The organism is Paracoccus broussonetiae (assembly GCF_031854425.1).
Classification (GTDB): Bacteria; Pseudomonadota; Alphaproteobacteria; order Rhodobacterales; family Rhodobacteraceae; genus Paracoccus; species Paracoccus broussonetiae.
Map to the genome: position 1 here is coordinate 228284 of NZ_JAVRQI010000007.1, position 48407 is coordinate 276690.

Here is a 48407-nt window from a genome sequence, read left to right on the forward strand (position 1 = left end):
TATCTGGGCGAGGTGCATCCCTCGCTGCGGGCAAGCGTGAAAAGCTCCAGCGTGTTCAGCCAGCTGGCCGCGATCCGCAACGGGCTGGGCGTGGGCGTGCTGCCGCATTTTCTGGCGGCCAAGTATCCGGGCCTGCAGATCGTCCTGCCCCGACAGGTGCGGCTGACGCGGACCTATTGGCTGACCTGCCACCGCGACGTGCGGACCATGCGATGGGCGGGCGCGGTGATCGACTTTCTGGGCGAAAAGCTGGCCGCGCGGGACGGGGAACTGGTCCGCCCCGATCCCTGAGGCCAGATTTCAAGGCCCGGTTCCAAGGCCGGTGGCGCGGCGCAAATTCCTTGCCTATCCTTTCGCCAGACCTTGGGAGAAAGCCTGATGAAGATCACCGCCGCCATCCTTGAAGAGATCGGCCGACCCGGACCCTATGCCACGACGCGGCCCCTGACGGTGGGCGAGCTGGACCTTCAGCCCCCGCGCAAGGGCGAGGTGCTGGTACGTGTCGCCGCGGCGGGCCTGTGCCATTCGGACCTGTCCGTCATCAACGGCGACCGGGCGCGGCCGGTGCCGATGGTTCTGGGCCACGAAGGCGCGGGCATCGTCGAGGCGGTGGGCGAGGACGTGACCGACCTGCGCAGCGGCGACCGCGTCGTCTTCGTCTTCGTCCCGTCTTGCGGGCATTGTGGCCCCTGCCAGTCGGGCCGTCCCGCCCTGTGCGAACCGGGTGCGGCCTCGAACGGGCGGGGCGAGATGCTGGCAGGCGGCACACGCCTGTCGCGGGACGGCCAGCCCGTCCATCACATGACCGGCGTCGCCAGCTTTGCGACCCATGCCGTGATCTCGCGTCGCAGCCTTGTCAGGATCGATTCCGACGTGCCGCTGCACATCGCCGCGCTGATGGGATGCGCGGTGCTGACCGGGGCGGGTGCGGTCTTCAACATGGGCGCGGTCCAGCCGGGAAGCCGGGCCGCGGTGGTGGGCCTTGGCGGGGTCGGGCTGGCCGCGATCCTTGGCGCGGTCACGGCAGGGGCGGAAACCATCGTCGCGGTCGATGTCCTGCCCGCCAAGCTGGAGATGGCGCGAAGCCTTGGCGCGACCCATTGCTTTCAGGCATCTGATCCCGACCTGACCGCCAAGGTGCGCGAGGCGACTGGCGGCGGGGTCGAGACGGCGCTGGAATTCGCAGGCTCGGCCCGCGCGCTGGAGACGGCCTTTGCCCTGACGCGGCGCGGCGGCACCACGATCTCGGCGGGGCTGGCCAATCCGGCGGCGGTGCTGAACATCTCTCCGCTGACGCTGGTGGCCGAGGAACGCGCCCTGCGCGGCAGCTATCTTGGCTCGGGCGTGCCGTCGCGCGACATTCCCCGTTTCCTCGGGCTGTTCGAACGCGGCAGGCTGCCCGTCGAAAAGCTGATGACCCACCGCATCCGGCTGGAGGACATCAACGAGGGGTTCGACCGCCTTCACCGTGGCGAAGCCATCCGGCAGGTGATCGACTTCCCGCATTAGCGCCCCAGGCCGGGGCGTGTCAGTCCTGGCCGAAGATCCCGGTATGGATCACGCCGTCGCGTCCGCACCAGGCGCGATACATGCCGGGGCTGTTGAACGGCAGCGAGACATTGCCCTTGCGGTCCACGGCGACAAGCCCGCCCGATCCGCCGCGCGCACCCAGTTCGGTGACGACGTCGCCCGCCGCCTTCGGCAGATCCTGCCCGGCCCAACGCATCCGGGCGTCGATTTCGTGGCCGACGGCCCAGCGGATGAAGTATTCGCCATGCCCGGTGGCCGAGATCGCGGCGGTCTCGTCATCGGCCCAGGTGCCGGCGCCGATCACCGGGCTGTCGCCGACGCGGCCCGGCAGTTTCGCGGTCATCCCCCCGGTCGAGGTCGCGGCGGCCAGATGCCCGCGCGCGTCGCAGGCGACCGCGCCCACGGTGCCGTGCTTGCGCGCCGGGTCGCCGTCATCGGGGATGTTCTGGCGACGGCGTTCCAGCTCGGCCTCAAGCGCGGCGCGGCGGGCGGGGGTGCCGAACCAGTCGTCGGGCATCATTTCCAGACCGGAACGCGCGCAGAAATCTGCGGCCCCGGCGCCGGACAGGAAGACATGCTCGGTCGTCTCCATGACGGCGCGGGCGGCAAGGATCGGGTGACGCGGCCCGCAGATGCCCGCGATCGCCCCGCAGGCGCGGGTCGCGCCGTCCATCACGGCGGCGTCCATCTCGTGCCGGGCGGCCGAGGTGAAGACGGCACCGCGACCGGCGTTGAACAGGGGGTCGGCCTCAAGCGCCATCACCGCGGCGGTGACGGCATCCAGCGCCGCGCCGTCCTGACGCAGAACGTCCAGCCCGGCCTGCAGGCAGGCGCGCAGCGCGGCGTGATACTCGGCCTCTTTCTGCGGCGTCATGTTCGAGGGCAGGATGGTCCCGGCGCCGCCATGCAGCGCGATTACGGGGGTGAAGTCGGTCATGGGTAGCCTGTCTTTCAATTAACGCAGCGCAAAGCTCATGGCGGAAAGCGCCGTCATCCAGCCGATCACCTCGGCCATGCTGGCGCAGTCAAAGGCGACCGTCAGCGGATCGACGCGGATCGCGGGGGGCAGCACGTCCATCTGGTCGGCCAGCGCCGGGCGGGCCATCACGAATTCGGCGCGGAAGGGGCCGGGGCGGGGGCGCGCCACCATCTGGTCCGCGCGGCTGGCCGCCTGGCTGGCGCGCAGCCGCAGCAGGTCATGGGCGCGCGAGACGGAAATCTGGCGCGCCGCCCGTTGCCCGAAGGCGGTCTTGACCACCGCGAATTCGGCATCGGGGAACAGGGGGCGGTTTTCGGCCTCGGTCCGGTCGTCCCCGGTGATCAGCCCGACCGGAATGCCCAGCTCGGCCGCGTAAAGGCCATAGATCGCGGGCTCGCCACAGGGGGTGCCGTTCACCCGCACCTCGGCAAAGGCGAAGCCGTTGGTGGTGTGGGACAGCACGCCCGCGCCGCCCGCCCGCGCGTGATGGCCGGTCATGCAGAACAGATCGAACCCGGCATCCAGCCCGCAGGCCATGTTCATCGGCTTGGGCTTGCCCAGGATCAGGTCCGCCGCGGGATGCAGCTGGTCGGGCAGGATATTGGTCATCTGGCCGTGGGAATCGTTGACCACGATCTCGGTCGCGCCGCCCTCGATCAGGCCTTCGATCACGGCATTGACCTCGCGCGTCATCAGCAGGCGGGCCTTTTCGTATTCGCCGTTTCCGGCCTGGCATTGCAGGGGCGCGACGACACCCGCCACGCCCTCGATATCGGCCGAGATATAGACGCGCATTCCCGCCCCCTCAGTTCGAGCGCAGCTTGGGGTCAAGCGCGTCGCGCAAGCCGTCGCCCAGCAGGTTGAAGCCCAGCACCGTCAGGAAGATTGCCAGACCCGGAAACAGCGTCAAGTGGTCGGCCACGCCCATATAGCTGCGCCCGTCCGCCAGCATCGCGCCCCATTCGGGCGATGGCGGCTGCGCACCCAGCCCGATGAAGGACAGCGCCGCGGCCGTCAGGATCGACGTTCCGATCCGCATCGAGAAATAGACGATCACGTTCGGCAGCGTGCCGGGCAGGATGTGGCGCAGCATGATGACCGTGTCGCTGACCCCCACCGCGCGCGCCGCGTCGACATAGACCGTGCGCTTCAGCTGCAGGGTCGTGCCCCGCGCCAGCCGCGCAAAGACCGGGATCGAGAAAACCGCGACGGCATAGATGACATTGGTGATCCCCGGCCCCAGGATCGCGATGACCGCGATGGCCAGCAGGATCCCCGGAAAGGCCAGCAGCAGGTCGCAAAGCCGCATCACCGCGCTGTCGGCCCAGCCGCCGCGATAACCCGCGACGATGCCCAGGCTGACGCCGACGATCGCGCCCAGCGTCACCGACAGGAAGCCGACCATCAGCGAGATCCGCGACCCCCAGACGATGCGGCTGAAGATGTCGCGCCCATAGGCGTCGGTGCCCGCCAGATGCAGCAGGCTGGGACCGGCCAGCACGTTTTCGTAATCTGGCGCGGCCGGGTCATAGGGCGCGACCAGCGGCGCCAGGATCGCGACGACGACCAGCAGGGCGATGAAGGCCAGCGCCACCAGCGCCACCTTTTGGCGCATGAAGCGGCGGCAGAATTCGGCAAAGGGCTTGCGCGTCCGGTTGGCCGTTCCCGCGGGCATGTTGAGGGCGCTCATTGGTAACGGATCTCCGGGTTGGCGAAGATGTAAAGGACATCGACAAGCAGATTGATCAGGATGAACTGCAACGAGAACATCAGCACCAGCGCCTGGATCACCGGATAGTCGCGATAGGTCACGGAATCGACCAGCAGGCGACCGACGCCCGGCCATGCGAAGACGCTTTCCACGACGATCGAGCCGCCCAGAAGAAAGCCGAATTGCAGGCCGACCATGGTGATGATCGGGATCAGCGCATTGCGCAGCGCATGGCGCCAGATCACCTTGCGTTCGGGCACGCCCTTGGCGCGGGCGGTGCGGACGTAATCCTCGCGCGAGATCTCGATGAAGGCCGAGCGGGTGAACCGCGCCATGACCGCGGCCACGGCCAGCCCCAGCGTAAAGGACGGCATGACGAAATGCTGCCATGTCCCGTATCCGCCGGTCGGCAGCCAGCCCAGATGGACCGAGAACAGGTTGATGAGCAGGAGCCCCAGCCAGAAGGGCGGGAACGAGATTCCCGAGACGGCAAGCACCATGCCGCCGTAATCCTGCCAGCGTCCGCGCTTGACCGCCGAGATGACGCCGATCAGCAGCCCGATGGCGACGGCCCAGACCATCGCGAACAGCGTCAGCCAGACCGTGGGCATCAGGCGCAGGCCGATCTCTTCGACGACGGGGCGGCGCGTCTTCAGCGACATGCCCAGATCGCCATGCAGAAGATTGGTGAGATACTGCAAGAATTGCTGCGGCAGCGGCTTGTCCAGCCCCAGCGCGGCACTGACCGCGGCGATGTCGTCGGGCGTCGCATCCGGCCCGGCGACAAGGCGCGCCGGATCGCCCGGCAGCATGTGGACGAACGCGAAGACGGCCAGGGTCACCATCAGGATGACCGGGATCGTCCCAAGCAATCGTTTGAGCAAATAGGATGGCATGTGAAGTTTCTGTCCCGCTTCGGTTCGGCCCGGTCGTGCCCCGGTTTTGCCCCGGCCGTGATCCGGCCGGAGCGGTTGATGCTGGAGGAAAGGCGGATGCCTTTCGCGGCTGGCGCCTTATTCGGCGAAGGCCGCGTCTTCCAGCAGGAAGCCCTGGTCGGGCAGCTGGTAGACGCCGCTCAGATCCTTGCTTTGGGCCGAGATCACGTCGGACACGCCCAGGAAGATCCACGGCGCGCCATCCCATGCCAGTTTCTGCGCGGTTTCATAAAAGCCCGCGCGCTTGGCCGGATCGGCGGTGCCAAGCGCACCCTTGATCGCCTCGTCGACGGCCTTGTCGCTGTAATAGGCGACGTTGAACATCGAGGGCGGCGCGCTTTCGCTGAGCAGCAAGGGACGGATGCCCCAGTCGGCATCCCCGGTCGAGGCCGACCAGCCGCCGTAATACATCTGGACGGTCGCGTCCTCGGGCTTGTCGATCGACCAGATCTTGTCCGCGGCGACGCCGGATTCCAGCGGCAGGACGTTGACCTTGACGTTCACCTGCGCCAGCTGCTGCTGCAGGAACTGTGCCGCGCGCAGCGACCCGGTGCTGTTCGAGCTGGTCCAAAGCTCGGTCTCGAAGCCGTTTTCATAGCCGGCTTCCTTCAGCAGCTCCTTGGCCTTGGCGAGGTCGAAGGGATATTCCCCGGCAGTGACATGGAAGGCCAGATCGGCCGGGATGATCGAATCCGCGGGCGTGCAGGCGCCGTTATAGACGATCTTGCAATAGGCATTCTTGTCGACGGCATAGTTCAGCGCCTGCCGGACCAGCTTGTTGTCGAAGGGCTTCTTCATGTTGTTCAGCCCGACATACCATTCCACGATCGAGGGCCGGGTGACGATTTCCAGCTTCGGGTTCGCCTCGACCACCTTCATCAGCTCGGTCGGGAAGGTCGGGACGAACTGCGCCTCGCCGGTTTGCAGCATGGCCATGCGCGCGCCCGATTCCGGGATCGAGCGGATGATGACGCCATCGACCTTGGCCGCGCCTTTCCAATAGGCGTCGTTGCGCGACACCTCGAACGTGTCGGCGGCCCAGTGCTTGAACACGAAGGGACCGGTCCCGACCGGGTTGCGGTCGATGTCCTTGCCGAATTTCTCAAGTGCTGCGGGCGAGATCATCATCGCGCCCGGATGCGCGAGCGAGGCGATCATGGCCCCGAACGGCTCGCTGAGGATCAGCTTGACCGTATAGGGGTCGACGACCTGCACTTCCTTGACCATCTGCACAAGGCTGCGGCGCGAAAGCTGGTTGTCGGGGTTGCGCAGCGTGTCGATGTTCACCTTGACGGCTTCGGCGTTGAAGTCGGTGCCGTCGTGGAACTTGATCCCCTGGCGCAGCTTGATCGTGAACTCGGTCGCGTCGTCGTTCGCGTCATAGCTTTCGGCCAGAAGCGGGATCAGCTTCATGTCCTTGTCGAAGCCGAAAAGCCCCTGATAGACCAGCCGCAGCGAGGCTTGCGACAGCGTGTCATTGGCGATGCGCGGGTCCAGCCCGGTCAGGTTGGCCGAGACCGCGACGGTCAGGTCCTTGGCCCAGCCGGTCAAAGGCATCATCGCCGCCAGGCCAAGCGCCGACGCGGCAAGAAGCGATTTGAGTTTCATGTACCTCTCCTTGGTTCTAACTCTGATTGGCCGGCGCTGTCAGCCGAACAGGCCGACCGGGTGGCGCGCGACGAAATGCTGGGGCGCGACCTCGACCAGCGGCGCGACCACGGGCGGATCGCCGACGCTGCGCATGGGGCTGGGGATCTCGCCCTCGATCAGCGGGCGGTTGCGGTTGCGCGCCTCGGGCGAGGCGATGGGGACGGCCGAAAGCAGGCGGCGCGTATAGGCGTGCTGCGGGTTCTCGAAGATCTGGCGGCGGGTGCCGATCTCGACGATCTGGCCCAGATACATGACCGCGACGCGGTGGCTGACGCGTTCCACCACCGCCATGTCATGGCTGATGAAGATATAGGACAGGCGCCGCTTTTCCTGCAGGTCCATCAGCAGGTTCACCACCTGCGCCTGGATCGACACGTCCAGCGCCGCCACGGCCTCGTCCGCGATCAGGATGTCGGGTTCCCCGGCAAGGGCGCGGGCGATGCAGATCCGCTGGCGCTGGCCGCCGGAAAATTCATGCGGATAGCGCTGCGCATGTTCCGGTTGCAGGCCCACATCGGCCAGCAGCTCGGCCACCCGGCGGTCGACCTCGCGCCCCTTGGCAAGCCCGTGGGTCAGCAGCGGTTCCGCGATCGAGAATCCGACCGTCAGGCGCGGGTCCAGCGAGGCGAAGGGGTCCTGGAAGACATACTGGATCTTGCGGCGGACCTTCTGCCGCTCGGATGCGGGCAGCGAGAAGATGTCGCGGCCCTGATACATGACCGAACCCGAGGTCGCCTCTTGCAGCATCATCACGGTGCGGCCGGTGGTGGATTTCCCGCAGCCGGATTCGCCGACCAGGGCCAGCGTCTCGCCCTTGCGCAGGCCGAAATTGATATGCTCGACCGCGTGGATGCGCCCGGTCACGCGCGACAGCAGGCCCTTGCGCACGTCGAAGCGGGTGACAAGATCGCGCGCCTCAAGGATCGGCTGGTCGGATTCGACGGTATCCTGCGGCGGAAACTGCTGGAAGCTGGCGGCGTCGCGGTGGTCGCCATCGGCGCGCAGCAGCGGGAAGCGGCGCGGCAGTTCCTGCCCGTTCAGTGCGCCAAGGCGCGGCACCGCGGCCAGCAACGCGCGGGTATAGGGATGCTCTGGTGACTGGAAGATCTGCTCGACGCTGCCTTCCTCGACCTTTTCGCCGTGGCGCATGACCAGAACCTTGTCAGCGACCTCGGCCACCACGCCCATGTCATGGGTGATGAACAGGACAGCCATGCCCATTTCTTCCTGAAGCAGCCGGATCAGCCGCAGGATCTGGGCCTGGATGGTCACGTCCAGCGCGGTCGTCGGCTCGTCCGCGATCAGCAGGCGCGGCTTGCAGGACAGGGCCATCGCGATCATCACGCGCTGGCGCATCCCGCCCGAAAGCTGGTGGGGGTGGCGGTCAAGGATGCGCGCGGCATCGGGAATGCGCACCTTTTCCAGCATCCGCAGCGCCTCGGCACGGGCCTCGGCCGGGCTGCAATCCTGATGCAGGCGCACGGCTTCGGCGATCTGTTCGCCCACGGTAAACACCGGGTTCAGCGAGGTCATCGGTTCCTGAAAGATCATCGCGACATCGTTGCCGCGGATCTTTTCCATCTGGCGCAGGGGCGTTTTGGTCAGGTCGCGCTGCTGCCCGTCGCGGCCCGAAAGCGTGACCGTGCCCTGCGTGATGCGCCCGCCGCCGAATTCGACCAGCCGCATGATGGCAAGCGAGGTGACCGATTTTCCCGAGCCGGATTCGCCCACCACGGCCAGCGTCTCGCCCGGTGCAATCTCGAACGACAGGTTCCTGACGGCCTGAAAGGTGCTGCTGTCGCCCTTGAACTCGACGCCCAGCCCCTCGACGCGGATCGTGGCGCCGTCCTTGGTTTCCATGCGGGTCATTTCGGCTCCTTGGGGGCGGGGGCGGAAGCCTGGGGGCCATCCGCGTAAAGATAGGGAAAGATCAGCCGGGTCAGGGCCGCGGCATCCGAGGCGCTTTGGTAGCGCGAGGTCATCAGCGCCACGAGCGCCTCGAACAGCGCGATGGCGGCAAGGCCGGACGAATTCAGGACGGGCTGACGCGCCGGCACGATGAAGGTCTGGTCGCAAAGCTGAAAGATGGGCGAGCTTTCGCTGTCGGTGATCCCCACGCAGGGCACGCCCCGCGCGCGGGCCAGCCGCAGAAAGTCCAGCGTCGCCACCGAATAACGCGGCAGCGACATGGCGATGACCAGATCGCGCGGTCCCATCCGGCCGATGGCGCTGGCCAGCCGCTCATAACCGCCGGCACCGTCAAGGATTTCGCAGCTGCGCAGGAAATGCTCCGCCGATCCCGCGAAATAGGCCAGCGCGCGCGCTGCGCGGCCAAAGCCCAGAAAGCCCACCTTGTCGGCGGCGACCATGCGGTCGACCAGCGCCTCGCATTTGTCGACCGGGCAATCCGCCGCCAGCGTCGAGATGTTCTGCTGCAAAGCCGCCAGTGAATCCTGCATCACCTCGGCCGAGGGGCGCTGGCTGGCGCGGCTGACATTCTCGATCGGTTGCAGCAGATCCTGATAGCGCCGGACGGCGATGGCGCGGAAATCGGCATAGCCCGACAGGCCCAGCACGCGCACGAACCGCGTGATCGTGGGGGCGGAGACCTCGGCCGCCTGGGCCAGATCCTCGATCCCCATCGTCGCGACAAGGAAGGGATTGGACAGGACGAATTCGCCGACGCGCTGCTGGTTGGCGGTGAACTGCGCCCAGTTCGCCTCGATCATCTTCTTCAGATCGTCCATCGCGCCTGCGCCTCCCTCGCCAACGTGAAAAACAAATTACATCCACCCGTGTGAATGGCGCGTTTATTTTCACATCCGGATTGGGATGGCAAGGATTCGTGCGCAGCCTGTCCCAGGCTGACGAAAAGAGGCCGCGCAGAAGAATGCGCGGCCCAAGTCAGGGAAGGTCGTCGGAAAGGGGGCTGGGCCTATTCTATGACAAGGCCGCCCTGTCCCGCAGCTGCATGGCCGGCCCGCGCCTCGGCCCGGGCGGCGATCAGGAATTCGCTGCGGTCCGAGGCGCAGGCCAGACAGATCGGCGCATGCCCGGCCGAGGGATCGCGGTCCATCTCATGCGCGATATAGGCCTGGTGGCAGTGATGGCAGCGGATGCGCGCGGACCAGGGGTCGTCGACCTCTTTGCGGGGATCATGGGGGCGATCCTCGACATACCAGCTGCGGCGGGCCACCCCCAAGGCGGCGGCATAGATGCCGACCGCGATGACCAGCGTGATCGGAGGCGCCCAGATCCCCCCGAAGCTGCCGCCAAAGACCAGAAGGAAGCAGCCCACGGCCGAGGCCAGAACCCACGCTCCCAACCCGCCGGGATTGACCAGCGGCACCCGGCCGGGACGGAACTCCAGCATGTCGGCCCGGATTCCGCGCAGATAGCACCAGCCGATATGCGTCATTGCCACCCCGACCCAGGCCACGATGATGACGCCCTGGAACTGCAGCGTCAGCAGCAGATAGCCGAAGACATTGGTCAGCATCACCAGGAAGATGACCACGGTCATGATGATGACCCAGACCGTGCGCGGCCACGAGATCTTGAAAGCCCGCGCGAAGAAGTTCTGCATGTTGGTCGAGGACAGGTAGAAGTTGATCGTGTTGATCCGTGTCTGGCTGACCCAGACCAGAAGCACGCCGAAGGGGCCCATCAGCGCGACGATGCCGATGATGGCCGAAGTCTCGGACAGCGCACCCTCGATCGGGATGGTATGGGCGATGAAGATGCCCACGGCCCCGTTGATCAGCAGCGTCACGGCATAGAAGGGGATGCCGAAGGTGTAGTTGCCGTTGAAGGCGGAATCCTGTTTCTGGCCAAACCGGGCCACGTCCCAGGTCATCATCACCACGACCCACACGCCCATGTAGACGGTAAAGGCGAACCACCAGCCGGGCACGCCGACATCGACGCCGCCCGCCGGAAGGTTGGTCAGCCAGTCCCCGGAATAGCCGTGCGAGGCGATCGCCCAGATCACGCAGGCCATCAGCCCCAGCACGTAAAGCGGCAGCAAGATGCCGTTGATCCGGTCCAGCCAGGTCCGCACGCCGCGCATGACCAGCGGCGCGCTGTAAAGGCAGACGATGAAATACCACAGGCTCATCGGGCCGCCGAAATAGTCCTGAAGCGCGATGGCGACGATCGTGCCTTCGGCGATGGCGTAATAGGTGATGGTGATGCCGAACAGCAGCGCCGCGAAGGTTGCGCCGACCTGCCCGAAGACTGCGCGTGAAAACAGCGCGACGCTGGTGCCGCTGCGTGCCGCGAAACGCGCGGCGATGTTGCACAGGATGCCATAGACCACCGTCGAAAGGGCGATGCCGATCAGGGTGTTGACGGTTCCGACGGTCAGGGCGACGGTGCTGCCGACGACGACCCAGAACATCGCGCTCATCAGGCCGAACCAGGCCATCGACAGCGAGAATCTGGAACTGCGCCAGGTCGGGGGCACGATGTGCAGCGAGAAATCCTCGGCCGCGGCGTGCCGCAGCACCTCGGGTTCGTCGTGATAGATGATTTCGGGCGGGGGAATGCTTCCGGCAAGGGTCATGGTTTCAGACTCCTGAGGGTGAAGGGGGGCGGAACCGGGCATCCGGCACGCATCAGGCACAGGCCGACGGGCGATCCCGAAAGGCCGCAAGGTTTCCGTGCAGACTGTGGCTTGTGATCGCCTGCGAAAGCTTCGGTCCGGTTGCGCCGAAAGGCGGGCAGGGGGGAGGCTGCCTTTTCATGCGCTGGCAGAAGCTGGTCGCGGGCGGGGTGCGTCGTCCGGTATCCGCGTGAATTCCGTCGGGTGGGGGCGGCGGCTTGCGTCGCCGCCCCCGGTATTCATCACCGCCTCAGGCGGCGATGCGGGCGCGGTCGGCGGCTTCCTTGCTGAGCACGGCCAGGGTCTTGCCCCAATAGGGGACGACCCGGCGCTTCATCATCTCGCGGAATTGCCGCGTCGTGTTTTCCAGCAGCTGGCCGTTGCCCCAGTCCAGGATGACGCCGTATTGCCGGATGCAGTCCATGTCGATGAACTCGCCCGAGCGATAGCGCGCGGCGATGGATTCGGGGTCTTCGTCAAGCCAGGCCAGCCGGGATTCGGCGATCCGCTTGCGCTCGGTGATGGTGGCTTCGGCATCGACCTCGTATTCGGCGAGGTCGCGGTCGATCACCCGGATGACGACGCCATAGTCGATCAGCGCGCGCTCGACGCTGACATATTCGTCGGCCACGTCTTCGCAGACCAGTTGCGGGTCGCGCATCAGGGGATCGCCAACCCCGCCGCCCCCGGCCGAGGGCCGGGTAAAGACGTCATCCAGCTCGACCGGAAGGTTCGAGAAGATGGACCCCAGATAGCGCTGCTTTTCGGTGCCCTTGTTCAGCCAGACGCCGTGCGGGATCGAGGGCAGGCCCCCCCACATGCCCCAGGTGACAGAGCGTTCGCGGTCGCAGCAATAGGACACGACGATCCGCTCTCCCTCGAAGACCGAACCGCCTTTTTCGGCGCCAAGCCCGCCGCGGGATTCACCGGGACCGGCCGAGTCCTGCACGAAGTCGTGGCACTTGGTCAGGACCGGGGCAAGGCGCTCTTGCCCCTCAAGCGGCTGGACGCCGTATTGCGCACCGAAGACGGGGGCGGTGGCGTTGAATCCGTCGCGCCCATTGCGCCCGCCCCAGCCGCCGGCCATCCAGTCATACCACATGAAATATGGGCGGCCCTGGATCCGGGTATCGCGCCCGCCGACCAGCAGGTATTCAAGGTTGAAGGCGCAGCCCATGGTCCTTTCGGGCAGGATATCTGCCCACAGCCCGAAGACCGAGTTCATCAGCTTTTCGAACGGTCCCGAACAGAAGCCCGCGCAGGGGCTGGGCCATTCCGCGTTTACGACGGTGCCCGGCTCTCCGACATTGACGGTGACGGCGCGATACAGGCCCGAATTCAGCGGCAGGTCCGGGAACTGGTATTTCGTGCCCGCGACGATCCCCGCGAAAGACCCGCCATAGGCCGCGTTCAGGAAGGTCGAGATCTGCGGATGCGACCCCGACAGGTCGTAATGCGCGTGGTTTCCGTCGATGGTGAACTTGATCTTGATCGGGATAAGCCCTTCCTCAAGCTTGGGGTCCTGGTCGATGTAATCCTCGGCATACCAGGTGCCGTCCGGCAGCTCGGCCAGGCGGTTGCGCATCAGCACCTCGACCCAGTCCTGAACCTCGCGGAAGGCGGTCTTGATGGTCTCGACGCCGTATTTGTCGCAAAGCCGCTGGATCTCGCGCTCGGCGACGGCGGTCGCTTCGGCCTGGGCCTGCATGTCGCCGATGACGTCGCCGGGGTTGCGGGTGTTCGCGGCGATCATGCGCGCCACGTCGTCCAGCCAGACGCCCTTGCGCCAGACCCGGACAGGGGTGATGCGCAGCCCCTCGCCCATATGGTCAAGGGCGGTGATGTTGAACGAGCCGGGCGTCGCCCCGCCCATGTCCGCCCAATGGCCGTTCGCCTGCGAATAGCCGATCAGTTCGCCCTTGTAGAACATCGGGCGCAGGATCCGGGTGTCGTTGAAATGGCTGCCGCCCCGGAAGGGGTCGTTGATGATGAAGACGTCGCCCGGATTGATGTCGTCACCGAATTCCTCGATGATCGCCTTGCAGGTATAGTGCAGCGTGCCGACATGGGCCGCGATGTCGCCGGTCCCCTGCATCACCAGGTTCCCCTGCGGATCGCTGAGGCCCGAGGAAAAGTCGCGGCAATAGATCACGAACGAATAGCAGGTCCGAAGCAGCTGCTCGGCCATCTGGTCGACGATGTTGACAAAGGCGTTGCGCAGCACCTCGAAGGTGATCGGGTCAAGCTCGGACTTGAAGACGGTCAGGCGCTCGGCCGGGGGCGGAGGCGACTGGATGCCCTTGTCGGACAGCCCGGCAAACTTGTTCTTGCTGGTCATTGGATGTGTCCTTCATGTTCCTGTTGGGGGCGCCGGTCAGGCCGCGCCAAGCTTGATCTGGATGTTCAGCCATTGGTCGATATAGGCCACGTCTCCCGGAGGGATGACGGTGGTCGAGTCGAGCTGGTCGATGATCGCGGGGCCCTTGATCGAGACGCCCGCAGGCAGGTTCTCGCGGTCGTAAAGCGCGGTGGTCACGGCTTTCTGCTGGCCGTGGAACCAGACCTCGCGCGTGCCCTTGGACGTGGCGCGGGCCTGCGGATCGATCGTGACCCGCGGGAAGGAGGGCTTCGGCGTGACCCCGATCGCGCGGACCGTCAGGCGATAGACCTCGACGGGGAAATCCTCGCGGCGGAAGTTGTGGGCCTTTTCGTATTCGTCGTGGAAGATCGCCAGCGCCTCGTCCATCGAGGCGACCTGACGCGGGACCGGAACCGCCAGCGAGCGCCATTGACCGCGATAGCGCATGTCGACGAAGCGCTGGAAGGTCATGTCCCCGGCCGCGACGCCGTCGCGTTCCAGACGGTCGCGGCCTTCATGTTCAAGGCGCTGGAAGGCGGCCTCGATATCGGCCGGATCGGCCGAGGCGGCGTCCTTGAAGAACATCTGGGTCACGTCATGCTGGACATCGACCAGCATGCAGCCGACCGCCGAGGTCACGCCGGGATTGGGCGGCACGATCACCACGGGAATGTTCAGTTCGCGTGCGATGTCGACCCCGTGCAGGGGGCCTGCCCCGCCGAATGCGACCAGCGCGAAGTCCCGCGGATCATGTCCCCGCGCGATCGAGATCAGGCGCACCGCGTCGGCCATGTTGGCATTGGCGACGCGCAGCGTGGCCAGCGATGCCTCGACCGTGTCCAGCTCCAGCGGCTTTGCGATCTTCTGCATCGCCTCAAGCGCCGCGTCGCGGTTCAAGGCCTTCTTGCCGCCCGCCAGGGAATCGCCGACGCGGCCAAGGATGATGTTCGCATCCGTGTTGGTCGGTTCGGTCCCGCCCGCCTTGTAGCAGGCCGGGCCGGGGGTCGAGCCGGCCGATTGCGGCCCGTTGCGCAGCGATCCAGCCTTGTCCAGCCACGAGATCGAGCCGCCGCCCGCGCCGATCGTCAACACCTCGATCGAGGGGAAGCAGATCGGGTGGCCCCAGTCGACCTCCCATTTGTCGGTCATCCGCAGGTGGCCGTTCTCGGCCAGCGAGATGTCCGCCGAGGTGCCGCCCATGTCCAGCCCGATGGCGTTGCTGTATCCGCAAAGCTCGGCGAAATACTTGCTGGCGATGGCCCCCGCCGCAATCCCCGATGCCGCAAGCCGGGCTGCGTATTTCTCGGCCGTGGCCGGGGTCATGACGCCGCCGCCCGAATGCAGCAGCAGAACGTCGGCGCTGTAGCCGGCCTCGGTCGTGCGCCGTTCGATATCGCGGGCATAGGGGCGGATGATCGGCGCCAGGATCGTGTTCGCCACCGTGGTCGAGAAGCGGTCATCCTCGAAGATCTCGGGATGGGTCTCGTGCGAGGTGGTGATCGCGACGTCCGGGCCCAGCTCCTCGGCCAGGATTTCGGCCATCCTCAGTTCATGCGCGCCGTTGACGTATGAGTTGATGAAGCAGACGGCGACCGCGGTGACCTGCCGCTTGCGCAGGATGCGGGCGATTTCGCGGGCCTGCACCTCGTCCAGCGGCTCGATGATCTCGCCCCGGTAATTGATGCGCTCGCCCACGACGAAACGATCGCGGCGGCGGACATAGGGGGGCGTTCCCTCCTTGTAGGCGTCCCAGGGATCCTCCCTTGTTCCACGCCCGATTTCCAGGACATCGCGAAAGCCACGGGTAGTCACCATTGCCGCGGGCTTGAAATTGCGCGTGATCAGCGCATTCGTCGCGACCGTGGTGCCGTGGGTGAACAATTCGACATCGTGCCAGTCGATATCGGCCGCCTCTGCCCCGTTCATGATGGCGTCGATGGGATTGAGCGTGCTGGGGACTTTCGCGACCGTCTGGTTTCCATCCGAATCCAGGACGAAAATATCGGTGAATGTCCCGCCCACATCAATTGCAAGACGCACGCGTGCTTTCTGCGGTGCCGAGCCTATGCCCGCTCCGTCCATGCTCATTATGACATTCCTTTTGATTTGCGTGAGCAAAGTGATCCACAAAGCGCGGATCGCGCCATGTGAGAGACTGCATTTGATTTTGAGGGAGATGTCCTGCATCAGAAGGCACAGGTCGCGCCAAGCCGATGTTCGGCATTCTTCGTTGAATGCCAGTTCAGTTTACGCGATGACCTCGTGCGGCGACAAATGTTTTTTGCGGGCATCGCGGGGGCAGGGAAAGAGACATGAATTCAGATGCGTAATTGATATGCACAAGGGGCCGAAAGACCGTGAAAGCGAGGTATGGCCCGATGGTGGGTGCCGGTCCTGCGATCAGAATTGTGACGGTTTCGTGGCGATGGAAGTCCGCCCGGCCCATGCCTGCGAATCACCCGGAAATGCGGGCGGGGCTTCGGGAATCGCTACCTCTGCCCAGCAGGTTGTCCGCCCAGGGCCGGTGCCCCATCGGGGACCGCGCTGCGGCGTCGGCAAGGCTGGCGCGACGGATTTGCCGATTATTGCGGCAGTGGCGAATTGCCGCTTCCCCGGTCAATTCGGGCGCGCCCGATCATCGGGTCGGCTTGAACAATTGTTGACCGGTCATCGGCCCTCACATAGTGTCCACTCCACGCAGGGAGCTGCCGCCAAAGCCGGGCCAATGGAATTCAGCGAAAGGCTTGCGCAATATGAAAAGCGATGAACCTATTCATATCGGGGTATTGTTTTCCAAATCCGGGTGGACTGCGGTGACCGAACGCAGCATGTTATCCGCCACCGAATTTGCCATTGATGAAATCAATCAGGCGGGCGGCATCAATGGCCGCGAACTTGTGCCCGTCTATCGCGATCCGATGGGGGACCCGGCCTCGTACCGGGAATTGGCTCTGGATTTGCTGCGGGAAAGCAAGGTCAAGGTCATATTGGGGTGCTATACTTCGCAACAGCGAAAATCGGTGCTGAGCATATTGGACAAGGAAGCCGGTCTTTTATGTTACCCGGCGCAATATGAAGGCTTCGAATATTCCGAGAACATCGTCTATTTCGGTGCGGTGCCGAACCAGAACAGCCTGCTGCTGGCGCAATATCTGCTGGAAGAGCCTGCGCCGCGCCTGTTCATCGTCGGCTCGGACTATGTCTGGCCGCGCGAATCCGGCCGGATCATGGCAGATCTTATCGCCTCGGGCGGCGGAGAGGTGGTGGGCCAGCGCTATCTTGGGGTCGATGCGACGGCGCGCGACTTTGACGAGCTGGTCCGCGACATCCGGCGCTGCAGGCCCGATGTGATCTTCAACAATTTCGTCGGCCATTCCAACATGCAGTTCTATGCCGCCTATGGCGAGAACGGCCTTGATGCGGACGGGATGCTGGTCGCCAGCCTGACCACGAGCGAGGCCGATATCCGCGAGATCGGGGCCTCGGCGGTCGCGGGGCATGTCACCGCCGCGACCTATTTCGCGTCGCAGACCAACCGCTCCAACCGCGCCTGCCTTGACCGCTTTGCCGCGATGCGGGGAGAGCCGCCGGACGCCAACATGTGCTGGGACGCTGCCTATACGCAGACGCATGTGGTCGCGCAGGCCATGTCGCAATGCGACCCGGACAGCATCAGCTCGGTCCGGTCGGAGATTCTGGGCAGGTCCTTCGATGCGCCGCAGGGGATGGTGATGATCGACCGCCTGAACGCGCATAGCTGCGTCTGGCCCAAGATCGGCATCGCCCGCAAGGACGGCCAGTTCGACATCGTCGCGGAAACCGACCGGGCCGTGCCGCCCGATCCGTATCGGACCGTCTATACCCTGGCCGAGGATGGCGAGATGCCGGCGGATGACGCCACGCCCCGCATCCTGCATTCGGGCAGGGTTCAAACCCATGCGCACGGCCCCGGAGCCGAGCTTTTGCTGAACCGGGCCAGGTAGTCCACTCCGTTCGTCCAGAAGGATCCGAGATGCGGCCTGCACGAAGCGAGCCCTATGCCAGCGAAAAAGAGCAGCCCTTTCTGATCAAGGACCTGCGTTCCCTGAAGATATTGCTTGTTCAGCCCGCGAATGGCGAGGGCGTGGCCCTGCGCTCGCATCTTCAGCGGATCGGCTGCGACGTCCGGGAATCCTGGCCGCCGCAGATCTCCTACCCCGAGGATGTGGACATCGTCTTCGTGATGGTCGACCGGGTGATCGAAAGCAAGCTGACCTTTCACTGGCAGGCGGACGATCCCTCGGCGGTGCTGATCGCGGTGATCGACTATGAAAGCCCGCTGGCCATCGACCGGCTGCTGCACATGCGGGTGAATGCGGTGATCGGGCTGCCGATCCGGCCCTTCGGGATTCTCACCAACCTTCTGGCGGCGGTCAACAACCACCGGCGCGAACAGCGGTTGCGCCTGAACCTGTCCCGCCTGCAGGCCAAGCTGGAATCCTGTCGCCGGGTCGAGCGGGCGAAGCTGGCGGTCATGCTGACCGACAGCCATTCCGAGGAAGAGGCCTACGGCATCCTGCGCCATCTGGCGATGCAGCGCCGCACCACCGTCGACGCCGTCTCGAGCGAGATCCTGTCCGGCCTGAACTGGCGCGAGGACGAGGCCAGCCGCGCCGGACGCTAGCCGCGCGGGCTGGCTTCGGGGGGATGGGCCGGGCGGGTGCTGTCCCTGACGATCAGTTCGCCGGTGATCAGGACCTTGCTGGCCGGCTGGGGCTTGCGCGCCTGAAGCAGGTCGTCCAGCAGGCGGATCGCCATGGTGCCGATCCGCCGCTTCGGCACGTTGATCGAGGTCAGCGCGGGCTGGGTCATCGCGCTCATCGGCAGGTTGTCGAAGCCGACGACCGAGACATCGCCCGGCACGTCATGGCCGGTTTCGCGCAGCGCCCGGATGAAGCCATGCGCGATGATGTCATTGGCGCAGAAATAGGCCTGGGCGATCTGGCTGCGGCCGGACAGCTGCTGCAGGCTGTCGCGATGCGCCCCCTCCAGCGTGGAATCGACGGACAGGATCGCGTCCGGGTCTTCGTGCAGGCCAAGGCTTTGCATGGCCTGGGAAAAGGCGCGGCGGCGCAGGGCGAAATTGGTGACCTGCGCGTCGCTGCCGACCATCCCGATCCGCATGAAGCCGCATCCGGCCAGATGCTCGACGGCGGAATGGACGGCCTGGTCATTGTCCATGTCGACGAAGTTCAGGTTCAGGAAGGGATGATAGGTGTCGATGAACACCATCGGGCGGGGCAGCGCCGCGATCTGGCGGACCTCGGCCTGCGACAGCTCGGTCCCCAGAATGACCGCGCCGCGCAATCCGCCGTCGCGCAGGCTTGCCGCGATGTCTGGGATCTCGGCCGCGTCCAGGCTGACTACCTGCAGCGAATATCCCCGTCGCGTCGCCTCGTGCGACATGCCGTCGATGTAATCGGCGATGAAATGGTTGTGGTCGCGGTTCACCGTATGGCCGTGCCGCGCGATCTTGAGAAACCGGATCGTGGTTGCGCTTTCGTCACGGGGCCGGGCGCGCCGCGGCATATAGTTGAAATGCTCGATCGATTCCAGAACGCGCAGGCGCGTCGCCTCGGAGATCTCGCCCTTGCCGTTCAGCACCAGCGAGGCCGTCGCGGCCGAGACCCCGGCGCGCGCGGCCACTTGCCTTAGGGTGATCGCCTTTGGCGGGTCTTTCTGCATGATCGTCGGCCTCAAGTTCTTCATGTTCACTAAACAGGAATGGCTGCGGACGCCACCGGGCAAAACCGGCTGGGAATCATATTGAACGAAGCGGAAATACTTGCTAGCAATTTAGTAAATCAACATCATGTTTACTAAACCGTGGGGAGGCGGCATGAGTAAGCTGGATGGACGCCTTGGCGTGTTGATGCTGCTGGTCGTCGCGCTGCTGGCGATCGGCGGTGCGGTTTCGGGCGGAACCTATCTTTCCGCCTTCAACCTGCAATCCATGGCAAGCCAGGTTCCGGAGATCGGGCTGCTGGCCATCGGCGTGATGCTGGCCATGTCGGCGGGCAATGGCGGGATCGACCTGTCGGGGATCGCGCTTGCGAACCTGGCCGGGGTCGCGGCCGGGTTGCTGGTCAAGGATCTGGTATCGGTCGATGACGCGCCCTGGACCTTCTCGCTGGCCTTTGCCGCGGTCGCGGTGCTGGTCGGGCTGGCGGGCGGGCTGCTGAACGGGCTGATCATCGCGCGGCTGGGTATCACGCCCATCCTGTGCACGCTGGGCACGCAGATGCTGTTCACCGGGCTGACGGTCGTCATCTCGGACGGGCGCGCGGTCACCATCGGTTCGCCCGAGCCGCTTTACCAGCTGGGCAATGGCGTCATCCTCGGGCTGCCGATCGGCTTCCTGATCTTCGTCCTGATCGCGCTGGTGCTGGGGGCGGTGCTGCGCTTCACCCCGTTCGGGCTGCGCCTGATGCTGACCGGGGCGAACCCGCGCGCGGCCGGGTTCTGCGGCTTCGACAAGGCGCGGATCTTTACCGTCACCTATGCTTTGTCAGGGATGCTGGCGGGATGCGCGGGGGTCATCATCGCCGCGCGCAACGTCAACGTGAAATGGGATTACGGCACCAGCTATCTGCTGATCGCGATCCTGATCGCGGTGATGGCGGGCGTCCGGCCCGAGGGGGGCTATGGCCGCGTGACCTGCGTGGTGCTGTCGGCCGTCGTCCTGCAACTGCTGTCAAGCCTGCTGAATTTCGTCGGCCTGTCGAATTTCGTCCGCGATCTCGCCTGGGGGGCGCTGCTTCTGGCGTTCCTGGCGATTGGCCGCTTTGGCGTGATCGAACGGCTGGCAAGCCACCTGCCCATACCGCGCCGTTCTCGCGCGGCGCAGGACTGAACTGCGATCTTCGAGGACATGGAGGGAGGAGAAAAATGAAGAAAGTTCTGAAACTTGGTCTTGTCGCGGCCTTTCTGGCTTCGGGCGCAAGCGCGGCCCTGGCCGAAGGCACCATCACCACGGTCGTCAAGATCAGCGGCATCCCGTGGTTCGACCGCATGGAAACCGGCGTGAAGAAATTCGCCGAGGAGAACCCGGACTATACCATCTCGCAGGTGGGACCGGCCACGGCGGATTCCGCGCAGCAATTGCAGATCGTGCAGGATCTGGTGGCCAAGGGCACGCAGGCGCTGGCGGTGGTGCCGATGGACCCCGCCATCCTTGAGGGGATCTTCAAGCGGGCGATGGACCGCGGCACGATCATCGTCACGCACGAGGCCGACAACCAGGCCAATACGATGGTCGATGTCGAGGCCTTCGACAACGCCCAGTATGGCGCGGCGCTGAACAAGCGGTTGGCGGATTGCATGGGCGGCGAAGGCAAGTGGACGACCTTCGTCGGCTCGCTGGGCAGCCGCACCCACATGCAATGGGTCGGCGCGGGCGAGGAGAACGCCAAGACCCATCCGGGCATGGTGCTGGTCGATCCGAACAACGAAAGCTTCGACGACGCCAACGCCACCTATGAGAAGGCCAAGGAGATCCTGCGCAAGCATCCCGACATCAAGGGCTTCCAGACCTCGGCCGGGAATGATGTTCTGGGTGTCGGCCGCGCGATCGAGGAAGCCGGGCTTCAGGGCAAGGTCTGCCTTGTCGGGACCGGGTTGCCCAACCCCTCGGCCGCGTATCTGGACAGCGGCGCGATCACGGCCATCGGCTTCTGGGATCCGCAGAAGGCGGGCATGGCGATGAACGCCGTCGCCAAGCTGCTGATCGAGGGGAAAGAACTGACCGACGGCATGGATCTGGGCGTCGAGGGCTATGACAAGGTCACGCTGAAGGACGGGCCGGGCACCGGCAAGCTGCTGATCGGCAACGGCATGGTTCTGGCCGACAAGACGACCTACAAGGACTTCCTGTTCTGACAGTCCGCCCGCCGGGGCGTGGCCGTCAGCCGCGCCCCGGCCTTTGTCCTTACGACGGGGTCGCAGATGTCCGACAACCAGCCCGATCCGCCCTTCCTTGAGCTGCGCGGCATCCACAAGCGTTTCGGCGGCGTCCATGCGCTGCGTGGCGTGGACATGCAGATCCGCGCGGGCCAGCCCTATCACCTGCTGGGCGAGAATGGCTGCGGCAAAAGCACCGTCATCAAGATCATGTCCGGCGCCCATGCCCCCAGCGAGGGCGAGATCCTGCTGGACGGAACCCCGCATCCCAGGCTGACGCCCATCCAGGCGCTGCAGGCCGGGATCGAGACCGTCTATCAGGATCTGTCGCTTTTGCCGAACCTGACCGTGGCCGAAAACGTGGCCCTGGCCGAGCAACTGGTCAGCGGCGGGGGGCGGCTGCTGCGCGGGCTGGACCGCGGCCGCCTGACCAGCGTGGCCGAGCAGGCGGTCGGGCAGGTCGGCCTTGATCCCTCTCGCGCGCTGATGGCGACACCGGCCGGCGACCTGCCTCTGGCGGTCCGCCAAAGGGTCGCCATCGCCCGCGCCATCGCGCAAGAGGCGCGCCTGGTCATCATGGACGAGCCCACCACCTCGTTGACCCGGCACGAGGTCGAAACCCTGATCGAGGTCGTCCGCCATCTTTGCGCCAAGGGCGTCGCGGTGCTGTTCGTCACCCACAAGCTTGAGGAATGCTACCGCATCGGCGGGCAGGCCGTCGTGTTCCGCGATGGGAAATCGGTGGGGCAGGGGCCGATCGAAGGCTATACCCGCGCCGAGCTGTCGCAGCTGATGACCGGCCGCGCGATCGAGGCCCGGCGCTATCGTGCTGCCGCGCCGCAGGACGGCGTCCTGCTGACGCTGGACCAGCTTGGCTCGGGCGAGGCGTTTGGCAATGTCGATCTTGACCTGCACCGGGGCGAGATCGTCGGCATCACCGGGCTGTCGGATTCGGGGCGGAACGAACTGGCGCTGGCGCTGGCCGGGCATCGCCCCGTCACCGACGGCAATATCCGCATCGAGGGGCGGGCGCTCAGCCTGTCCAGCCCGGCAGACGCCATCGCCGAAGGCATCGGCTATGTCCCCGAGGACCGGCTGGCGGACGGGCTTTTCATCGAGAAATCCATCTATGAAAACGCCGTGACGCTGGTCCTGGACAAGCTTGGCGGTGCGCTGGGGACCATCGACAAGGCCAAAGGGCGGGCGGCTGCGCGGCGGATCTCCGAGGCGATGCAGCTGAACACCTCGGATATCGACCTGCCGGTGGGCGCGCTGTCGGGCGGCAACCAGCAGCGCGTGCTGATCGGCCGCTGGCTCAGCATCGAGCCGCGCCTGCTGATCCTGCACGGCCCCACCGTCGGGGTCGATGTCGGCTCCAAGGACCGGATCTATCGCGCGATGCAGGCAATGGCGGAACGGGGGATCGCGCTCATCATCGTGTCGGACGACCTGCCGGAGCTTTTGCAGAACTGCGACCGCATCCTGGTGATGAACGCGGGCCGCGTCCGGGCCGAACTGGACGGCGCCACCGCGACCGAAAACGACATCTACAAGGCCATGCTGGCCGCCAAAGAGACCGTGGAATGACCATGACGGATGCGCCCAAGGACACCCCCATTCGCCGCGCCTCGGCCCCGGATCGCGGGCAGGGCGGATTGCTGGACCTGTTCGGCCGCCGCCCCGAGCTTGTCAGCCTGGGCCTGCTGATCGGCATCTGCGTGATCGTCGCGGCGATCAACCCGGCCTTTTTGCAACCCTCGTCCCTGATCGATCTGGGGCGCGCCAGCGTCGTGACCGGGTTGTTCGCGCTGGGGGTCTTTGCCGTGCTAGCGGCGGGCGGCATCGATGTCAGCTTTACCGCCATCGCGGCGCTGACCATGTATTCGATCACGCTTTTCGTGCTGCGGCTTGCGCCCGAAACGCCGGTCTGGGTCATCATCCCGGTCGCCATCCTGTCCGGCGCGGCGCTTGGCGCGGTGAACGGGCTTCTGGTCCACGGCCTGCGGGTCGCGTCCCTGATCGTCACCATCGGGACGCAATACCTGTTCCGGGGCATCCTGCTGGCCTTCATCGGGACGGTCTGGCTGATGGAGCTGCCCCCGCAGATGGTCGCCTTTGGCAAGGCGTCGCTGATGGACATCACCACGGCCAACGGCGCGGTGGTGACGCTGCCGGTCTATTTCCTGATCTTTCCGGCGGTGGCGCTGATCACCTGGCTGATCTTTACCCGCACGCTGATGGGGCGGGCGATCTTTGCCAGCGGCGGCAACGCCGAGGTCGCGGCCCGGCTGGGCTATGACCAGCGGCTGGTTCATGTCTTTGTCTTTGCCTATGCCGGCGCGCTGGCCGGGCTGGCGGGCATCATCCATGTCTGCGCGAACCGGATGGCGAACCCCTTTGACCTGGTCGGAACCGAAATCGGGGTGATCGCCGCCGTCGTGCTGGGCGGGGCGCGGATCACCGGGGGGACCGGCTCGGTCTTTGGCACGGTGGTGGGCGTCCTGCTGATCACCGTGGTCAGCAACTCGCTGGTGCTGGTCGGCATCCCGTCAAGCTGGCAGCGCGTCGTCGTCGGTGCCTTCATCCTTCTTGCGGCGGCCTTTTTCGTAAAGCGCCGCCGTCACCTGCAATCCCATATCGCGAAGTGACATCATGAAGAAATTGCTGAACAAACCCGAAGATTTCGTCGACGAGATGCTGGATGGGATCTATCGCGCCCATCCCGAGGTGACGCATGTCGCAGGGGATCTGCGCTGCTATGTCACCGCGGCACCCGTCAAGGGCAAGGTCGGGATCGTGACGGGCGGCGGATCGGGGCACCTGCCGACCTTCCTTGGCTTCGTCGGCAAGGGGATGCTGGACGGCTGCGCGGTGGGCGGCGTGTTCCAGTCGCCCAGCTCGGACCAGATCCTGCAGGTGACGCGCCATGTCGATCAGGGTGCGGGCGTTCTTTACCTTTACGGAAACTATACCGGCGACATCATGAATTTCGACATGGCGGGCGAGCTGGCCGAGATCGAGGATATCCAGATCCGCACGGTCATCGGCAATGACGACGTCGCCTCGTCCGTGGTGGGAGAGGAACACAAGCGCCGCGGCGTCGCAGGGATCTTCTTCATCTACAAGGCCGCGGGGGCGGCGGCGGCGCGGATGCTGCCGCTGGACGAGGTCGCGCGGCTGGCCGACAAGGTGCGTGGCCGCACCCGGACCATGGGCGTCGCCCTGTCGCCCTGCATCATCCCCGAAGTCGGCCGCCCCGGATTTCAGATCGGCGCGGAGGAAATGGAAATCGGCATGGGCATCCACGGCGAACCCGGCATCTCGCGCGAGGCGCTGCTGCCAGCCGACGCGGTGGTGGACCGGATCATGGATCGTATCCTTGCCGAGACCGATTACGCCCGCGGGGATGAGGTTGCGGTTCTGGTCAACGGCTTGGGCGCGACACCTCTGGAAGAGCTTTACATCATCTTCCGCCGCGTCTCGCAGGTGATGGAGGGGCGCGGGGTCAAGATCCGGCACGTCTGGGTCGGTGAATTCGCCACCTCGATGGAGATGGCAGGGGCCTCGGTTTCGATCCTGCATCTGGACGACGAGATCGAGCCCCTGATCGCGGCCGGGGCACAGACACCCTTCTTCCGCCATTTCGGCGAGTGAGGCGCGGATGGCCTTCACCACCGATGACATCACCCGCCTGTTCGATGCCTTCGCCCGGCGCTTCGCCGCGGAACGCGAGGCGCTGATCGCGCTGGATGGCAAGGTCGGCGACAGCGATCTGGGCATCACCATGTCCAAGGGCTTTGCCGCCGCCCACGACGCCGTCGCCGATCTGGCCGCGCCGGTTCCGGCGGGGCAGATGAAGGCGGCGGGCGCGGCGCTGGCCAAGGCCGCGCCCTCGACGATGGGCACGCTGATGGCGACGGGTTTCCTGCGCGGATCGAAGGCGGTCGAGGGTGCCGGGACTCTGGACCTGACCGAGCTTGCGGGTTTCTGGCGCGCCTTTGCCGATGGCGTCGCGCAGCGCGGCAAGGCCAGGCCCGGCGACAAGACGGTGCTGGATGTGCTGGAGCCGGTCGCGGCCTCGCTTGAGGCATCCGCCCGGCAGGGTCTTGACCTGACCGATGCGCTGGCCGCGGCAGTGACGGTGGCGGATGCGGCGTTGCAGGCGACGCGCGACATGGTCGCCCAGCATGGCAAGGCCGCCGCCTTCGCCGAAAAGTCCCGTGGCCTGCCCGATGCCGGGGCGACGGTCGCCGTGATGCTGATCGAAACCATGCGGGACACGGCCGCGGCCTAGGCGCGCGAACAGGGGGAAAAGATGGATTATCGTCAATTGGGCAGATCCGGGCTGAGCGTCCCCGTTCTGACGCTGGGGACCTTCACCTTTGGTGGCGCGGGGCCGTTCGGCATGGTCGGCCAGCAGGGCGTCGCCGAGGCGCGCGAGCTGATCGATTGCGCGCTGGACCTGGGCATCGGCATGGTCGACACCGCCAACATGTATTCGACCGGCCTTGCCGAGGAGATCCTGGGCGAGGCACTGGCGGGCCGGCGCGACCGGGTCCTGATCTCGTCCAAGGCGCGGATGCGGATCGGCGAGGGCGCGAACGATCAGGGCGCAAGCCGCTGGCACCTGATCCGCGAATGCGAACGCAGCCTGACGCGGCTTCGCACCGACCATATCGACATCTATCACATCCACGAATGGGACGGGCTGACCCCGGTCGAGGAGACGATGGCGGCGCTGGACATGCTGGTCGCGCAGGGCAAGATCCGCTACGCGGGCTGCTCGAACTATACCGGCTGGCAGCTGATGAAATCCCTGATGGCGTCCGAGCGGCACAACCTGACCCGCTTCGTCACCCAGCAGATCCATTACACGATCGAGGCGCGCGAGGCGGAGTACGAGCTTTTGCCGATCGCGCTGGACCAGGGCGTCGGCGTCACCGTCTGGAGTCCGCTGGCGGCGGGCCTTCTCAGCGGCAAGCATCGGGGCGGGCGGATCGCGCCGGAAAGCCGGCAGGCCAATGGCTGGACCGAGCCCCCGATCCGCGATCCCGCCCGGCTTTGGGCCATCGTCGACGAGCTGGCGGCGATCGGTGAAAGCCACGGGGTCGAGGCGGCGCAGGTGGCGCTGGCCTGGCTGCTGACGCGCCCGGGCATTGCCAGTCTGGTCGTCGGCGCGCGCAGCCGCGACCAGCTGGAACGCAATGCCCGCGCCCTTATCGTCACCCTGACCGGGGACCAGCTTGCCCGCCTGGACAAGCTGAGCCGCCCACCGATGATCTATCCGCACTGGCATCAGGAGCAGTTCGCCAAGCCCCGCTTTGGCGGCCCTGAATTCGCGCTGCACCCAAGGGACGGGGCGGACCAGCGGCCTTTTCAGCAATAACGCTCGATAAAGGCCATCTGGTGGTCGCCGTAACGGTCGCCATGCGCGAAACCGGGCGGCAGGATGCGGTCGATTTCGGTGATGTCCGCCGCGTTCAGTGGGGCAGGGTCCCAATCGCCCAGATGGTCGGCCGTGCGCGTGCCGGGGATCGGGATGATGTGGTCGCCCTGTGCCAGAACCCACCCCAGCGCGGCCCCCGCGACCTTCCATCCACGATCCGCGCAAAGCGCGCGGAAGGGCGCGATCGCCGCAAGGTTGGCCGAAAAGTTCGGCTCGACAAAGCGGGGGTTGGTGTCGCGGAAATCGATCCCGGCGCGGAAATCGCGCTTCAGCGGTGCGCGACCCAGCATGCCACGCGCCAAGGGCGAAAACGCGACGAAGGCCACGCCCAGATCCTTGCAGGCCTGGATCAGGCCAAGCTGGGGCAGGCGCGTCCACAGCGAAAACTCGCTTTGCACGGCGGTCACGGGATGTTCGGCATGGGCGCGGCGCAGGGTCGCGGGCGCGATCTCGGACAGGCCATAGCCGCCGATCTTTCCCTCCTGCACAAGCTTCGCCATGGTCCCGGCCAGATCCTCGACCGGAATGGCGGGCTGGCGGCGGTGGATATAGTAAAGATCGATGTGATCGCGCTTCAGCCGTCGCAGCGACTCTTCAAGGCATTGGCGGATATAGGGCTCGTCATTGCGGACCTCGCGCGGGGGGCCGCTGACGATGGCGCATTTCGTGGCAAGGTGGATGTCCTGCCGACCCCATGTGCCAAGGATCTGTTCGGACACGCCCATGCCATAGATATTGGCCGTGTCGAAATGGCTGATGCCCCGGTCCGCGGCGGCGTCAAGACAGGCCAGCGACGTCGTCTCGTCCGTGGGGCCGAAGATTCCGCCAAAGCTCATCGTGCCAAGGCCGATGGCGCCGACCTGTCGCGTGCCCAGCTGTCGTTGTTCCATGCCCGTCTCCTTTTGCCGCGGTGCGGCAGGGAAGCGCGATGTGCGCCGCGCGTCAAGCGAAAGTGCCCGCATGACAGGTGCTTAGCTGGCGTCGCGGGTCTGGGTCGCGGGCGGTTTCGGCGGCGGGACGCCCATCACGTTCTTGTAGAGGAACCGTGTCTTCGAACCGCCTGTTGGTCCGCCAATCAGAACGCCAAACGGCAAAGGACAAGACATGCGCCGAATTTTCAATGAAACGACCGCGATTGCGGCCTGTATCTCGCTTCTGGCGCCACATGCCCTGCTTGCGCAATCCGCGGATGCCCTGAAGGACGCACAAGGCCAGGAACAGCAGGCACCGGAGCAGGCGGCCCCGGAACAGGTGGCCCCCGCCGCACCGGAACAGGCCGCGCCGGAACGGGCACAGCAGCCCAAGGCGAAGGGCAAGCCCGCCGCGGCCTGCGATGATGGCTCGGCCCCGCCTTGCGCGGACGCGGCCACCGCCAGCCCCGCGCCGCAGGCGGCGGAAACCGCCCCGGTAGAGGCCCCTGTCGAGGCCCCGGCCCCGCAACCCGAAGCGCAGGCCGCCCCGCCGGTCGAAGCGCCTGCCGTCGAAGCACCTGCCCCCGAGGCGAAGGCAGCCCCTGAAGCCCCGGCGGAAGCCCCTGTTGAGGCACCTGCGGCCAAGGCCCAGGCCGATCAGGCAGTGACGCCGGATGAGCCCGTGAAGGATGCCAAGCCGGCGCCGCTGGACAATCCCGCGCCCCAGGCCGAAGTGCCGACGCAGGACGACCTTGCGGATGCGCTGAAGAAGGAAGCGGACGGGGCCGCGCCCGCGGCTCAGGAAAGCGCGCCCGTTCAGGCTGACAAACCTGCCGCGCCGGCTGAAGGCGACGTGACCGGCAAGCCCGCGGCCGAGCAGGTCGAACCGGCCCCGCTGCCCGAAAGCGCCCCGGCCGAGACCGCCGCCCCGGCGGCCGGTGGTGACGCCCCCGCCGCGCAAGTCCCGGCCGAAGCCGCGACGACGCAGAAGCCGGGTGCCGCCCAGACCGACGGCACTGCGGCCGGCAGCACGGCGGCCGAGGCTGCCCCCACCGCACCCGCTGGCGATCCGGCAACCGACGCCGACGCCCTTGCCGCGGCGCTTGCCAAGCAGAACGGGGAGGCGGCGACCCCTGCGAAAACCCCCGCGGGCACGGCCGCTCCGCAGGCACAGGGTCAGGCCGATCCTGCGCAGCCTGCGACCCAGCCCGCCAAACCGGGCCAGGCCGAAACCGCCCCCCCCGCGCCCGAACAGGGCGCCAGCGAAACCGAAGCCGCGAAAGAGGCTGCCGCCGCACCCGAGGTGGCCCCGGTCGCCGCGCTGAGCGACGAGGCGGGCAAAGGCGAAGTGACCGAGGAAAAGGTCACCAAGGAAAACAGCCGCTCCTCGGCCGAGGATTTCGCGACCGACCTGACCAATGCGATGACCGCCGCCACCGGCGCGCCGGCGCAGGCCCGGACCGAGGCCAAGGATGATGACGACGACAATAAAAGCGATCTGGCCAAGGCGCTGCTTTTCGGCCTTGGCGGGGTCGCGGTTGGCGCGATGCTGAACAACAACCGCCAGGTTGCGCTGAGCAGCCCCGACCGGGTCGTGGTCACGCGCGGCGATGGCAGCCAGCAGGTCATCAAGGATGAGGTGGCCCTGCTGCGCCAGCCCGGTTCGACCGTCGCGACCGAGAATTACAATGATGGCTCGTCGCGCACGATCGTCACGCGCGCCGATGGCAGCAAGATCATCACCGTGCGGGATGCGGATCTGCGGGTTCTGCGCCGCAGCCTCGTGTCAGCCGACGGCACCACCACGCAGCTGATCGACGACACGGTCCGCGTCGATCCGGTCGATGTCGCCAGCCTGCCCGCTCCGGTCGCCGGAACCGGCATCGCGCTGGGGAAAACCAGCGAGGAGGATCTGCGTGCCGCGCTGCTGCGCGAGTCCGATGTCGGACGCCGCTTCACCCTGTCCCAGATCCGCAACATCGCGCAGGTCCGCGCGCTTGTCGCCCCGGTGAACATCGACGCCATCACCTTCGAGACAGGCTCGGCCGCGATCCAGCCCGATCAGGCCAAGCAGCTTTCGGCGCTTGGCGCGGTCATCCGCGAAGCGGTCGCCGCGAACCCGCGCGAGATCTTCCTGGTCGAGGGGCATACCGACACCGTCGGCTCGGACGCCGCCAACCTGGCGCTTTCGGACCGCCGTGCCGAGTCGGTCGCCCTTGCCCTGACCGAGTATTTCAAGGTTCCGCCTGAAAACATGGTTGTGCAGGGCTATGGCGAACAGTTCCCGCGGATCCGTCAGGAAGGCGACGTGCGTGAAAACCGCCGTGCCGCCGTTCGTCGGATCACCGACCTGCTGCCGCAGCCGACGAAGTGACCTGACAGACCGGCGCGGCGATCTTCCGCGCCGGTCCCTTTGACAGCGATGCGGGCCAGACCGGCCCGCAGGTCGTCGCGCGCCTAAAGCAACTGGTCGTGCTGCTTGACCGTGCGGCAGGCGGCCGAATTTCCCTGACCGCAAGCGGCCCGCAATTCCGACAGGGATTTCCCCTGGACCGAGCCGCCCGAGGAACAGGCGCTTGTCGCCAAGAGGATGAAAAGCAGGGCAATCTTGTTCATGTGGTCCTTTCCGGAATGTGGCCGCGGTGGGATCGGACCAAGGCTAAGCGCAGAGCGCCCCGGACGGAAGCGTCCAGATGCCGCGCCCCGCGACGGGGTTGCGCTTGCCCCGCCGATGGCCAAGGTTGCGGGCCATGATGAGGGCCTGCCGATGCGTGACATGGAAATCCGAAGACTGACCCCGGATGAATTTCCGATCTTCAAGGCGATCCGCCTTGAAGCGCTCGGCTCCGAACCCGCGGCCTATGCCAGCAGCGCGGGCGACTGGGCAAGGCTTTCCGACGAGGAATGGCGTGGCAGGTTGCAGATTCCGGTCTTTGTCGCCTTCCGGGCGGGCAATCCGGTCGGGATCATGGGGCTGCTGCCCCAGCAGGCCAGCAAGATGAAGCACCGGGCCACGCTGATCATGGTCTATCTCCGCCCCGAGGAACGCGGAGGCGGGGCGGCGCAGGCGCTTCTGGACGCCCTCATCGCAGAGGCGCGCAAGGCGGGGATTTCCCAGATCGAGCTGAACGTCAGCTGCCGGAACCCACGCGCGATCCGCTTTTATGAACGCAGCGGCTTTGACCGGATCGGGATCATCCCGGCCGGAATGATCCATGAGGGTCAGGAAATCGACGAAATGATCATGGCGCGTCGATTGGCCTGAGCTTCGGTGACATGGCGGCGGCCTGTGCGGAAATATCGACCCTTCCCGGCACGTCGCGCAGGCCCAGATAGGCCAGCGGCGCAAGGCCGAAGGCCTTCTTGAACATGATCGTGAAGGCGGCGGGGTTTTCATAACCCAGGTCCATCGCCACCGCCGTCACGGGCGTTCCCGCGGCCAGATGGGGCAAGGCCGAAAGCAGGCAGGCCTGCTGCCGCCAGCCGACGAAGCTGAGGCCGGTTTCCCTGCGGAACAGCCGGGTAAAGGCCCGCCGGCTCATCCCCAGCGCCCCGCTCCAGTCATCGATGGTCTCATGGATGTTGGGCGCGGTCATGAAGCGCCGGCACAGCGCGGCAAGGCGTTCGTCGCGCGGATAGGGCAGGGACAGCGGCAGGGCCGTCAGGCGCGCGATCTCGTGTCCCAGCAGCTCCATCAGCGCGCCCGGACGGCCCGACAGCGGGTATTCCAGCGGCAGCTCGAACGCCTCGACGATCAGCGCGCGCATGAAGCCGGGGATGCCGACCACCTGGCAATGATCCGGCATGCCCTGTGCCGCCTCGGGTTCGATATAAAGGCTGTGCATCCTGACCGCGCCGACGATCCGGACATTGTGAACGGCGCCGGGGGGGATCCACATGCCGCGCTGCGGGGGCATGACCCAGGTGCCGTGGGGCGTCGTCATGACCACCAGCCCCGTCGCCCCCGAGATCAGCTGCCCCCGCCGGTGGCAATGCGGCGGGATCCGGAAGCCGTCGGGATAGTCGTTGGTGATCGCGACGATGGGGCGCGGCGTGTGGTCGACCGTGTCGATATGGATGTCGCGCATGATTGGCCCACTTGCGTAACAATCAGGCCCAAACAAGGTGGCGGGCAGATTTCCCGATCTGTAGCCCTCGGGCATCGGCAGGGCAAGACGCCTGCCCGGAATCTCGGAGATGCCCCTTGTCAGACGCAGCAACCGTTGCCCCGCCCCGCAGTGGCGCGGCCTCATACCCGGTGCTTGGCGCAGCCAGCCTGTGCCATTTCCTGAACGACATGATGCAGGCGCTGCTGCCGGCGGTCTACCCGATCCTGCAGGGGAATTTCTCGCTGTCCTTTGCGCAGGTCGGTTTCCTGACCTTCGTCTATCAGGTGACGGCGTCCCTGCTGCAGCCGTTCATCGGCGCCTATACGGATCGCAGGCCGCTGCCCTATTCGCTGCCATTCGGGATGGCGTCCTCGATGCTGGGGCTGCTGACACTGGCCTATGCCCCCAGTTATCAGGTGCTTCTTGCGGGGGCCGTGCTGCTGGGGATCGGTTCCTCGATCTTCCACCCCGAGACGTCGCGGATCGCGCGCCTGGCCTCGGGCGGGTCGCATGGCATGGCGCAGTCGCTGTTCCAGGTCGGGGGCAATTTCGGATCGGCGGTCGGGCCGCTGGCCGCCGCCTTCATCGTGCTGCCGCGTGGACAGCAGGGGCTGGCGTGGTTCGCGCTGGTGGCGCTGGCCGGGATGATCGTGCTGAGCGCACTTGGCCGCTGGTATCAGGTGAACGGCCATGCCCGCCGCCCCGCCAAACCGCCCGCGCGCCACGCCCTTCTGTCGCGGGGCAAGGTCGCGATGGCGATGTCGGTGCTGATCGCGCTGCTGTTTTCCAAGTATATCTATCTTGCCAGCTTCACGAGCTATTACATCTTCTTCCTGATCGAGAAGTTCGGCTTGCAGACCCAGCAGGCGCAGCTGTGCCAGTTCGTGTTCTTCGGCGCGGTGGCTGCGGGCACGATCGCAGGGGGGCCGATCGGCGACCGCTTCGGGCGCAAGCCGGTAATCTGGGCCTCGATCCTGGGCGTGCTGCCCTTTACGCTGCTGCTGCCGCATGTCGGGCTGACCGCGACGATCATCCTCAGCGGGATCATCGGCTTCGTCATCGCCTCGGCGTTCCCGGCCATCGTCGTCTATGGGCAGGACCTGATGCCGGGGCGCGTGGGCATGGTGTCGGGCCTGTTCTTCGGCTTCATCTTCGGGATCGGCGGGATCGGGGCCGCGCTGCTGGGCGGGCTGGCCGACTGGAAGGGGATCACCTTCGTCTTCGACCTGTGTTCGGTGCTGCCGGTGATCGGTATCCTGACCGTGCTTCTGCCCGACACGCGCGAACAGCATGGTTAGGCGGTCGGCCGGCGTCCGAAAGGGCTAGAGGGTCGAGGAGTGCCGGGGCACCAGCTCCGGCATCGCCGCCTCGATCATCCGGGGCTTGCCGTCGATCCGGTCAAGCAGCAGCTCGACCGCGCGTTCGGCGATGTCGGGCAGATGCAGGTCGACGGCCGTGATCGGCGGCCGCGACAGCTTGGCGCGCAGCCCGTCATATCGCGTGACCAGCCGCAGGTCTTCGGGAATGCGCCGGCCCAGTTCCTGCGCGGCCCGCACCGCGCCGCTGGCAAAGGCGTCGACGGCGGCAAAGATGCCGTCGATCCGGGGATCGTCGCGCAAGGCCGCCAGCGTCGCGCGATAGGCGATCTCCTCGCCCTCTTCTTCGTCCAGCGCAAGCAGTCTTGGGGCATGGCCGTGGGTCTGCGCGAAGGCGCAATAGGCCGCGCGGCTTTCGATCTGGCTGGTGCGCTGGCTTGCCCCGACCAGCGCCATGACATTGCGGCAACCCTGTTCTTCCAGATGCGTCAGCAGCAGGCTGGAAGTGTCACGCGAGCGCAGGTCGACCGCGGGAATGTCGGGGCGATCCGGAACCGTGCCGATAGAGACGATCGGCGTCTGGCGCTGTTCGAAATGCGCCAGCACCGGATCGTCGCGCATCGGTTCGACCAGGATCACCCCGTCGAAGCCCGCCGAGACATAGCTTTTCGCCGAAGGGTGGGGCGGGATCAGGCATAGCGCCAGGTTGCGGGTCAGCGCGGACATCGCGGCCGATGCGGCGATCTCCATCAGGAAGCCCAGCCGCGACGGCCCGGCGGCGACAGCGAAGGGCATCGACGAGGCCAGCGCGATCGTTCCGGTCCGTCCGCTGCGCAGGGCCACGGCCGCGCTGCTGGGGTGATAGCCGATCTGCTCGGCCAGCGCCTGGATCCGCCTGCGGGTTTCCGGGTCGACATGGCGGCGCCCGCTGAAGGCATGGGACACGGTCGTGACGGATACGCCCGCGGCCTTCGCAAGGTCCGAAATCGTCGGTTTGGCCACCCATGCCTCTCGTTCAAACAGTCTTCGCGCCAAGCTAGCAGCATTGCCGTCTGATGCAACAAAACGATTTGCACGAATCGGCGGAGGTGATACGCAAACGGATAGCAAAACGATTTGCATGAATGCGAACATGGCTTAACAACAGGGAACGACGATGAATTCCGATGCGAAGACTTCCTCTGTCGCCGATCCGGTGGACCAGGTCCTGCCCACAAGGGAGCTGGTGCTTTTCGGCCTGCAACATGTGCTGGTCATGGCGGCCTCACCGATCACGGCGGTGTTTCTGGTGGCCCAGACGCTGGGCTTCGATGCCGGCCTGACCGTCTCGATCATCAGCGCGACCTTTCTGGTCTGCGGGATCGGGTCGATCCTGCAAAGCCTTGGCCCGGCGGGGCTGGGGGCGAAACTGCCCTTCGTCATGGTGCCCGGCGGCGCGCCGATCGCGATCTTCATCGCCATTGCCAGCCAGACCGACGTGCAGACGGCGGTGGGCGCGGTGCTGATGACCGGGGCGTTCTATTTCCTGGCTTTGCCGGTCTTTCGCCGGCTGCTGCGCTTTTTCCCGCCCATCGTGGTCGGGACCATGCTGCTTCTGGTCGCGGTGAACCTGGTCAAGATCTATGGCGGCACCATCACCGGCAAATCCGGGACCGAGGGCTTTGCCGACCCGGTCAATGTCGGGCTGGCGCTGGCGACGATTGCCCTGACGGTGATCTTTTCGCGCGTGTTCACGGGCACCTTGCAGCGCATTTCGGTGATGCTGGGGCTGGTCGCGGGGACGTTGCTGGCCGCCGCGCTTGGCAGGCTGGACCTGACCGGCGTGATGGCGGGCCCGATCATCGCGCTGCCGCACCTGTTCCCCTTCGGAATGCCGAAATTCGACATCGTGGCGTCCTTGCCGCTGATCATCTTCTCGATCATCTCGATGGCCGAGGCGACCGGGCAGACCATCGCCACCGCCGAGATCGTCGGGCGCAAGGGCGACGCCCATGCCATCGTCCCGCGCACCATCCGCGCCGATGCCGTCGCCTCGATCCTGGGAGGGATGCTGGGCACCTCGCTCATCATCACCTCGGGCGAGAATGTCGGCATCGTGCGTGCAACGGGCGTGCGCTCGCGTCTGGTCACGGCGATGGCGGGGGTGATCCTTGTCGTGATCGCGCTGATCGCGCCGGTGTCGCGGCTGGCCAGCCTGCTGCCCGGCCCCGTGATCGGCGGCACCGCGATCATCGTCTTTGCGATCATCGGGGTGATCGGCATCCATGTCCTCAGCCGGGTCGACCTGCGCGGGCATGGCGCGATGTTCACGCTGGCCTCGGGGCTGGCGATGGGGCTGATCCCGATCCTGGTGCCCGGCGTCTACAGCCAGTTTCCGCAGTGGTCCCAGATGATCCTGGGCAACGGGCTTGCCATGGGCACGCTGACAGCGGCGGTGGTCAACGCGCTGTTTCAATTCAGTTGGCCGCAACTTGTCCAGACGAAGGAAAATACACGATGAACGATCTGTGCCGGGCTTTTGCCGTCACCGAAAACCTGGTTGTCGCCCCCGGCCGGATGCTGCTGGAGGACGGCCCCCGGCCCGGCATGGCGGTGCTGCTGCGGGGCGGGCGTTTTCAGGCGGTCGATACGCTGACGGCCCTGCGCGCCCTTCACCCCGGCCTGCCGGTGGTCGAGTTGCCGGACCACCTGATGATGCCCGGCTTCATCGACACCCACACGCACCTGACCCAGTCGCTGGGCAAGTCGCTGGTCTTTGGCGAGCCGTCCGAGATCTTTCGCCGCATCTGGGTGCCCTTGGAGGGCAGCCTGGATGAGCGCATGGTCTATCTGTCTTCGAAGCTGTCGGCCCTTGAATGCCTGCGCGGCGGCTTCACCACTGCGGTCGACGCGGGAACGCGCTCGGCCGGGCATCTGGACCGGCTGGTCGAGGCCGCGCGCGAAACCGGCCTGCGCCTTGTGGTCGCGCGCATCTGCAACGACCTTGGCGGCGCGGCGGTGGTGCCCGACCGTGCCCAGATCCTGCGCGACGCCGAAAACCATCTTCGCGCCTATCAGGGCGACCCGCTGATCCACGCCTCGCTGGCGATCTCGATCCCCGAAGTTGCCAGCGACGCCATGCTACGCGAGATTTCGGGCATGGCGGCGGCGGCGGGCGTCACCTTCCAGACCCATGTGAACGAACATCTGGTCGCGGTCGAACGTTCGCTGGTCAGCAATGGCCGCCGCCCGCTGCAACATCTGGACCATGTCGGCGCTCTGGGTCCGCAGACGCTGCTGGCCCATTCGACGCTGGTCACCCCGTCCGAGCTGAACCTGCTGAGGGATACCGGCGCGGCCGTCGCCTATAACCCCGTCGCCTCGACCTGGAAGGGCAATGCCGTCGCGCCCGCGCTGCAGATGCAGGCGCTGGGGATCCGCTTCGGGCTGGGGACGGACGGCACCCGCGCCGACGGGTTCCGGCTGATGGACGCAGGCGAGACGCTGCAGCGCATCGCCTACGGGCTTGCCTCGGGCGACAGTTCCTGCGGCGGTGGCGGGCTTTGGCTGAACGCGGCGACAAGCATGGCCGCCGATGCCAGCGGGCTGGGTGCGGTCACGGGGCGCATCGCTCCAGGGTTGGCGGCAGACTTCCTGCTGGTCGATCTGGACCGGCCGGAGTTCACGCCATCCCATGATTTGGGATGGGAGCTGGTCCGTTACGGCAGCCGCGACCAGATCGACGCCGTGTTCACCAATGGTCGCCTGCGCATGGTGCAGGGCTGGCCGGTTGACTGGGACGCCCGCGCCTTGTTGAAAGAGGTCCGCGACCTTGCCGCCCCGGCCATCGCCGCCGCGCCGATCCAGCGCATCCATCCCACGGCTGACAGCCTGCTTGCCACGAGGTCGTTGTGACTGTTTCCGCCTTCGTTCTTCTGTCCCTGCTGGTCGGCGCCTCTGCCTTTGTGCAGGGGGCGGTCGGCATCGGCTTTGCCCTGATCATGGCGCCGGTCTTTGGCTTCGTCGATGCCAGCTATCTGCCGGTGACCCTGCTGATCCTGATGCTGCCGCTGAATTTCCTGGTCGCCTGGCGCGAGCGGCGCACCATCGACCGCAAGGGGACGCGCTGGATTACCGCAGGCCGCTTCCTGGGCACCTTCCTGGGCATGGCGGTTCTGTTCGCGCTGAGCGTGCGGCAGCTTGAAATCGCGGTCGGCCTGCTGACCATTCTTGCCGCAGTCGTGGCCTTGCTGTCGCCGCCCTTCGCACCCACGCGCAGTGCGTCCCTGGGCGTCGGGCTGTTCACCGGCGTGACCGAGACTTCGACCGGGATCGGGGGACCGCCGCTGGCGCTGCTTTACCAGCACGCACCGGGGCCGGTGCTGCGCGCCACCGTCGCGACCTGCTTTCTGGTGGGTGAGGTGATCTCGCTGGTGATCCTGATGATTGCCGGTCGGGTCGGGCAGGGGCAGCTTCTTGCGGCGCTGTACCTGACACCCGCCGTCCTGCTGGGCAGCATGCTGTCAAGAACGGTCCATTCCCGCGCCAACGGGCCGGGCCTGCGGATGGCGGTGCTGATCTTCTCGATCGTCAGCGGCGCCGCGCTTCTGCTGAAGGGCTAGGGCGGTCGTTCTTGCGTGACATGGGAGAGGATTTGGAAAGGGCGGTGCCGCTTTTTCGGCTGCGCCGGACCTGATCTTTTCGACAAGTTGGCGGAACAGGCGAACGGGTGCATCCTGTTGTTACTGAGGAAAGCCTAGAGGGAAATTCTGCATCGACAGGAGGTCGGTCCGGGAGGGGGCCGGCCTCTTTTCATGTCCATTCCCGCCCTTGTCCGTCTTCACGATTTCCGCGTCTTGGCCTCTGCCTTGCGCCCGATCCGGTGGCGTCCGCGCATGGCGGGTTGTCGGATCATCGCGTCGGCCTGCGGGGTCTTTGCGTCGGACGAGCAGGTCGAAACTTTATAATAATTCATCATAATAAACTGTAATTGCTTAATTGCATGTCGCGGCTTGCCGTTCTTTTCCGCACGCAAAATCGCAGCCCCACGAAATTCTTGACAGGTGGTCCGCCTTTTCGCCAGTCTGACCGAAGATGCCCGGGTCAAACCGGCATCCTTCATACCCCGCTCAACCCAGGTTGATGACGATCCGGAGTTCGCGCCTCCTGGTACAGGGATCATAGCGAAGCTGGCCGCAGGCCGGTTCAACTGTGACACCTGGAGGGGGCATGACTGCCGATCTTCTGATTCATGACGCGTATATCTATGTCGACCGCGGTTGGGAAATTCCGTCGGGCTGGATCGCCATCGCGGGCGGGCGCATTCAGTCCGTTGGCGACAGCGGCAGCGCCGCGCCCCCGGCCAAGCGCCGCATTTCCGCCAATGGAAAGCTGGTGACGCCGGGGCTGATCAACTGCCATCACCACATGTACCAGAACCTGACCCGGTCCTATGCCCCGGTCACGAATGGCAGCCTGTTCGAATGGCTGACGGGTCTTTATCCGCTTTGGGCCGGGTTGGACGAGGAAGCCGTCTTTGCCTCGACCTATGTCGCCATGGCCGAGCTTTTGCTGGGCGGCTGCACGACCTCGATGGATCACATGTATGTCCATCCGAAGCCCTTCCTGATCGACGCCCAGTTCAGGGCGGCCAACGAGATCGGATTTCGGTTTTACGCGACGCGCGGCTCGATGACCCGTTCGGTCGAGGATGGGGGCCTGCCGCCCGCCTCGGTGGTCCAGGACGAGGATGTCATTCTTGAGGATTCGGTCCGCCTGGTCGAGAAATTCCACGACGCGTCGGCCGGGGCGATGAACCGCGTGGCGCTGGCGCCCTGTTCGCTGTTCTCGGTGACCGAGCGGATCATGTCCGAATCCGCCCGGCTTGCCGACAGATACGATCTGCGCCTGCACACCCATCTTGCCGAAGACCCCGAGGAAGACACCTATTGCCGCGAGGTCTATGGCTGCACGCCGGTCGAATATTTCGAACGCGTGGGCTGGGCCTCGGCGCGGTCGTGGGTGGCGCATTTCATCTATCCCAAGCACGAGGAGATCAAGCGGCTGGCCCATGCGGGTGTCTGCACGGCGCAATGTCCCTGTTCGAACATGCTGATCGGCGGGGGGTCGGCGGACCTGATGGGGCTAAGGGCGCTTGGCATGCCGGTCGGACTTGGCTGCGACGGATCGGCCTCGACCGACAGCGCGTCGCTGTGGCTTGAGGCGCGCACCGCGCTGCTGCTGGGCCGCTACAAGAACGGCCCGCATTCGATGTCGGCGCGCGATGCGCTGGACGCGGCCACGCGGGGCGGCGCCGCCTGCCTTGGTTGGGAAGACGAGATCGGGCATCTTCGCCCCGGCGCCTGTGCCGATCTGGTCATCTGGCAGATGTCCGATGTCTCGCTTGCGGGCGCGCTGACCGACCCGGTCGAGGCACTGCTGCGCTGCGGACCCGCCACGGCGGGAACGACCATCGTGAACGGTGTTCCTCTGGTCGAAAACGGCCAGCCCAACCTGCCCGGATTGAACGACGTGCTGAAAGAGCACCTGAAACAGGCGCGACGGATACAGCGCCTGCGCCCCTAACCCATCACAGCCTGGATCGCGGACTGGTCAGGAAAGGAAAACCGTCATGACCGCAGCAAGCAAGATCTACGCAAGTCAAGATACGTCAACGGATGTCGGAAGCGTCGAGGAGTTCATCCCGCTTCCCAAACGCATTGTCCTGGGGGCGCAGCAGGCGCTGGTGTCAAATGCCTGGCTGGACCCGATCTTCATCGCCTCGGTCGCGGGATTCTCGGCGGGGCTGGCGACCAATCTGGTCTCGGCCACCTTTCTTGCCGCCGGGCTTGTCACGCTTGTCCAAAGCACCCGGCTGGTCAGGCTTCCGATCGTGCAAGGGCCTTCCTCGGCCTTCTCTCCGCTGGCGATCGGCTATTACAAGGCCGGTTCGATCGCCGCGGCGGGGTTCGGGCTGTTCATCGGGGCGGCGATCATCTTTCTGGCCGCGATCACCGGGCAATTCGCAAAAATCCGCGCGGTTCTGTCGAAATCCGTGTCGGGGGCGATCATCACGCTGGTCGGGATCTCACTGACCGGATTCGCCTTCATGGAGTTCTTCGGCGGTCCGGGAAGCCCGCATTTCGGTACCGGCTACAGCTTGCTGATCGCCGCGATCACCATGGGGACGGTCGTCCTGTGTTCGGGGCTGGGCGGGCGCATGCGGACCTTCGGCTTCCTGTTCGGCCTGATCGTCGGCAATGTCGCGGCGGCCATGGCGGGGCTTCTGAATTACTCCAGCGTCGGGACCGCGCCGTGGCTGGCTTTGCCGAAGCTGCTGCCCTATGGGGCGTGGAGCTTTGACCCCGGCATCACGATCACCATGATCATCGTCTTCTTCGTCGCGGTGGTCGAAGCGGTCGGCATGTACGAGGCGACCGCGATCCTGGCCCGGACCGAGCTGGACGAAAAGCGCATCAACATGGGCATCGCGGGCGAGGCAGGCGGTTCGATGCTGTCCGCCCTGCTGGGGGCCTTCGGGACGACCGCCTATGCCCAGAACCTTGGCGTGGTCAAGCTGACCGGCATCGCCAGCAGGCATGTGGTGCGGGTAACCGGGATCATCTTCATCGTCCTGGCCTTCATCCCCAAATTCGGCGCGATCCTGGTCACGACGCCCGCACCGGTCATCGGCGGATTGTTCATTCCCGCCGCCGCGACGGTCATCATGGCGGGGATCCAGATGGCCGGAATCGAGCGGCGGGGTCCGGCGCAGAATCTGGTCGCGCCTCTGGGCATCATGGCGGGATTGGGGGTGCCACCCTTGGCCGACGCGCTGTCGCCCTCACTTTACCCTCTGCTGGCGGAAATGGTGCATCACCCGATCGTGGTGGGATCGGTCGTGGCCATCCTTGCCGAGCTGGTCCTGGTCAGGCTGCCCGAGGCGCTTCGCAAGGGGGATGCCGGGTCCGCCAAGGCGACCGCGGGCGTCCCTTCCGATCACCTCGGGGGATAGGTAGATCCGAAGGGTGCGGCTGGACATGAGGTTCCAGCCAAGGTTCGCGCCTAGGCGGTTCCCGGTCCGCCGGGGCGCCTGCCGGATTTGATCCGCGCGCCCAGCCACAATCCCGCCAGCATCGCGGGCAGGAAGATCAGGGTTCCGGGTGCAAGCAGGGGCAGGGCGGTCCAGGCCGGACCCGGACAGAACCCGCCAATGCCCCACCCGATCCCGAACAGCAGCGCCCCGGCCAGAAGCGGCCGGTCGATCCTGCGATTTTGGGGGATGTCAAAGGCTGGCTCCAGCACCGGTGTGTTACGGCGCCAGACCAGCCGATAGCCGATGAAGGCGGTCAGCGTGGCGCCGCCCATGACAAAGGCCAGGCTTGGATCCCAGCTTCCCGCCACATCCAGGAAGTTCAGCACCTTGGCCGGGTCCGACATCCCCGAGATCACCAGCCCCAGCCCAAAGACCAGACCGCACAGAAAGCCCCAGGCCGCACGCATCACGCGCCCCCCGGCAAGTGGCGCAGCAGGAAGACGGTGACAAGGCCCGCCGCCATGAAGGTCAGGACCGCCGCCAGCGCGCGGGGCGACAAGCGCGCCAACCCGCAGACCCCGTGCCCCGAGGTGCAGCCCGATCCAAGCGCCGTGCCGGTGCCGACCAGCAGCCCCGCCAGGGCCATGCCAAGCGGGTTGCCCGGCACCGTCTGCGCGACCGTTCCGCCCAGGGCCATGACGGTCAGCGGCGCCAGGATCAGCCCGGCCAGAAAGGCCAGCCGCCAGTCGCGATCCCTTGGCGCGCCGGGCAGGGGGACCACGGCGCCGATCGCACCCTGCGTGATCCCGGAAATGCCCGCGATGCGCCCGAACAGCCCCATCACCATCACCGCGCTCAGCCCGATCAGCACACCGCCCAGCAGTGAGGCCCAGGGCGTGAACTGCGTTTCGATCCCGATATCCATGCGCATTTCCCGACTTTGCCGAGGCGCTTGCCTTTGCCGGCATTCGCCCCGTATATATTAAGAATGTCTAATTCAGTCAACGCTAATATATCGCAGCCGGACAAGGCGACCGCCGCCCTGCAGGACCGGGCGGATCACGTCGCCGCGCGGCTGGCGCTGGTCGCCAATGCCAAGCGCCTGCTGATCCTGTGCGAGCTGACCAAGGGCGAACGCTCGGTCGGGGCGCTTCAGGCGGCCGTGGACCTTGGCCAGTCCGCGCTCAGCCAGCACCTTGCCAAGCTGCGCGAGGCGGAAATGGTCGAGACACGCCGCGAGGGTCAGACCATCTTTTATCGCATCAGCGACCCCGACCTCGGCATCCTGATGGCGGCGCTTTACGAGGCCTTCTGCAAGGACCGGTGATCGGGTGCATCGGCGCCGTAAAGATACGCGGCCGCGCGCCAGGCATGGTGGCCCAGGCTTTCCAGCACCCGGTTTGCCTCGACCTGCGCAAAGGCATCCGCCGCGGTCAGGTTTCCGGGCGATACCGATGCCAGCAGATCGGCACGGGTCCGTCGCGCCTGAGCGGCAAGATCGCCGGCCGTATCCGCAAGCGCCGCAAGCGTCGCGCCGACGGCGGGCGAGATGGTCCAACCGATGGGGGCGGCTTTCGCGCCAAGCCCGCCCTCGGTGGTGATGGTGGCGCAAACCGTCTGCGCATCCGCCATTGAACGCAGGCACAGCCCGTTGATCTGCGGATCGCAATATGGCGCAGGGGCGGGGCCCTGATCCAGCCCGCCCCCCTTCACGGCCTGAATCAGGCGCGAGGCGTGGTCCAGCGCGTGCAGCAGCTTCGTCATGCGCGACTGCTCTGCCCCTGTCGCGGGCGGCTCCTCAAGTTCGGACAGAAAATCCCTGACCCGATCAAGCCCGGCCTCCTGCTGGGCCAGATCCCCCGGAACGCGATCGGCATCCCCTTGAAGCGCGGAGATGACCCGCCCGGTCGTCTGCGCCAGAACTTCGGCAATGGCGCGGCGGGCCGTTTCGATGGCGACGATGGGATTTGCAAGCGCGCTGGGATCAAGCGCCCGGGGAAACGGCCCCTGCTTCGCGGGCAGGATGCGCTCGACCGTTCGGGTGAACCATTGCGTGGCCGGAAGAAGCACCGCGACACCCACGACATTGAATGCCGTGTGATAGGCCGCCAGCAGCGTCACGCCGCTGACCAAGGGTTCAAGCCCGCGCATCAGCCTGACCGCGAAGGGAAAGGTGACAAGCGCGATGATCGCGGCCATCAGCTTGAACAGCACATAGGCCAGTGCAAGTCGTTTGGCCGTGATGCTTGCCCCGATGGCCGCCAGTGCCGAGCTTGTCGCGGTTCCGATGTTCTGGCCGATGATCAGCGCCGCGCCCTGCTCCAGATTGACCGCACCGGCGTAAAAGGCCGAAATCGTGACCGCGATCGCGGCCGTCGACGATTGCATGACGGCGGTCATCGCCAGCCCGATCGCAATCAGCGCGGCCAGCCCCATCGCGCCCGAGATCCAGCCGACACCCGCCTGACCCAGTACGGCGGGCAGGTCCGAGGGTTGCAGGCTGTCCGCCAGTCCCCCCATGCCCTGTTGCAGTGTCGTCAGCCCGTACAGCACCATGGCAAAGCCCGCGACGGCCCCGCCCGCGGCTGCGATCCTTTGCGAGCCCAGCAATCGCGCCAGCGCGCCAAGGAAGATCAGCGGCAGCGCGAAGGCGGACAGGGACACGCGGACCCCGATCAGCGCCACCAGCCAGCCCGTCCCGGTGGTGCCGACATTCGCCCCGAAGACAAGGCCAAGCCCTTGCGGAAAGGTCAGCAGTCCCGAACTGACAAGGCCGATCGTCGTCATCGTGACCGCGCTAGACGACTGCACCAGCAGCGTGACGACCGCGCCCCAGAACGTGCCCGAGATCGGGGTGGCGGCGGCCTTGCTCAGGATCGTTCTCAGCGCCGTTCCCGCAAGCTCTTTCAGGCTGTCGGTCATGACCGTCATGCCCAGCAGGAAGATCCCGATGCCTCCAAGAACGGCAGTCAGGGTTTGCATGCAGTCCCCCTTTCCCTTGCGGCCGCGGGCGATGGAAGATCCGCGCAGATCAGGACTGTATTGAGCGCATGGCCATGTGTTCAAGCGCCATTCCGCGCCGTCGGGCAGGGCGGGACATTGGCGCATCCTTGCCCGTCCCGGTCTTCTGGATGCTGGACCTGCCGCCCCCAATCGTGCGACTGCACCCCGCGAAGCGGTCAATCAACGACGGATGAGATGATGCAAAGTGAAAACCGGGTTGCGATTGTCACGGGTGGCCTGACGGGTATCGGGCGCGCGGTGGCCATGCGGCTGGCACGCGGCGGCGCGACGGTCGCCATTGGTGCGCGGCGCGGGGCAGCGCCGGAACTGACGCGCGACCTGACCGCGGAATTTGGCGACCGCATCGGTTTTGGCCAGCTGGACGTGCGCGATACCGAGGGCTGCCGGGGCTTTGTGGCGGATGTGCTGGCGCGTCACGGGCGGGTCGACATTCTGGTGAACGCCGCCGGGGTCTATGAAGAGGGCGCCGTCGCGGGGCACAGCGACCGCCTGTGGGATGACACCATCGACACCAACCTGACCGGCACCTTCAAGATGATCCGAGAGGTCATGCCCGGCATGATGGCCCAGAAATGGGGGCGGATCGTCAACATCGCCTCGGTCGCGGCGCATCAGGGCATGGCGCAGAACGGCGCCTATTGCGCGTCCAAGGCCGGGCTGCTGGGATTGGGGCGCTGCGTCGCGCTGGAAGGTGCGGCGGCGGGCGTCACCTGCAACAGTGTCAGCCCGACCTGGGTGGAAACCGAGATGCTGAAAACCTTCATCGATGCCGAAGTCGCCGCCGGTGCCCCCCTGGCCGAGGTCCGCGCGAAGTATGAGTCCTCGAACCCGCAGGGCAAGCTGGTCCAGCCCGACGAGGTGGCCGAGCTGGTGGCCTATCTGGCCAGCGATGCCGCGCGTGGGGTGACGATGGCCGATTATCAGATCAACGCCGGCTCGCTTTGGTGAAGCCGCTGGCCGATCAGGCGGGGGGCGTCGCAGATTGCGGCATAGTCGCCCCGCCACGCGGCCTTTGCGGCGGCATTGTCGAAGCGGGCATCCGCCGCCAAGATCTGCGCGTCGGCCTCGATCAGGCGCCGCACCCCGTCTGACAGCCGGACGCGGTCCAGCCATTCGGTGCGGTCCAGCACGGCCATATGGTTGGCATCCGGGGCAATGGCCGCATCCGCAATCAGGTTGAACCACGCCACCCCTGTGGGCGGGGTCAACCCCGTCAGAAAGGCCGCGGCCGCCCGCACATCCGTCATGGGAAAGGTCAGCCCGCGCGGAATGGCCCCGGCCTCGCGACAGGCTGCCAGCACGATTTCGCAGATGTCGCGCGGGTTAGGCGCGTCCATGTCGTAAAGCGAGGGCAGGCGGACGATCGCCGCCGGAAGGCCCGAGCCGGCGATCTCGGCCTCGGCCGCGATCTTGGCCGCGCCATAGCCGGAACAGCCGTCGAACAGCCGGGCCGGGCCTTCGGCAAAGGGTCCGCCGGTTTCGGGGAAGACCGCGGTCGAGGATGAAAAGCGCAGATCCGCCCCGGCGTCGCGGCAGAATTGCACGACATTGCTGATCCCGGCGCGGGACCATTCCTCCATCCGTTCACGATCTACCGCCAGGTTCACGGTCGCGGCGCAGTGGATGACGTGGCTGACCTGCCGCGAGAGGCCGGCATAGGTCGCGGCGTCCAGCCCGAACATCGGCACATCGATCTGGCCCGCAAGGACGACGACGCGGCCTTGGTGCTGCGCGGGCACGACGCCCTGAAGACGCGTCTGCGGATCGCGGTTGCCGGGGCGGACAAGGCAATAGACGACCTGATCCGCGGGCAGGCGGTCCAGCGCCGCCGCCAGCACATGCCCGCCCAGAAAGCCCGTCGCGCCGGTCAGGAACAGGCCGGGGCGATCCACCCGCGCCACGCTGGCCCCGCTGTCATTGGTCAGCAACTGGTGCAGGCGCGCAAGCGGCAGGTTCAGCGCCCAGTCGAAATCGACGCGACGGCCATAGCTTTCCTCAAGCGCAAGGACCAGATCCACGCACATCAGGGAATCGCCGCCCAGATCGTGGAACGAGCGGTCGGGGTCCAAAGCGGCGGCATCGCAGCGCATGATCCGCGCCACCTGCGTCAGCACCGCAAATTCGCCGTCCGCATCGGCCTGAACCGCAATCTCGGGCAGCGCCTTGAAGTCGCATTTGCCCGAGACCTGATGGATGGGAATTTCCTGCAACCGGACCAGATAGGACGGGATGCAATAGGCGGGCAGAACCTGCCGCAGCGCATGGGCCAGCGCGGCGGGTATCCGCGGCCCGCCACCCTGCCAGCGCGAGGCGTTCCGCGCCGCCTGCTCGGCATCGGCGGTGTAATAGAAGACCAGCGCCTGACCGCTGCCCTGAATGTCGCGCACCCATGGGATCGCCTGCCCGAAGTCCAGCAGCCCGGCCATGGTCTGCGTCAGCTCTGCGGTCTGGATGCTGTGGCCGCGCAGCTTCAGCATATGGGCGACGCGGCCCAGAACGGTGATCTGCCCGTCGGCCGCGACGATGCCCTGATCGCCGGTGTCGTAAAGGCGCATCTCATGGCCGTCGATGACCAGTTCGCGAAACCGGCGGGCGGTTTCCCCGGGGCGGTCCACATAGCCGGGGCCCAGCATGCGCGGGCCTTCGAAATGCAGCAGGCCCGCGGTGCCGGGCGGGCAGGGCCGGTCCTCATGGTCCAGCACCACGGCCCGCAGATGCGGCATGGCCTTGCCGACTGCCGTGCCCGCGGCCTTGTCCCGCAGGCCCGTGACCTTGGACATGCAGATGTCATGGGTTTCGCAGATGCTGTAAAGGTTCCACAGCGTGACCTGCGGCAGCTTGGTCTGGATCTCGGCGATCAGGCGGTCGTGGACGACCTCTCCGTTCAGGATGACGCGGGCAAGGGGCAGGGCCGCGCCGACAGCCGCATCGACCGGGCCAAGAATCTTTTCCAGGAAGGACGGCGTGAACAGCATTTCCTGGATGCCGTGATCGGTGATGAACGCGGCCAGCCCCTGCGGCGACAGCAGCTCCTGCAGCGTCGGGAAGCAGATTTCCGAGCCGAAGCGCAGCGGGCGAAACATCTCCCATATCGCGAAGATATAGACGCCGACTTTCATGCCGGGGCTATAGGGCGCGTATTCCTCGCGCCAGTGATAGGACAGAAGGGCGGCGTCATGCGTGACCGGAATGCATTTGGGGCGGCCGGTGGTGCCCGATGTCGCCACAAGATAGATCGCATCCGTGGGCCTGACCGGTGCCGCCGTGATGTCAGCGGGGGCGGCGCCCAGGAACCCGGCGGCATCGACCACGCGGCACCCGGCAGGCAACTGGTCCGGCCTTGGCGGCTGCGATGTCAGGATCAGCGAGATCCCCAGCTCTGCCACGATATTCTCCAGAACCGCCTTGGGCATGGCCGGGTCCAGATGCACGAAAGGACGCCCATCGACCACGCAGGCGGTGACCGCCGCGCCAAACAGCGTCCCCGGCACGCCATAGACCGCCACGGCCTTCTGTTCCGCCAGAGTGGGCCGCGCGGCGGCGATGAAGCCGCCCAGTTCGGCATAGGTCATGCTTTGTCGCCGGTCCCTCAGTGCCGTCAGGTCGGCAAAGCGGGTCAGGGCAGTCGCGATTTCGTCGGCGATCGAGGCATAGGGCTGAGACATGCGGGTGCTACCGTTAAGGACAGCCAACGTCGTCAACGCAAACTGCCGCAAGGTCAAGTGCGGCGATGGGGGCGGCTAGTCCGCGTCCGGCCATTCGAATGCACGCGCCTGCTCGATCGCCGTGCGATCCGCGGTAAAGACGATGAAGTAATCCTTGCTGGTGTCCCGGTCCCCGATCACCCGCAACTGTTCAAGGGCTACGGCCACGGTTTTCTCG

Annotated in this window: 41 protein-coding genes (1 of these 41 cut by a window edge); 21 read left to right on the top strand and 20 right to left on the bottom strand. The window is 66.2% G+C overall.

Annotated features, from left to right (window positions below; genetic code table 11):
* On the top strand, window positions 1–291 hold the 3' end of the coding sequence (locus RM190_RS11035) for a LysR family transcriptional regulator (RefSeq protein WP_311759492.1). Its footprint begins 612 nt before the window's first position; only the last 291 of its 903 coding nucleotides appear in the window; its start codon lies beyond the left edge, outside the window; its stop codon occupies window positions 289–291.
* 87 nt (window positions 292–378) lie between these two features.
* On the top strand, window positions 379–1509 hold the full coding sequence (locus RM190_RS11040; RefSeq protein WP_311759493.1) for a zinc-dependent alcohol dehydrogenase family protein: 1131 nt from the start codon (window positions 379–381) through the stop codon (window positions 1507–1509).
* Between the two features lie 19 nt (window positions 1510–1528).
* Here the strand turns inward: RM190_RS11040 and RM190_RS11045 are convergent, their stop codons facing one another.
* The 10 genes from RM190_RS11045 to RM190_RS11090 form a co-directional block, all read right to left on the bottom strand.
* On the bottom strand, window positions 1529–2467 hold the full coding sequence (locus RM190_RS11045; protein WP_311759494.1) for an isoaspartyl peptidase/L-asparaginase family protein: 939 nt from the start codon (window positions 2465–2467) through the stop codon (window positions 1529–1531).
* Between the two features lie 18 nt (window positions 2468–2485).
* On the bottom strand, window positions 2486–3304 hold the full coding sequence (locus RM190_RS11050; protein ID WP_311759495.1) for a M55 family metallopeptidase: 819 nt from the start codon (window positions 3302–3304) through the stop codon (window positions 2486–2488).
* A gap of 10 nt (window positions 3305–3314) precedes the next feature.
* Window positions 3315–4199, bottom strand: a complete 885-nt coding sequence (locus RM190_RS11055; protein ID WP_311759496.1) for an ABC transporter permease subunit — start codon at window positions 4197–4199, stop codon at window positions 3315–3317.
* Window positions 4196–5116 carry a glutathione ABC transporter permease GsiC gene (gsiC, locus tag RM190_RS11060; RefSeq protein ID WP_311759497.1) on the bottom strand — a complete coding sequence of 307 codons (921 nt, stop codon included), beginning with the start codon at window positions 5114–5116 and terminating at the stop codon, window positions 4196–4198. Before gsiC ends, RM190_RS11055 begins: the two co-directional genes overlap by 4 nt.
* A 117-nt stretch (window positions 5117–5233) precedes the next feature.
* The gene (locus RM190_RS11065) at window positions 5234–6763 is read right to left on the bottom strand and encodes a glutathione ABC transporter substrate-binding protein (RefSeq protein WP_311759498.1); all 1530 of its coding nucleotides are present in this window, start codon (window positions 6761–6763) and stop codon (window positions 5234–5236) included.
* Between the two features lie 39 nt (window positions 6764–6802).
* Window positions 6803–8674 carry a dipeptide ABC transporter ATP-binding protein gene (locus RM190_RS11070; RefSeq protein WP_311759499.1) on the bottom strand — a complete coding sequence of 624 codons (1872 nt, stop codon included), beginning with the start codon at window positions 8672–8674 and terminating at the stop codon, window positions 6803–6805.
* A complete protein-coding gene (locus RM190_RS11075) occupies window positions 8671–9552 on the bottom strand; it encodes a MurR/RpiR family transcriptional regulator (RefSeq protein ID WP_311759500.1) in 882 nt (293 codons plus the stop codon). Before RM190_RS11075 ends, RM190_RS11070 begins: the two co-directional genes overlap by 4 nt.
* A gap of 188 nt (window positions 9553–9740) precedes the next feature.
* Window positions 9741–11369: a purine-cytosine permease family protein gene (locus RM190_RS11080; RefSeq protein ID WP_311759501.1), complete on the bottom strand. Its 1629-nt coding sequence runs from the start codon at window positions 11367–11369 to the stop codon at window positions 9741–9743.
* Window positions 11370–11658: 289 nt separating this feature from the next.
* Window positions 11659–13746 (bottom strand): hydantoinase B/oxoprolinase family protein, encoded by a 2088-nt coding sequence (locus tag RM190_RS11085; protein ID WP_311759502.1) that lies wholly within the window; start codon window positions 13744–13746, stop codon window positions 11659–11661.
* A 36-nt stretch (window positions 13747–13782) separates the two neighbouring features.
* Window positions 13783–15855, bottom strand: a complete 2073-nt coding sequence (locus RM190_RS11090; RefSeq protein WP_311759503.1) for a hydantoinase/oxoprolinase family protein — start codon at window positions 15853–15855, stop codon at window positions 13783–13785.
* Between the two features lie 665 nt (window positions 15856–16520).
* Between RM190_RS11090 and RM190_RS11095 the strand changes: the two genes are divergently transcribed.
* Together RM190_RS11095 and RM190_RS11100 are read left to right on the top strand one after the other, a co-directional pair.
* Window positions 16521–17750, top strand: a complete 1230-nt coding sequence (locus tag RM190_RS11095; protein WP_311759504.1) for a transporter substrate-binding domain-containing protein — start codon at window positions 16521–16523, stop codon at window positions 17748–17750.
* A gap of 29 nt (window positions 17751–17779) precedes the next feature.
* The gene (locus RM190_RS11100) at window positions 17780–18430 is read left to right on the top strand and encodes an ANTAR domain-containing response regulator (RefSeq protein WP_311759505.1); all 651 of its coding nucleotides are present in this window, start codon (window positions 17780–17782) and stop codon (window positions 18428–18430) included.
* On the opposite strand, the gene RM190_RS11105 is transcribed toward RM190_RS11100, so the two are convergent.
* The gene (locus tag RM190_RS11105) at window positions 18427–19515 is read right to left on the bottom strand and encodes a LacI family DNA-binding transcriptional regulator (protein WP_311759506.1); all 1089 of its coding nucleotides are present in this window, start codon (window positions 19513–19515) and stop codon (window positions 18427–18429) included. The two genes, RM190_RS11100 and RM190_RS11105, sit on opposite strands and share 4 nt — an antisense overlap.
* Window positions 19516–19645: 130 nt before the next feature.
* Here RM190_RS11105 and RM190_RS11110 point away from each other — a divergent pair, with 130 nt between their 5' ends.
* From RM190_RS11110 to RM190_RS11140, 7 genes are all read left to right on the top strand, one after another.
* Window positions 19646–20659 carry an ABC transporter permease gene (locus RM190_RS11110; RefSeq protein ID WP_311759507.1) on the top strand — a complete coding sequence of 338 codons (1014 nt, stop codon included), beginning with the start codon at window positions 19646–19648 and terminating at the stop codon, window positions 20657–20659.
* 35 nt (window positions 20660–20694) lie between these two features.
* A complete protein-coding gene (locus RM190_RS11115) occupies window positions 20695–21684 on the top strand; it encodes a substrate-binding domain-containing protein (RefSeq protein WP_311759508.1) in 990 nt (329 codons plus the stop codon).
* A gap of 66 nt (window positions 21685–21750) precedes the next feature.
* The gene (locus tag RM190_RS11120) at window positions 21751–23292 is read left to right on the top strand and encodes a sugar ABC transporter ATP-binding protein (RefSeq protein ID WP_311759509.1); all 1542 of its coding nucleotides are present in this window, start codon (window positions 21751–21753) and stop codon (window positions 23290–23292) included.
* The gene (locus tag RM190_RS11125) at window positions 23289–24353 is read left to right on the top strand and encodes an ABC transporter permease (protein ID WP_311759510.1); all 1065 of its coding nucleotides are present in this window, start codon (window positions 23289–23291) and stop codon (window positions 24351–24353) included. Before RM190_RS11120 ends, RM190_RS11125 begins: the two co-directional genes overlap by 4 nt.
* A gap of 4 nt (window positions 24354–24357) precedes the next feature.
* Entirely contained in the window at window positions 24358–25359 is a 1002-nt protein-coding gene (locus RM190_RS11130) for a dihydroxyacetone kinase subunit DhaK (RefSeq protein ID WP_311759511.1), read from the top strand.
* A gap of 7 nt (window positions 25360–25366) precedes the next feature.
* Complete coding sequence (locus RM190_RS11135) at window positions 25367–25999, top strand: dihydroxyacetone kinase subunit L (protein ID WP_311759512.1); 633 nt, start codon at window positions 25367–25369, stop codon at window positions 25997–25999.
* Between the two features lie 21 nt (window positions 26000–26020).
* Entirely contained in the window at window positions 26021–27091 is a 1071-nt protein-coding gene (locus RM190_RS11140) for an aldo/keto reductase (protein ID WP_311759513.1), read from the top strand.
* On the opposite strand, the gene RM190_RS11145 is transcribed toward RM190_RS11140, so the two are convergent.
* Window positions 27082–28041, bottom strand: a complete 960-nt coding sequence (locus RM190_RS11145; RefSeq protein ID WP_311759514.1) for an aldo/keto reductase — start codon at window positions 28039–28041, stop codon at window positions 27082–27084. The two genes, RM190_RS11140 and RM190_RS11145, sit on opposite strands and share 10 nt — an antisense overlap.
* Window positions 28042–28255: 214 nt before the next feature.
* Here RM190_RS11145 and RM190_RS11150 point away from each other — a divergent pair, with 214 nt between their 5' ends.
* Entirely contained in the window at window positions 28256–30436 is a 2181-nt protein-coding gene (locus tag RM190_RS11150; RefSeq protein ID WP_311759515.1) for an OmpA family protein, read from the top strand.
* Window positions 30437–30519: 83 nt separating this feature from the next.
* On the opposite strand, the gene RM190_RS11155 is transcribed toward RM190_RS11150, so the two are convergent.
* On the bottom strand, window positions 30520–30678 hold the full coding sequence (locus tag RM190_RS11155) for a hypothetical protein (protein WP_311759516.1): 159 nt from the start codon (window positions 30676–30678) through the stop codon (window positions 30520–30522).
* Window positions 30679–30793: 115 nt separating this feature from the next.
* Between RM190_RS11155 and RM190_RS11160 the strand changes: the two genes are divergently transcribed.
* Entirely contained in the window at window positions 30794–31327 is a 534-nt protein-coding gene (locus RM190_RS11160; RefSeq protein WP_311759517.1) for a GNAT family N-acetyltransferase, read from the top strand.
* Here RM190_RS11160 and RM190_RS11165 read toward each other — a convergent pair.
* Window positions 31305–32150 carry an AraC family transcriptional regulator gene (locus RM190_RS11165; RefSeq protein ID WP_311759518.1) on the bottom strand — a complete coding sequence of 282 codons (846 nt, stop codon included), beginning with the start codon at window positions 32148–32150 and terminating at the stop codon, window positions 31305–31307. The genes RM190_RS11160 and RM190_RS11165 overlap by 23 nt on opposite strands.
* A gap of 116 nt (window positions 32151–32266) precedes the next feature.
* Between RM190_RS11165 and RM190_RS11170 the strand changes: the two genes are divergently transcribed.
* Window positions 32267–33469, top strand: a complete 1203-nt coding sequence (locus tag RM190_RS11170) for an MFS transporter (protein ID WP_311759519.1) — start codon at window positions 32267–32269, stop codon at window positions 33467–33469.
* Window positions 33470–33493: 24 nt separating this feature from the next.
* Here the strand turns inward: RM190_RS11170 and RM190_RS11175 are convergent, their stop codons facing one another.
* Entirely contained in the window at window positions 33494–34489 is a 996-nt protein-coding gene (locus RM190_RS11175; RefSeq protein ID WP_311759520.1) for a substrate-binding domain-containing protein, read from the bottom strand.
* A 154-nt stretch (window positions 34490–34643) separates the two neighbouring features.
* On the opposite strand from RM190_RS11175, the gene RM190_RS11180 reads away from it, so the two are divergent.
* The 3 genes from RM190_RS11180 to RM190_RS11190 are packed head-to-tail and all read left to right on the top strand — an operon-like array spanning window position 34644 to window position 38088.
* Complete coding sequence (locus RM190_RS11180) at window positions 34644–35987, top strand: uracil-xanthine permease family protein (protein WP_311759521.1); 1344 nt, start codon at window positions 34644–34646, stop codon at window positions 35985–35987.
* On the top strand, window positions 35984–37381 hold the full coding sequence (locus RM190_RS11185) for an amidohydrolase family protein (protein ID WP_311759522.1): 1398 nt from the start codon (window positions 35984–35986) through the stop codon (window positions 37379–37381). Before RM190_RS11180 ends, RM190_RS11185 begins: the two co-directional genes overlap by 4 nt.
* Window positions 37378–38088 (top strand): sulfite exporter TauE/SafE family protein, encoded by a 711-nt coding sequence (locus RM190_RS11190; RefSeq protein ID WP_311759523.1) that lies wholly within the window; start codon window positions 37378–37380, stop codon window positions 38086–38088. The genes RM190_RS11185 and RM190_RS11190 overlap by 4 nt, the downstream gene beginning before the upstream one ends.
* 218 nt (window positions 38089–38306) lie before the next feature.
* Here the strand turns inward: RM190_RS11190 and RM190_RS11195 are convergent, their stop codons facing one another.
* Entirely contained in the window at window positions 38307–38441 is a 135-nt protein-coding gene (locus RM190_RS11195; protein WP_311759524.1) for a hypothetical protein, read from the bottom strand.
* A gap of 254 nt (window positions 38442–38695) precedes the next feature.
* On the opposite strand from RM190_RS11195, the gene RM190_RS11200 reads away from it, so the two are divergent.
* Both RM190_RS11200 and RM190_RS11205 read left to right on the top strand, forming a co-directional pair.
* Window positions 38696–40051, top strand: a complete 1356-nt coding sequence (locus RM190_RS11200; RefSeq protein WP_311759525.1) for an 8-oxoguanine deaminase — start codon at window positions 38696–38698, stop codon at window positions 40049–40051.
* Between the two features lie 46 nt (window positions 40052–40097).
* Window positions 40098–41480: a uracil-xanthine permease family protein gene (locus RM190_RS11205; protein ID WP_311759526.1), complete on the top strand. Its 1383-nt coding sequence runs from the start codon at window positions 40098–40100 to the stop codon at window positions 41478–41480.
* A gap of 50 nt (window positions 41481–41530) precedes the next feature.
* On the opposite strand, the gene RM190_RS11210 is transcribed toward RM190_RS11205, so the two are convergent.
* Together RM190_RS11210 and RM190_RS11215 are read right to left on the bottom strand one after the other, a co-directional pair.
* Window positions 41531–41968, bottom strand: a complete 438-nt coding sequence (locus tag RM190_RS11210) for a DUF6691 family protein (RefSeq protein WP_311759527.1) — start codon at window positions 41966–41968, stop codon at window positions 41531–41533.
* The gene (locus tag RM190_RS11215; RefSeq protein WP_390908290.1) at window positions 41968–42432 is read right to left on the bottom strand and encodes a YeeE/YedE family protein; all 465 of its coding nucleotides are present in this window, start codon (window positions 42430–42432) and stop codon (window positions 41968–41970) included. Before RM190_RS11215 ends, RM190_RS11210 begins: the two co-directional genes overlap by 1 nt.
* Window positions 42433–42489: 57 nt before the next feature.
* On the opposite strand from RM190_RS11215, the gene RM190_RS11220 reads away from it, so the two are divergent.
* A complete protein-coding gene (locus tag RM190_RS11220) occupies window positions 42490–42828 on the top strand; it encodes a metalloregulator ArsR/SmtB family transcription factor (RefSeq protein WP_311759528.1) in 339 nt (112 codons plus the stop codon).
* Here the strand turns inward: RM190_RS11220 and RM190_RS11225 are convergent.
* Window positions 42801–44483: a Na/Pi cotransporter family protein gene (locus RM190_RS11225; protein ID WP_311759529.1), complete on the bottom strand. Its 1683-nt coding sequence runs from the start codon at window positions 44481–44483 to the stop codon at window positions 42801–42803. The two genes, RM190_RS11220 and RM190_RS11225, sit on opposite strands and share 28 nt — an antisense overlap.
* 219 nt (window positions 44484–44702) lie before the next feature.
* Here RM190_RS11225 and RM190_RS11230 point away from each other — a divergent pair, with 219 nt between their 5' ends.
* Window positions 44703–45473 (top strand): SDR family NAD(P)-dependent oxidoreductase, encoded by a 771-nt coding sequence (locus RM190_RS11230; protein ID WP_311759530.1) that lies wholly within the window; start codon window positions 44703–44705, stop codon window positions 45471–45473.
* On the opposite strand, the gene RM190_RS11235 is transcribed toward RM190_RS11230, so the two are convergent.
* Window positions 45446–48190: an AMP-binding protein gene (locus RM190_RS11235; protein ID WP_311759531.1), complete on the bottom strand. Its 2745-nt coding sequence runs from the start codon at window positions 48188–48190 to the stop codon at window positions 45446–45448. The two genes, RM190_RS11230 and RM190_RS11235, sit on opposite strands and share 28 nt — an antisense overlap.
* Between the last annotated feature and the right edge of the window lie 217 nt (window positions 48191–48407).

Coding starts and splice junctions, on each gene's coding strand:
- RM190_RS11165 (WP_311759518.1), bottom strand. CDS start 32,150: ATGCGCGACATCCATATCGACACGGTCGACCACACGCCGCGCCCCATC.
- RM190_RS11210 (WP_311759527.1), bottom strand. CDS start 41,968: ATGCGTGCGGCCTGGGGCTTTCTGTGCGGTCTGGTCTTTGGGCTGGGG.
- RM190_RS11225 (WP_311759529.1), bottom strand. CDS start 44,483: ATGCAAACCCTGACTGCCGTTCTTGGAGGCATCGGGATCTTCCTGCTG.
- RM190_RS11230 (WP_311759530.1), top strand. CDS start 44,703: ATGCAAAGTGAAAACCGGGTTGCGATTGTCACGGGTGGCCTGACGGGT.
- RM190_RS11040 (WP_311759493.1), top strand. CDS start 379: ATGAAGATCACCGCCGCCATCCTTGAAGAGATCGGCCGACCCGGACCC.
- RM190_RS11100 (WP_311759505.1), top strand. CDS start 17,780: ATGCGGCCTGCACGAAGCGAGCCCTATGCCAGCGAAAAAGAGCAGCCC.
- RM190_RS11075 (WP_311759500.1), bottom strand. CDS start 9,552: ATGGACGATCTGAAGAAGATGATCGAGGCGAACTGGGCGCAGTTCACC.
- RM190_RS11235 (WP_311759531.1), bottom strand. CDS start 48,190: ATGTCTCAGCCCTATGCCTCGATCGCCGACGAAATCGCGACTGCCCTG.
- RM190_RS11220 (WP_311759528.1), top strand. CDS start 42,490: ATGTCTAATTCAGTCAACGCTAATATATCGCAGCCGGACAAGGCGACC.
- RM190_RS11130 (WP_311759511.1), top strand. CDS start 24,358: ATGAAGAAATTGCTGAACAAACCCGAAGATTTCGTCGACGAGATGCTG.
- gsiC (WP_311759497.1), bottom strand. CDS start 5,116: ATGCCATCCTATTTGCTCAAACGATTGCTTGGGACGATCCCGGTCATC.
- RM190_RS11110 (WP_311759507.1), top strand. CDS start 19,646: ATGAGTAAGCTGGATGGACGCCTTGGCGTGTTGATGCTGCTGGTCGTC.
- RM190_RS11185 (WP_311759522.1), top strand. CDS start 35,984: ATGAACGATCTGTGCCGGGCTTTTGCCGTCACCGAAAACCTGGTTGTC.
- RM190_RS11155 (WP_311759516.1), bottom strand. CDS start 30,678: ATGAACAAGATTGCCCTGCTTTTCATCCTCTTGGCGACAAGCGCCTGT.
- RM190_RS11140 (WP_311759513.1), top strand. CDS start 26,021: ATGGATTATCGTCAATTGGGCAGATCCGGGCTGAGCGTCCCCGTTCTG.
- RM190_RS11205 (WP_311759526.1), top strand. CDS start 40,098: ATGACCGCAGCAAGCAAGATCTACGCAAGTCAAGATACGTCAACGGAT.
- RM190_RS11080 (WP_311759501.1), bottom strand. CDS start 11,369: ATGACCCTTGCCGGAAGCATTCCCCCGCCCGAAATCATCTATCACGAC.
- RM190_RS11135 (WP_311759512.1), top strand. CDS start 25,367: ATGGCCTTCACCACCGATGACATCACCCGCCTGTTCGATGCCTTCGCC.
- RM190_RS11125 (WP_311759510.1), top strand. CDS start 23,289: ATGACCATGACGGATGCGCCCAAGGACACCCCCATTCGCCGCGCCTCG.
- RM190_RS11120 (WP_311759509.1), top strand. CDS start 21,751: ATGTCCGACAACCAGCCCGATCCGCCCTTCCTTGAGCTGCGCGGCATC.
- RM190_RS11145 (WP_311759514.1), bottom strand. CDS start 28,041: ATGGAACAACGACAGCTGGGCACGCGACAGGTCGGCGCCATCGGCCTT.
- RM190_RS11115 (WP_311759508.1), top strand. CDS start 20,695: ATGAAGAAAGTTCTGAAACTTGGTCTTGTCGCGGCCTTTCTGGCTTCG.
- RM190_RS11090 (WP_311759503.1), bottom strand. CDS start 15,855: ATGAGCATGGACGGAGCGGGCATAGGCTCGGCACCGCAGAAAGCACGC.
- RM190_RS11070 (WP_311759499.1), bottom strand. CDS start 8,674: ATGACCCGCATGGAAACCAAGGACGGCGCCACGATCCGCGTCGAGGGG.
- RM190_RS11045 (WP_311759494.1), bottom strand. CDS start 2,467: ATGACCGACTTCACCCCCGTAATCGCGCTGCATGGCGGCGCCGGGACC.
- RM190_RS11065 (WP_311759498.1), bottom strand. CDS start 6,763: ATGAAACTCAAATCGCTTCTTGCCGCGTCGGCGCTTGGCCTGGCGGCG.
- RM190_RS11095 (WP_311759504.1), top strand. CDS start 16,521: ATGAAAAGCGATGAACCTATTCATATCGGGGTATTGTTTTCCAAATCC.
- RM190_RS11180 (WP_311759521.1), top strand. CDS start 34,644: ATGAATTCCGATGCGAAGACTTCCTCTGTCGCCGATCCGGTGGACCAG.
- RM190_RS11195 (WP_311759524.1), bottom strand. CDS start 38,441: ATGAATTATTATAAAGTTTCGACCTGCTCGTCCGACGCAAAGACCCCG.
- RM190_RS11055 (WP_311759496.1), bottom strand. CDS start 4,199: ATGAGCGCCCTCAACATGCCCGCGGGAACGGCCAACCGGACGCGCAAG.
- RM190_RS11085 (WP_311759502.1), bottom strand. CDS start 13,746: ATGACCAGCAAGAACAAGTTTGCCGGGCTGTCCGACAAGGGCATCCAG.
- RM190_RS11215 (WP_390908290.1), bottom strand. CDS start 42,432: ATGCGCATGGATATCGGGATCGAAACGCAGTTCACGCCCTGGGCCTCA.
- RM190_RS11160 (WP_311759517.1), top strand. CDS start 30,794: ATGGCCAAGGTTGCGGGCCATGATGAGGGCCTGCCGATGCGTGACATG.
- RM190_RS11050 (WP_311759495.1), bottom strand. CDS start 3,304: ATGCGCGTCTATATCTCGGCCGATATCGAGGGCGTGGCGGGTGTCGTC.
- RM190_RS11150 (WP_311759515.1), top strand. CDS start 28,256: ATGCGCCGAATTTTCAATGAAACGACCGCGATTGCGGCCTGTATCTCG.
- RM190_RS11105 (WP_311759506.1), bottom strand. CDS start 19,515: ATGAAGAACTTGAGGCCGACGATCATGCAGAAAGACCCGCCAAAGGCG.
- RM190_RS11200 (WP_311759525.1), top strand. CDS start 38,696: ATGACTGCCGATCTTCTGATTCATGACGCGTATATCTATGTCGACCGC.